Source organism: Parabacteroides sp. AF17-28 (assembly GCF_003479205.1).
GTDB classification, from domain to species: Bacteria; Bacteroidota; Bacteroidia; order Bacteroidales; family Tannerellaceae; genus Parabacteroides; species Parabacteroides acidifaciens.
The window spans coordinates 115,640-173,310 of sequence record NZ_QUGV01000009.1; the positions used below are offsets into that span (position 1 = coordinate 115,640).

Below are 57,671 nucleotides of genomic sequence, written 5' to 3' on the forward strand. Positions count from 1 at the left end.
TACGATGTCCAATAATATCTATATGCAGATTGCCTTGATCATGTTGGTGGGTCTGTTGGCGAAGAACGCGATTCTGATCGTTGAGTTCGCCCTCGAACGCCGCCGTATGGGTATGAGCATTACGTGGGCTGCCGTCTTGGGTGCCGCTGCCCGTTTGCGTCCTATCCTGATGACATCATTGGCTATGGTTGTCGGCTTGTTACCTATGATGTTCGCATTCGGTGTAGGTGCTCATGGTAACCGTACGTTGGGTACTGCTGCTATCGGCGGTATGTTTATCGGTATGATTTGCCAGATATTTATTGTGCCGACCCTGTTCGTGGTATTCCAGTACTTGCAGGAGAAATTCAAACCGATTGAATGGGAAGATTTGGACAACAGCGACCTGAATACGGAAATAGAACAGTACGCAAAAACAAAATAAGAGATGACAATGAAGAATCAGATTATATATATGGTGTGTGCAACCGCTCTTCTGAGCAGTTGCCACATCTATAAAGCATACGACCGTCCGGACACGATTGAAACTTCCGGTGTTTACCGGGACCCGGTATCGGCCGTAGACACGTTGGCGGCAGATACGACCAATATGGGAAACCTGCCTTGGCAGGACATTTTCCGTGATCCGAAACTGCAGGCATTGATTGAAGAAGGATTGGCAAACAACGTAGATATGCAAGCCGCCATTCTCCGGGTGGAAGAAGCAAAGGCGCTGTTGACTTCGGCCCGTTTATCTTTCCTTCCATCACTTAACCTGGCCCCGCAGGGAACTATCACCAAGATGGAAAGCACCGGTTATGTAAAAGCTTACACACTGCCAGCTGCCGCAAGCTGGGAGGTTGATTTATTCGGAAAACTGTTGAACGCAAGCCGCGACCAAAAAGCTACTTATTTGCAGAGCCAATATGCACAGCAGGCCGTACGTTCGCAACTTATCGGCGGTATTGCCAACACCTACTTTACCCTGTTGATGCTCGATCGCCAGGTGGAGATCACAACCGAGACTGTCGGTATCTATAAGGAAAATGTCCGCGTCATGGAAGCCATGAAGACGGCCGGTATGACAACGGAAGCTGCCGTTGCCCAGATGCGTGCCGTGTATCATCAGGTATCCGGTTCGTTGATTGAGTTGCAACGCCAGGTGCGTGAAGTGGAGAACTCCTTGTCCGTATTACTGGCAAAAGCTCCCCAGCAGATCGACCGCGGTACGCTGGATGAACAGCTGATACCGGAAGAACTGATGGCCGGCGTTCCTTTGCAATTGCTGGAAAACCGTCCGGATGTGAAGATTGCCGAAATGACGCTTGCCAGCGCTTATTATACGACCAACCGGGCCCGTGCCGCTTTTTATCCGGGTGTGAACATTACGGCTACTGCCGGCTGGACGAATGGTTCCGGCGTATCGGTGGCTAATCCGGGACAGTTCATGTTCCAGGCATTGGCTTCCCTGGCACAGCCTATCTTCAACAACGGTAAGTTGATTGCCAACCTGAAAGTGTCGAAAGCCGAAGAGAAGATCGCCCAGATGAATTACCAGCAGGCAATCCTCGAAGCCGGAAAGGAAGTAAGCGACGCTCTTCATCTCTATGATGCGACTAACAGAAAGCTGATCCAGGACAAGTCTCAGATCGAACAACTGGAAAAGGCCGTTACCTACACAAATGCTTTGTTCCAGTCCGGACAGTCCACTTATCTGGAGATCCTGTCTGCTCAACAGAGCCTTTTGAGTGCACAATTGACTGAAGTTTCCGACAATGTCCAGCGTATGCAAGCTGTCATCAACTTGTATAGTGCTGTCGGTGGCGGAAGAGAATAATAACTTTTAAATTCGAATTATTATGATTAGTCCGTTAGCTTATGTAGATGCAAGTGCAAAATTAGGAGCGAACGTAACCGTTCATCCGTTTGCATATATCGATAAGAACGTGGTAATAGGCGATGACTGCGAAATTATGCCGCATGCCAGTATCATGAGCGGTACGCGTATGGGAAAACGGAATCGTGTCTTTAACGGTGCCGTGATCGCTGCCGAACCGCAGGATTTCCAATATAAAGGAGGTGATACGATCGTTGAGATAGGCGATGACAATGTGATCCGTGAAAACGTGGTGATCAACCGCGCCACGACTGCCGAAGGCAAGACGATTATCGGTAACGGTAACTTCCTGCACGAAGGCGTCCATGTCTCCCACGACACACATATCGGAAACCATAGCGTATTCGGTTATGGCAGCAAGATTTCCGGTAACTGCATGATCGAAGATTATGTTATTTTCGGTGGAAATGTCCTGGTAAGTCAGGGGTGCCGTGTCGGGAAATGGTCGATGACGCAGACCGGTTGCCGCTTCCGCAAGGATGTGCCTCCTTATATCGTGGCCGCACAGGAACCGACGACCTATTACGGTGTCAACTCCGTGATCCTTTTGCACGAAGGTGTAAGTGAAAAGGTAATCAAGCACATCAGCCATGCCTACCGTATCATTTACCAGGGCAATACGAGTATCTTCGATGCTTTGCTGATGATTAAGGACCAGGTTCCGATGAGCGAAGAGATCCAGCATATCATTGATTTTATCGGTGAGTCTAAGTTGGGTATTATCAAATAAATATGTTTTATATTCAAGAGAGTGAACAAGTTCGCTTCTTGACAAATATAAAGTAAACAGACCTCGTAGAGGCGGTTCGTGAACTGCCACTACGAGGTCTGCTTTTTTGATTCAAAACTTCTTAGTTTTAAGCCTCCTGAAAATAACAAAATATACAATAACCCCCTGTTTCGGCTATTTTTCTATTTCGTCCGAAATCTTGATCGGTTTTGGATTGACTCTTTTCACGATTTTAGCCCATTCGGATGACAACAGAGAAAATGAGGTGCCGAGCCCATATCGAAAAGCATACAATTTGATTGCTCAAAACCGGAAACAACAGCAAAGTGATAAAACTTAACTCCCGGAGAATCGAATATTTGCAGACAAAGGCGGACTGCGTTCCAAATATCCCAAGGAAATTTTAGGGGCTTGTTGTTGTGAGGTGCGCAGAAAATAGTCTTGAAGTAACGCTTCATCGCTCTGAAGGTTGACTTCGTGCTATATGAAGTCCGACTTCAGAGCAACAATGTTCCGGGTCAGAGCGATAAAGTCCCTCTTCATGGCGATAAGGAGCCTGATCATAGGAAAAAGCCCCTTTTTGACGGCTGAAAAGTGGATTGACATTTATTTTATTCGGGGTGTCTTTTGAGACTAAAAAACACGTTTTATACAATAAGCCCTCTGCCGTAGGCTCTCTTTTGCCGTTTCGTTTCAACGAACGTTTTTAGAGCTTAGGGGGCAAAGCCTCTTCCTCTGTGGGCTTGAGTCCCTTTAATAGGATTACTTGTAGATATTTGAAAGGGGGATCAAACCCACAGAGGAATCCGGCAAAGCCGGGTGCTTATCAATCCGTTGATTGAAATCAACGGCAAAAGAGAGCCTGCGGCAGGGGGGCTTATTGTATAAAACGGATTTTTCAGCTTCAAAAGACATCCGAAACAAAACAAATGTTAATCTGCTTTTTTGACCTCAAAAAGGGACTTTTTCGCCTTTTTTGAGTGTTTTCCGCCATTACGACCGTCCTCTTTGCCACCACGACCGTGCTAATGTGTAGTGCACTCGGCACCTCGCGAAGATTGGGACGGTCGTAATGGAGATTTGGACGGTCGTAATTGGAAAGAGGACCGTCTTTAGGGCAAAAAAGGCCCTAAATTTCCTTGGGATATTTGGAACGCCGTCCGTTTTGTTTTCAAATATTCGATTCTCCGGGAGTTAAGCTTTATCACTTTGCCGGCGTTTCTAGTTTTCGGCAATCAAATTGCACGCTTTTCGAAACGGACTGCGCACCTCGCTCTTCTTATTGTCAGAAAGGGAAGCTTAAACCGCAAAAAAAGTCAATCCAAAATCGATCAAGATTTCAGACGAAATAGAAAAATGGCAAAAAGGGGGTTATTGTAATATTCATCAGATTTGCAGGAGGTTCAAAACTTGACAAAAACGAATAAACCTGTTCCCAGGTTTATTCCGGTGTCCATGTGTCCATCCACCTCAATACGGGCAATCCGTTCTCGAACAGGATGGGGAGCCAGATATAACGGGCATCGGAGGGATGCTTCGGTGTCCAGCGATCGGCCATAAAGACAAAGGCGTCTTTTTTACCGGCTATCGGGAAGATAAACGTGCTTTGCGAATGGAAGGTAAGGGCTGCATCTTCTCCCTGGCATGGGTTCGGATGCTGTTTCCATGGTCCCCAGATGGAAGGGGCGGAGAACATGCGGGCTTCATTCGGAGCCCAACCCGTACAACCGGAGGTGATCATGAAATAAGTTCCGTCTTTCTTGAAGATGGCAGGAGCCTCGTTATGCCCGCCCGGAAAAATGCGGATGTATCGTCCGGTATGGCTCTGGTAATCGTCGGTCAGCTCGGCGATCTGCAGCGTCAGGTTTTCTTCCGACGAATAGATATGGTAGGCTTTTCCGTCGTCATCGACATAAATGGTCATGTCACGCGACATCTGGCCGCCTTCCATATCCCGGCGGACGAACAGTCCTTCTTCCACGGCTTTACGCCATTCGGGCGTCCACCATTCCTTAAAATCATCAGCCTTTACTTGCAGGGAGCGATATTCTTCCGGCATATTCTCCGGCCAGAATCCGGCACAAGGACGATAGGAATGGACGAAACGGTAAGGACCTGTCACCTTATCGCTTACGGCGACACCGACACGGGCGGCAGCATATCCTTTCCCTTTCAGTTCCAGATGGAACCACATGACATATTTATTTGTCTTTTTATTGTAAACGACTTTCGGTCGTTCCAGGATGCAGCCACTTTCGATGTCGCTGTAAGAACCGACCGGCATAACCGGCATTGCAATACCTTCGTTCTTCCAGTGAACCAGGTCGCGGGAAGAATAGCAGGTCACGCCATCGAGGGCAACACTGGTCGTATCACTCTTAAATTCGCCGAACCAATAATAAGTACCTTCGGCATAAAGCATGCCTCCACCGTGGGCATTCACATGGACGCCCTTGTCGTCCGGCCATATTTCACCGGGATGTATCCCGCCTGTTTGTGTTTGTGAGTAACAGCACAAAGAGGTCAGAGCGAGACAACACGTAATTATAATTTCTTTCATATCAATTTATTATGTACAAATATAAGGTTTTTTTCTTTATCTTTGTGTGAAAAGGAAAAACTACGTATTATGTTGAGAAATACTTATTCAGACCGATTGTTTTTAGTGCTCATTCTTGTTGTCCTGTGTATCGTCCCCGGTTCGGCGCAAGTCATGACTTCTATGGAAGATATTACCGGCGGTACATTTAAGGAACCCTATTCCCAAAAAGAAATAACCGGACTGCCTGCGTTCCGTCGTATTGCTGTCGTTTCGCATCCTGTCCCCGAATCCAATATCAGGATAGAAGTCTGGCTGCCTGCCAAGAATTGGAACGGACGCTTCTTGGGAACCGGCAACGGTGGGGGAGCGGGCAGCATCAGCTATGGCGCCCTGGTAAGCGGTTTAAGGCGAGGGTTTGCCGTCGCCAATACCGATATGGGAACTTCGCCTGCCGCCCATCTGCTTTACGACTCTCCTGAAAAATGGAAGGACTTCGGATATCGGGCAACACACGAGATGACAGTGGTTGCGAAGAAATTCATCCGGGAATATTATGGAAAGGAACCTCTCTATTCTTATTTTCAAGGATGTTCCACCGGAGGGCAACAGGCGTTGTCCGAGGCGCAGCGCTATCCGGAGGACTATGACGGAATACTGGCCGGAGCGCCTGCCAACAACCGGACGCACCTCCATGCGATGTTTTTGTGGTGCCATGCTTTGTGCAACGAAGATCCGTCGCTTATGTTTACCAAGGAACAGCTACAAAAAATAACGGAAACCGTTATACGCAGGAATGCAGGCAAGGACGGCGGCGCGTCGACTGATAATTTTCTGACCGACCCGAGAATGGCCGTTGCGGATGTCAACGAGTTTAGTTCTTTCTTGTCCGAGAAGCAGGTAGAGATATTGGAGAAGATACTGAATGGTCCCGTAAACTCGGTTACCGGTAAGAGAATCTATTGCCCTTTTCCTCCGGGTAGCGAAGATAAACCTTCCGGGCTGGAATACTTTCAGGGAAAATCAGCCGTGGAGGGATTGCTTTATCCTTTTATCTGGGCTTTCGGGAAGGAGTTCGATTACCGTAAATTCGATTTTGACCGCGACATGGCGAAAGTCGATTCCATGCTGGCCCCGATATTGAATGCCAATAACCCTGATCTGCTGCCGCTGAAAAAGAGGAACGGCAAAATCATTATGTACACCGGCACATGTGATCCGATCGTCCCTTTCCAGGATGCCGTCAATTACTATGAGCGGGTGGTCGAAAAGATCGGCAGTTTGGAAGAGACGCAAGATTTCTTCCGTTACTTTATTATTCCCGGCATGAACCATTGCGGCGGAGGCCCCGGAGTGAATGATTTCGGACAATCGTTCCCGACGCCACCTAATCCTGACCGTGAGCAAGATGTCCTGACTTTACTCATGAATTGGGTAGAAAGGAATGAAGCCCCCGAACGAATGATCGCCACGCGGTATAAAGACGGTACGGTCGAGATGCAGCGGCCTGTGTATCCGTATCCGGATTTTCCTCGATACAAGGGTGGTGATCCGGCCAAGTTCCGGAATTATGAAAGGGTGACACATCCGAGAGGAATTGTTCCGGTTCCGGCAGGAAAATATCTGAAATAATTTATATCTTTGTGTAGTTTTAATATTCTCAAAGTCTAATCAAATAGAATGTATCATGAAAAATTTATTGAAATCATTTTTAGTTCTTTTGGCCATTACGACCGCAGTTCCCTGTTTTGCCCAGAAAGCAAATAATACGTTGACGGAAAAAGAAAAGAAACAGGGCTGGACCTTGTTGTTTAACGGGAAGGATTTTACGGGTTGGAGACAATGCAACAACACCGGAATGCCCTCCAATTGGGTGATCGAAGATGAGGCAATGAAAGTCTTTACCGCTCCGGGAAAGAAGCCGGGACATGGCAACAACGGCGATATCCTGTATAAAGAGAAGAAGTATAAGAATTTCGAACTTTCTGTAGACTGGAAGACAAGCCCGAAGGGTAATTCTGGTATCTTCTATTATGTACGCGAAGTTCCGGGACAGCCGATCTATTACGCAGCTCCCGAAGTGCAGGTGTTGGATAATGTGGATGCAGACGATAACAAGTTAGCGAACCATTTGGCCGGCTCTCTGTATGATATTTTGCCTGCTGATCCTAAGACTGTAAAACCGACCGGCGAATGGAATACGATCGTGATCCGTGTGAAAGACGGAAAAGTCACTCATACTCAAAACGGGAAGAAAGTCGTAGAGTACACTTTGTGGACAAAAGAATGGGACGATATGGTTGCCAATAGTAAATTCAAAGATTTCAAAGGCTTCCAGGAAGGTATCGCTCATGAAGGTTATATCGGTCTGCAGGATCATGGCTATCCTATCTGGTTCCGTAACATCAAGATTCGCGAATTGAAATAAATCCCATGCCCATGGAATTTGGATCGCATGCCCATGAAAATTGAATTGCATGGGCATGAAATAAAAAGAGGATAATCCAGTGAAGGGTTATCCTCTTTTTTATAAAGAATTAAATCTAATCTGATTTAAAGAGCACCCACTTCTTTCAAAGCTTCGTTTGTTTTGTGAACAGCTGCTGCGCTCTTTGCGAAGAGTTCTTTTTCTTCTGCTGTCAGTTCCAGTTCAACGATCTTTTCGATACCGTTCTTACCCAGGATAACAGGAACGCCGATGCAGAGATCAGATTCTCCGTATTCGCCTTCCAGATAAACAGAGCAAGGAACCATCTTCTTCTGGTTGTGGATGATAGACTCAACAACGAATGCTCCTGCTGCGCCCGGTGCATACCATGCGGAAGTGCCTAACAGTTTTGTCAGTGTAGCACCGCCAACCATAGTAGAAGCAACAACTTCCTGTAGTTTTTCAGCGCTCAACAGTTTGCTTACAGGAATACCTTTGTAAGTAGCCAGACGAGCCAACGGAATCATAGTCGTGTCACCGTGGCCACCGATTACCATGCCTTCAACTTCGTTAGCATTGCAACCTAAAGCCTGAGACAGGAAATATTTGAAACGGGAGCTATCCAATGCACCGCCCATACCGATGATACGGTTTTTCGGCAGACCTAAAGATTTCAATGACAGGTAAGTCATTGTATCCATCGGGTTGGAGATTACTACCAAGATTGCGTTCGGAGAATATTTCAGGATGTTCTGCGCTACGCTCTTAACGATACCAGCGTTAACGCCGATCAGTTCTTCGCGAGTCATACCCGGTTTACGGGGAATACCTGAAGTGATGACAACAACGTCAGAGTTAGCTGTTTTTTCGTAGTCGTTTGTGCAACCTGTAACTGTGGTATCGAAACCAAGCAGCTGAGCAGTCTGCATCATATCCATTGCTTTACCTTCGGAAACACCTTCCTTAACGTCAAGCATTACAACTTCGTCTGCCACTTCATTGAAGGCAAGAACATTTGCGCAAGTAGCACCTACATTACCGGCGCCAACAACTGTTACTTTAGACATAATAATAAGTTTTATATGTTTTACTTATAATGATACTTCTATCTTTTTTAGCGTGAGCAAAGTTACAACGTATTGCGGAATAAAGAAATATTTCCGTATATATTTTGTGCCTTCCTTTATTAAATATAGCTAAAGCTCCGCCGCCCTTATTCTACATATAATACCAGCCCTTTCAGATATTCACCTTCCGGGTGGTAGATGTTGACGGGATGATCGGCAGGCTGTGTCAGTTGGTGCAGAATACGGACGCTGCGGCCGGATTGGGCGGCTGCACTGAACACGGCCAGACGGAAGTTTTCCTTACTTACGACCTGCGAGCAGGAGAAGGTGAACAGGATGCCTCCCGGCTTGATCTTTTCGAAAGCGATGGCGTTCAGCTTGCGATATCCTTGCAGGGCGTTGCGCAATACGTTTTTATGTTTGGCAAAGGCCGGCGGGTCGAGGATAATCAAGTCGTAGTTGCTTCCCATCTTTTCCAGATATTTGAACGCGTCTTCCGCATAGGCTTCATGGCGCGGATCACCGGGAAAGTTCAGTTCCACATTCTTCTTCGTCAGTGAGATGGCTTTGGCGGAGCTGTCGACCGAATGTACCACTTTCGCACCGCCGCGCATGGCATAGAACGAGAATCCGCCGGTATAGCAGAACATATTCAAGACGGAACGGCCTTTTGAGTAATGTCCCAGTAACGAACGGTTTTCGCGCTGATCGACGAAGAATCCGGTTTTCTGGCCTTTCTGCCAGTCTACACAGAATTTCAGTCCGTTTTCCAGAGCGATGTCCTCCACTTTGCCTCCGTACAAGTAGCCGTCTTCACTACCTAAGTTCGCTTTGTAGGGCAGTGTGGCTTCCGATTTGTAATATATATTCTGTAAAGAATCTCCCAGGACAGTTTTCAGCGCTTCGGCAATCTGGTGGCGTGCGTAGTGCATGCCGACAGAGTGTGCCTGCATGACGGCTGTATGGGCATACATGTCGACGACCAGTCCCGGCAGGTTGTCTCCCTCGCCGTGTATCAGACGGAACGTATTGTTGTTCTCCACTCCGGCAAGCCCCAGCGTTTGGCGCAGGGTGTATGCAATGCGGATGCGTTCTTCCCAGAAAGCAGCGTCGATCGCAACCTGTTTGAATGATAAGATACGCACGGCGATACTGCCTATCTGATAATGTCCGATACCTAAGAAACGCCCGTTTGTCCCATATACTTCTACCAAGTCACCTTCTTCCGGCTCGCCTTCGATTGTCTGGATGGCTCCGGAGAATACCCAGGGATGGAAACGTAACAACGATTCTTCTTTCTTCGGTTTGAGAAATACTTTGCACTCCTTCATTTATATCTGTTTCAATTGGTTGTATATTTTCAGGCAGGCCCATGCGTCGAGGGCTGCATATTTTTGTTGCGGTTCGGTCAGCACATCGGCTTCCCAGTTGCTCAAGCGCTGTCCTTTTGATATTTTTTTATTGAACAGGATGGCGTATATCTTTTGCAGGCTGGCGTCTTCAATGCCGAACTGTCCTACATAATTCTGCAAATCCAGGAAATTGGCCGGCTCTATGTCCGTACGTCTCCGCATCGCTCCGAAGTCGTCGCGCAGGGAAAGTCCGATTTTCAAGACTCTCTCGTTCGCCAGGAATTTTTCTAACGCTTCCGGTATATCGATCCGGTTCAGGCGGAACAGGAAACAAGCTTCGTCCGTCGATATCTGCATGAGCGATATTTTGTAGCGTTGTCCTTTCTTAAAGCTGGGACGGGTTTCGGTATCGAATCCGACTGCCGGAAACTCAGACAGGTAGCTGACCGCCTTTTCCGTATCTCTCAATGTGTCGATAACGATGATTCGTCCGGTAAACTCCTCTAAGGGAAGCTGGGATATTGCTTCTTTCGTTATTGAATGTGTATATTGTTGTGTCATTCTTCTTCTTCGTTGGTTTCTAAAGGCTCTTCCTCGCTGTATCGCACGGCATGAAGAGCTTTTAATGCATTTAATAATTGTTGTCCCCAGAATTCGCGGAAGTTGTTACGGCACAGGGCAATTGCTTCGAGCATCACCGCTTCGTTTCCCTGGCGGAACAGGGAGATGAAGTTGCCCGTGTCTTGGTAAACATCCGCCAGGTTTTCCGAGATAAAGGCGGCTATCGGTGTATCGCTGTATTGCATATCCGGATGGAAAGTTTCCAGATAAGAATCCTTTTCTCCCAATAATCCTGCAATCCGGTTGCGGACAGATTCATACATGTCTTCCGTAACAGTCAGTTCCGGGTCTGCATCTTCGTCCTCTTCCGCCTCGGGCAGGAGCGTGGCTTTCAGATAGAGTAGCGGCAATAGCTTGACCGCTTTGTCCAAAAAGTCAAAAAGACCACTTCCGCCGGCATTCTCGACGAATGTGCAGAATTCCAGTGCAACTGTTACAAATTCCAGCGTGTTGCGTTCGTATATCGGGTTGTTTTCTTTTTCCATGCTGATTATCTTAATCGATACCTTTGCGTTTATAACCTGCAAAAGTAACAAATATATTTCGATAATCGGAATTATGGGAGTTATTTCCTTAAGGTTATAGAAAATACAAATCTCTTTTGTCTGCTAAGCCGGAGTAAATACTTTAAGACCTGTTGGCCGGTAAACTGAGAGATTAATTGTATATTTGCAAAAACGTTCGATTTATGGAAACTGGAGTCAGAAAGCTGCCGATAGGCATACAGAATTTTGAGAATATTCGCAGGCGTGATTTCGTCTATGTCGACAAGACTGCCTTTGTCTATGAAATGGCAACGATGGGGATCCCTTATTTCCTGAGCCGTCCGCGTCGTTTCGGGAAAAGTCTGTTGTTGTCTACCTTTGAAGCCTATTTTGAAGGGAAGAAAGAGCTGTTCAAGGGATTGGCTATCGAGCGGCTGGAATCGGAATGGTTGCAATATCCGGTTTTGCACCTGGATTTGAATGCTGAGAAATATACAAGTCCGGAACGACTGGAATATATCCTGAGCAACAACCTGACGCAATGGGAAGAACTATACGGGAAAGGGGAGGATGAAAAGACGCTTCCGGCTCGTTTTATGGGGGTGATTCGCCGGGCTAACGAGAAGACGGGGATGCAAGTCGTCGTGTTGGTGGACGAATATGATAAACCCTTGTTGCAGGCGTTGAACAATGAAGAACTTTTGGGCGCGTACAGGGATACGCTGAAAAGTTTCTACGGAGTTTTGAAAAGTGCAGACCGGTATTTGCGTTTTGTTTTCCTGACGGGAGTGACAAAGTTTGCGCACGTCAGCGTCTTCAGCGATCTGAACCAGTTGTCGGATATCAGCATGGTGCCACGGTTTTCACAGATTTGTGGTATCACGTTTGAAGAATTGAAAAATAATTTCGAACCTGAAATAAAGGCTTTAGCTGAAACGAACAGCTTATCGTATGAAGGGGCGCTGGACAGATTGGAGCGTATGTATGACGGCTATCATTTTAGCGAGAATACGGTAGGGATATTTAATCCTTTCAGCGTTTTGAATGCCTTGCAATATAGCCGATTCGACAGTTATTGGTTTCAGACGGGGACACCGACTTTCCTTGTTGATGTATTGAAAAAGAGCGAGTATGACCTGCGAACATTGATTGACGGAGTGGAAGCACCGTCATCAGTTTTTACTGAATACAGGGTTGAGGTAATGAACCCGGTTCCGTTGCTTTACCAGAGTGGTTACTTGACGCTTAAGGAGTTTGATGATCGGTTCCGGTTGTATCGTTTGGGCTTTCCCAATGAAGAAGTGAAATATGGTTTTCTGAGTTTTATTGCTCCTTTTTATACAGCTGTTACGGATGATGAAAAAGGTTTTTACGTGGGGAAGTTTGTTCAGGAATTGGAAACTTGTAATGTCGATGCTTTCATGAACCGTCTGCAAGCCTTCTTTGCTGATTTTCCTTACGAGTTGAATGCGAAGACCGAACGTCATTATCAGGTTGTTTTTTATATAGTATTCAAGCTGATGGGGCAGTTCTGCGATGTGGAAGTGAGAAGCGCAAAAGGACGTGCTGATGCTGTTGTGAAGACGGCTGATTATATTTATGTGTTTGAGTTTAAGCTGGATGGAACTGTAGAAGAAGCTCTCCGGCAAATTGATGAAAAAGGCTATCTGATACCCTATCAATCTGAAGGAAGGCAGTTGGTGAAGGTCGGAGCTTCTTTCAGTAAGGAGGAACGCAATATTGCGGATTGGAAAATACAAATGTCGTAGGGAACTTTAAATTTTCTGTGTACATTTGCACGTTGTAAAATTATACGTAATGGCAAAGAAGACAACTGCAAAACAAAATACGAATAACGGCGAGAGTAAATTCAAAAGGGTTAAAAACTTTTTTACCAATGAACGCACCCGTTTCATAACCGGATTGGTTATTTCTATTATTACAATATATGTCGGTCTGGCATTGATCTCATTCTTCTTTACCGGAGGGGCGGATCAGAGCAAGATAGAGAATGTACCGTTGGCAGACCTGGTCACAAACCGGGGATCAGTGGATAACTGGACGGGCGTGCGCGGGGCTTTCCTGGCGGACTTGCTGATGAACCGGTGGTTTGGAATCTCTTCGTTTCTGATCTTGTTTTTCTTGGGATCGGTAGGGGCGAAGTTGATGAACCTGAATAAAGTGTCCTTGCTGAAACGTTTCCTGTTCAGTGCCGCGATGCTGATCTGGGGATCCGTGTTCTTTGCTTTTGTCTTTATCAGTGGATATGAAGACACTTTCATCTATTTAGGAGGCCAGCACGGTTATTACCTTTCGGAGATGATGATGAATAATATCGGCATACCGGGCACAGTCCTGTTGCTTGTCGGCATGTTCCTGATCATTGCGATCTTCACCAGTAAGCGTACGATTCCGTTCCTGCAAAATGTCTTTTCTTTCGGATGGCTGAAGAACAGCTTGAAACGGAAGAAGAAAGAAACACCGGAAACGGAAGACGAACCTGAAAACGAAACGTTGCCGGAAGAACAGCCGGTGAGAGAACCGGTAATCACGCCTCGCAGACCGGTGAATGAAACAACTGTTGAGCCGGATGAATATGTCTTCGATACGGAAGCTGAAATCAGGAAAGCGGCAGAAGAGAAGCATGAAGCGGAAGAAGAAAACGAATTTGAATATACAATAGCAAAAGAGGAAGAGGACGCTCCGAAAACCGCAGAAGGTGAGAAGAATGTCGACTTTGAAGTGGAGATACCCGACGGCGAAGAAGAAATGTGCGACCAGGCGGAGTTAGGCAAATATGACCCGCGCTTGGATTTGTCTCGTTATGTGTTTCCCCCGCTCGATTTGCTGAAATTCTACGACTCCGGCAATGTGGAAGTCAACCGTGAGGAACTCGACGCCAACCAGCAGATGATTAAGCAGACGTTGGAAGATTTCGGCATCCGTATCGCTTCTATCAAGGCAACGGTCGGACCGACGGTGACGCTCTACGAGATCGTGCCGGAAGCCGGCGTGCGTATTTCCAAGATCAAAAACCTCGAAGACGATATCGCGCTGAGCCTTTCCGCCTTGCAGATCCGTATTATCGCTCCGATGCCGGGTAAAGGAACGATCGGTATTGAAGTGCCGAACAATAAGCCGCAGACCGTCTCGATGCAGTCTGTCGTCGCTTCCCGCAAATTCCAGGAGTGCACATACGACCTGCCTGTGGCGATCGGAAGGACGATTATCAACGAAGTCTTTATGTTCGACCTTTGCAAAACGCCCCACTTGTTGGTGGCAGGTGCGACTGGACAGGGTAAGTCTGTCGGTCTGAATGCAATCATCACTTCTTTATTATATAGGAAGCATCCGGCCGAACTGAAGTTCGTGATGATCGACCCGAAACGGGTGGAATTCAGTATCTATTCGAAGATCGAACGGCATTACTTAGCCAAGTTGCCGAATGCCGACAAACCGATTGTGACGGAGCCGGAAGACGCGGTGGCAACCTTGAACTCGTTGGTGATCGAGATGGAGAACCGCTATGAGTTGTTGGTGAGCGCTTCGGCACGTAACATCAAGGAATATAATGAGAAGTTTATCTCCCGTCGCCTGAATCCGGAAAAGGGACATCGTTTCCTTCCGTATATCGTGGCGATAGTCGACGAGTTCGCCGACCTGATCGCTACTTCCGGTCGCGAAATCGAAATGCCTATTTCCCGTATTGCGGCTAAAGCCCGTGCCGTCGGTATTCACATGATCTTAGCAACGCAACGTCCGGATACGAAGGTGATCACCGGTACGATCAAGAGTAACTTCCCGAGCCGTATCGCCTTTAAGGTGATGTCGCAGGTCGACTCCCGTACGATTTTGGATGCACAAGGTGCGAACCGCCTGATCGGTAAAGGCGATATGTTGATCCTGATTACCGGAAGCAGTGAGCCGACGCGTGTGCAGTGTGCATTTGTTGATACGCCGGAAGTGGAAGATATCGTGGAACATATCGGAGAGCAGGTGGCTTATCCGACTGCTTACCTGTTGCCGGAATATGTTGGAGAAGGAGGTGATTCTTCGATTGCCGGAACGGTGGATCTGTCTGATCGCGATCCGCTCTTTGACGAGGCGGCCCGCCTGATCGTGATCCAGCAACAAGGTTCGACTTCGCTTATCCAGCGTAAGTTTGCAATCGGTTATAACCGTGCCGGCCGTCTGATGGACCAGCTGGAAGCAGCCGGCATTGTCGGTCCCTTTGAAGGAAGCAAGGCACGCCAGGTATTGATTCCGGATGAATACAGCCTGGAACAGTTGTTGAATTCGTTAAAGTGAAAAAGATAAATGAAGATTTATCGGTGAGAATAATGCCGTCGTAGGGGCGGTTCGCGAACCGCCCAAAGCCCTGTAAGGGCGACAGATCATAGCCCAAGGCGTGAGCCTTGGGGTTAAAGAGGACCACCTCCTGTCTTCGAGCCCTGTAAGGGCGATACATTGTGACACAGGATGTTACTGGTGCCGCCCTTACAGGGCTAAGAGGAGAAGGGAGACGTTTCTCTTAACCCAAGGCTCACGCCTTGGGCTGAGATCTGCCGGGCTTACAGCCCTAAGACAACGTCGCTATCGGGCGGTTTGCGAACCGCCCCTACGAGGCCGTTATCCTCGCACCGTTAAATCATCATTTATCTCTGATAATATTAAGAATATGAATATGAATTATAAATTGAAAATAACTCGGCTATCCGTTCTGCTGTTGTGTCTTTTGCTCGGATTCAACTTGGAGGGCGGGGCGCAGAACGCCACGTCTATCTTGGATAAAGCGGCTTCCGCTTACGAGGGCTCGAATGGTTTGAAAGCCTATTTTACGATGCAGACGCGCTCGGATGTGCAAAAAGTGTCGGAGAGCTTTGACGGGACAATCGATATCAAAGGTGATAAATTCGTGTTGAAAACCCCGGATATGATTACCTGGTTCGACGGGACGACACAATGGTCGTATGTCGAGCGCAATGAAGAAGTGAATGTGTCGACACCGACGGGAGAGGAGTTGCAGACGACAAATCCTGCGTTGCTGCTCCGTTCCTATAAGAAAGGCTTCTCAGCTACGCTAAAAGGAGAAAGTACCGCTCCGAACGGCAAGGCAGCCTATGACATCGAATTGACGCCTAAAAAGAAAAGCGATATCATAAGAGTAGAACTCCAGATCGAGAAGTTTTCCGGCCTGCCCGCTTCGATCGCCGTATTCGCCAAGAACGGACTCAGCAATACGATCCGAATCGGCAAAATGGAAACAGGAGTAAACCAACCGGATTCTTTTTTTGTTTTTAACGAAAAAGACTATCCTGATGCAGAGATCGTAGACCTTCGGTAAATTAAGAGTTAAGAATTAAAAATTAAAAAATACGAGATGAATACAAATCAGAATGAAAAGGTTCGCTGCCTGATTATCGGTTCCGGCCCTGCCGGCTATACGGCGGCTATATATGCTTCACGTGCTAATCTGTCTCCTGTCCTTTACGAAGGCATCCAGCCGGGCGGACAGCTTACCACTACCACCGAAGTCGAGAATTTCCCCGGTTATCCGGAAGGTGTGACCGGTACGGAACTGATGGAAGACCTGAAACAACAGGCTGCCCGCTTTGGGGCGGATATCCGCATCGGTATTGCTACGGCGACAGACTTGTCGGCCGCACCTTATAAAGTGACGATCGACGGTGAGAAAGTGATTGAGACGGAAACATTGATTATTGCTACCGGAGCGACTGCCAAATATTTAGGCTTGCCCGATGAACAAAAATATGCAGGAATGGGCGTGTCTGCCTGTGCTACTTGTGACGGTTTCTTCTACCGCAAGAAAGTGGTGGCTGTCGTGGGTGGCGGAGATACGGCTTGCGAAGAGGCTCTTTATCTGGCCAGTCTGGCAAAGCAGGTTTATCTGATCGTCCGCAAGCCGTATCTGCGTGCTTCGAAAGTGATGCAGGAACGTGTATTGAATGCCCCGAACATTACGGTGCTGTTCGAACATAACACCGTTGGCCTGTTTGGCGAGGATGGTGTCGAAGGCGCACACCTGATGAAACGCATGGGCGAACCGGATGAAGAAAAGGTAGACATCGCCATCGACGGTTTCTTCTTAGCTATCGGACATAAGCCGAATGCTGAGATCTTCAAGCCCTGGATCGAAACGGACGAAGTGGGCTATATCAAGACAATTCCGGGTACGCCGAAAACAAAAGTCCCGGGCGTATTCGCCGCCGGTGACGTCGCCGACCCGCATTACCGCCAGGCCATTACGGCTGCCGGCAGTGGTTGCGCCGCTGCAATCGAAGCGGAACGCTATTTGTCGGAGCACGGGAAATAAATGATGATTTTCGGTGCGTCGCTATGTTTGTATTACCGGACGCAGATTTCGCAGACGACGCAGAGGAACGCAGATCATTAATTGTTTTAAAAGAAAATAAGTCTGCGTTCCTCTGCGTAATCTGCGCCCGTCTGCGTCCGGTAAATACGAGTAAACGCACCGTTAAATCAGCATTTACCGAATTTGCAAACTAACTAAAAATACCATGTTATGAAACAATTAAGATTCTCTCTTCTTTTTCTTTTCTGTGTACTGATTACAGTGCCGGCAGCCGCTAAAGGCAAAACGAAAGTGATTGCTCATCGTGGCTATTGGAAGACGGAAGGGTCTGCTCAAAACTCGATTCGTTCTCTGGAACGGGCGAATGAAATAAAAGTATATGGGTCCGAGTTCGATGTGCATCTGACAGCGGACAATGTCCCGGTTGTTTTCCATGATAGCAAGATTCAGGGTAAACATATCCAGACGACTCCCTATGCGGAACTAAAAGACCTGAAGCTCCCGAACGGCGAAACGCTTCCCACATTGGAACAGTATCTGAACAGGGCGAAGGAGCTGAAAAAGGCTAAACTGATTTTTGAACTGAAATCCCATGCGACTCCCGAACGCGATCGTGAAGCCGCAAAGATAGCCGTCGATATGGTGAACAGCAAGAAGTTGGGAAAGCGTACCGAATATATCGCTTTCAGTCTTGAAGCAGCTAAAGAGTTACACCGCTTGTCTCCTAAAACCCCTGTCTATTATCTGAACGGCGACTTGTCTCCGAAGCAATTGAAAGAACTTGGATTTGCCGGCCTGGATTATAACTATAAGGTGATGCAAAAACATCCCGAATGGTTTAAGGAAGCGAAAGACCTGAAATTGAAAATCAATGTTTGGACAGTCGACGATCCGGAGGTGATGAAGGAAATGATCGAGAGCGGCGCGGACTTTCTGACAACAGACTATCCCGAAGAAGCGCAAAAAGCCGTACTTTTGTACCGCTGAATAAATATGTGAAATGAGAAAGTATTGCCTGCCGTTATTTCTTTTGTTGCTCCTACAAGCCGTTTATGCCGTCGATCCTCCCAAGCGGGAGATCAGGGGCGTTTGGCTGACAACCGTCTATGGCTTGGACTGGCCGCAGAAACCCGCTGCGACAGAAGCCGGGCGTAAAGCGCAGCAACGTGAAGTATGCGACATCCTGGACCGTTTGCAGGATGCGAACTTCAACACCGTTTTCCTGCAGGCCCGTTTGCGCGGCGATGTCATCTGGCGTTCGCAGATAGAGCCGGCCAGCAAGACTTTCTCCGGAAAATACGGCGTGATGCCGGGCTACGATCCTTTGGCTTTTGTGATCGACGAATGCCATAAACGGGGAATGGAATGCCACGCCTGGTTCGTCACTTTCCCCTTAGGAACCGATAAAAGCGTGAAAGAACAAGGCAAACTCTCTGTTGTCAAGCGGCATCCGAATCTTTGTAAACGGCATAATGGCGAATGGTATCTGGACCCCGGCGTGCCCGGAACTTCCGACTATATTCTCTCTTTAGTCAAGGAGTTGGTGAACGGTTACGATATCGACGGCATCCATTTCGATTATATCCGCTATCCCGAGCAGGCTAAATCTTTCCCCGATAAAGCCTTGTACAACAAATACGGCAAGAAACGGCCGTTGGCGGAATGGCGGCGGGAGAATATCAATAAGATGGTCTTCCGCATTTACGACTATGTGAAATCTGTTAAACCCTGGGTGCAGGTGAGCAGTTCCCCGCTTGGCAAATACAACCGTATCGAGCGCGTTCCGAATGCCGGCTGGACAGCCTACGAAAGTGTGTTCCAAGACCCGAAGATGTGGATGCAGCAAGGAAAACAGGACATGATTGTCCCGATGATGTATTACCTGCACGATAACTTTTTCCCCTTTGTAGACAATTGGGTGGACAATTGCAACGGCCGCCTGGTTGTGCCCGGTCTGGGCGCTTACCGGATGCTCAAGGCGGAGGCGGACTGGACAGTCAACGACATCACGGACCAGATCGATTACAGCCGCTATTACGGCGGTGCCGGTTGCACATTCTTCCGCTGTGCGAATGTCCTGGATAACACCAAAGGCCTGTACGACGAGCTGAAAGACAATTACTATAAATATCCGGCGCAGCTTCCTCCCCTCGCATGGCTGAACGACGAGATCCCGCCCGCCCCGGAAGGGATTCTGGCAGAGCGTGAGGGCAACGAACTGAAACTCTCCTGGCAGAAGCCCGATTCGGTAAAAGATGTCCTGACTTATACCGTCTATTATTCGTTGACCGATTCGATCGATCCGGCGTCGGCAAAAAACATACTGCTGACCGGCATCCGGGATACTTTCCTTTACCTGCCTGTCGACACGACATCGGAGCGGGGATATACTTTTTCCGTCTCCGCCTCTTCCCGCTACCACATCGAAAGCAAGCCCTCCAGGGAAACTTACTATTACCTTTCCAAATTTCCTAAATAATATTAACCGTTTGGAAGAAACTCCCGGAATGCTTTATCTTTGCGCAGGATGAAAAAGACTGTGACATATCTGTTTATCGTTTTTCTGGCTGCACTTGTGTTTTATGGTGGCGCCGGCGTAAACCTGATTACCTACTGTTGCGAGGATTGCCGGACAGCCATACATGAGCACGAGCATTGTACGGAAATGGCAAAACATGTTTCATCCTGTTGTCACGCGGACGGAGAAGACAATTGCTGCGATGTGGAGCATATCAGCTTTGACTGGACTGTTTTCCAAGGTGCGTTGCTTAATTTGCAGCCTGTCGCAATCGACCTGGTTTCGTTGACGGCCTCAAATATTTCGCTTGTTCCCGCTCTTATCATGGATAAGGCTGTTGATGTGGTACGAGATGCTCCTCCCGGAATTACTCCTGATATATATCTTTCTTTATTGACTGTCCTTTTAGTTTAGGCAACTGTTTGTTATTCTCCGCTGATGGAAAAATCCATGGGCGCAAATGTCTGTTTTATTTTGGATAACAAATAAGGAATTTATGTCTAAACAACTCTATACTATATTACTATTGTTTTTTATTGCCGTCTCGGCTTCTGCCGGAAAGCCGGTGAAAGGTCATGTCTACGATGAACAGAATGAACCTGTGATCGGAGCTAATATCTATTGGGAAGGGACCCAGTTAGGAACAACTTCCGATGCGGACGGCTATTTTGAACTCGAGAAGAATGATGATTCGAAGAATCTGGTTGTCAGTTATATCGGCTATACGACGTCGGTTGTCCCGGTGACTTCCGATGGCAAACCTTTGCGCGTCGTGCTTGTCGGTGAAGTAGCCCTGCAGGAAGTCGTTATCAGCGAGCGTAAGATGGGAACGATCGCTTCCCGTACCAGCGTGTTGCAGACGCAGAAGATTACCTATGACGAGATTTGCCGTGCCGCCTGCTGTAACCTGGCCGAAAGCTTCGAGACGAATCCGTCTGTCGATGTCTCTTATGCGGACGCGGCGACGGGTGCCCGCCAGATCAAGCTGTTGGGGCTTGCCGGAACATATGTGCAGATGCTGACGGAAAATTATCCGAACTTCCGGGGTGCCGCCTCCTTATACGGATTGGATTATGTGCCCGGCGCCTGGATGGAAAGCATCCAGGTATCGAAAGGGACATCGTCCGTCAAGAATGGTTATGAGGCGCTGGCCGGCCAGATCAATGTGGAGTTTAAGAAGCCTCCGACGGCCGACATCTTCTCCGTGAATCTCTTTGGCAGCGACGCCGGCCGGTATGAAGGAAACGCGGATGCCTCCTGGCATATCAACGATAAAGTCTCGACCGGCTTGTTGGTGCACTATTCGAATGACAAGATGCAGCACGACGGGAATGACGACGGTTTCCTGGACACGCCCCTGAAAGAACAGGTGAACCTGATGAACCGCTGGTATCACAAGTTGGACCATTATGTGGCCCAGTACGGCGTCCGTTACCTGCATGAGAACCGTACCGGCGGCCAAGCGACAAAGCATCATGATTTTGCCGATCCCTATCGGGTCCGCCTGCAAACGAACCGGGCGGAACTGTTCACGAAACAGGCCTATATCCTCGATAAGGAAAAGGTGGAAAGCGTAGCCCTGATCCTTTCCGGCTCCTATCATGAGCAGAAATCCATGTACGACCGCATCCCCTATAATGTGTATCAAAACAATGTCTATGCCAGCCTGCTCTACGAAAAAGAGTTCTCGCCGGCGCATAGCCTGAGCACAGGTCTGAGCATGAACTACGACGGTTTTGATGAAAACCTGACGCAAGACGGCATCCGGACGCCTTTCGACCGGACGGAAATCGTTCCCGGCGCCTATGCGCAATATACATATAACCTGAATGACAAACTCATCGTGCTGGCAGGACTGCGTGCGGACTATAGTTCGTTGTACGACTTTTTTGTCACGCCCCGCCTGCATGTCAAATACAACCCCTTCGACTGGTTCCACGTGCGTGCCTCGGCAGGAAAAGGATTCCGGACGGCAAACGTGCTGGCTGAAAATAACTTCCTGCTGTCCAGTAGCCGTAAAATGAATATCGCTCCGGATCTGGACCAGGAAGAGGCTTGGAATACAGGTGTGAACCTTTCGTTTTATATCCCGCTTTTCGGAAAGGAATTGACGTTGAATGGCGAATGGTATTATACGGATTTCCGGAAACAAGTCGTTGTGGACATGGACAGCGACCCGCATGCCGTGAGTTTCTATAACCTGGACGGCCGTTCCTATTCGAATAGCTTCCAGGTCGAAGCCACTTATCCGTTCTTTCGCGGCTTTACACTGACCGCCGCCTATCGTTATACCGATGCAAAAACGGATTACCGGAATGCGGACGGCATAACCCGGCGTCTGAAAAAGCCCCTGGTCAGCGACTATAAAGGCCTGCTGACCGCTTCTTACCAGACGCCCCTGAAGAAATGGCAGTTCGACCTGACCGGACAGTTCAACGGAGGCGGACGGATGCCGGCTCCGGATGCCGTAAACCCGTTGTGGGAGCCGGACTTTAAAGCCTATACAGTCGTGAATGCCCAGATCACGAAGTATTTCCGCCGCTGGTCTGTCTATGTCGGAGCCGAGAACTTATTCGACTATAAACAGCCGCATCCCATCATCGACGCCGGGAATCCGCGCGGAGATAACTTCGACGGATCGATGGTCTGGGGACCGGTCCACGGCCGGAAGATTTATGCCGGACTGCGTTTTAATATCAGCAGATAATGTGTCAATTAAATTATTTATATCATGAAACAATTAGTAGTAGCTTTGATTTGTGCCGTATTTACTTTTTCCACGGCCTATGCACAGGGTGCAAAGAAGAAAAAGGAATCCGTGACTTTCTTTGTAGAAGGCATGGATTGTGCAAATTGCGTCAAGAAGATCGAGAAGAATATCGCCTTTGAAAAAGGAGTGACCGATCTGAAATGTGATCTGAACACCCGCACGGCAGTTGTTACCTACCGTGCAGATAAAACCTCCAAGACCAAGTTGGCTTCAGCCTTTAAGAAGATTGGCATGGAGGCGACTCCGGTCGATAACGGCGCCGGTTGCCCGGTTGATCCGAAGAAAAAGAAATAGAGGATGATTTGTCTCTCCTTATTCAATATTCGCGAGAATACTGTATCTTTGGAACGTTTTTGATGGAAAAATATTTATTCCGGAATGCAGCGTTTCGGACGGTTCTAACATCATATTAAATGTACAGCCTTGAAAAGGGCGTGAAGGCACACATTAAATGACGGAGAAACAACTGATAGAGGGTTGTAGGAGTGGGGAAAGGCTGGCTCAGAAGGAGCTGTATGAAACATATTCCCGCAAAATGATGGGCGTTTGTCTGCGTTACGTAAGCGACAGGGAGACTGCCCGTGATTTGTTGCAGGACGGTTTCGTAAAAGTCTTCACCAGTATGGATTCCTATTCGGGGATCGGGTCATTTGAAGGGTGGATGCGAAAGATCTTTGTCAATTGTGCGTTGGAGTATTTGCGTAAATCGGATGTTTTGCGCGAGGCGACCGACTTGGATAACACGGCGGAACTCGTTCATCCGGACAGTTCCGCAATATCCGATATGTCGGCGGTCGAGCTGATGAAACTGGTGCATGAACTGCCCGCCGGCTTTCGTACGGTGTTCAACCTGTTCGCGATAGAAGGCTATTCGCATAAGGAGATCAGCGAGATGATGAACATAACCGAGAGCACTTCCCGTTCGCAGTTTACGCGTGCCAAGCAGCTGTTACAACGCAGAATTAACGAATTGTATTGAGAAAAAAAGGAAATGAAAGATAAGGAAAGAGACATATTTGACGATTTGCTGCGTGAGAAGTTATACGACTTCGAAGCAGACACGTTGCCGGGTGACTGGGAGGCCATTGCCGACCGCCTGCCTGCCGCAAAGACTGTCCCTTTCCGGCGGACTTTGCGCTATTGGGCTGCCGCTGCCGTTATCTCCTTATTGGTCGTCACCGGAGGCGTTTATGTCGTGAACCGCGACAAAGAACCGATGCCCGTTGCCGAAACAATCCGGGAAAAGACAGACGCAGTGGAGACGCAGTTGGCGGAACAAACCCAGCCGGCCATGCCAGTTGCTGTGGCCGAACCTTCCCGAAATAGCACGGATAAGCCTGTTGTTGCTCAAACGTCCTTGTCCCCGCGCTTGACGCGGGGCCGCATCGGTACAGACCTTATCAATCAGCCGCTTATAGAGCCGGTTCCAGTGCGATCCCGCGTCAAGCGCGGGAACGAGGTGCCTTTGACACAGCTCTCTGTGCCGGAGGAATCTGAAATACGTCCGGTTGAGACGCGTGCCCTGATTGCCGACGCAGCACCCGTGAAGGAAGCCGGTAAAGCTCCGGTGAGAAGATGGGGCTTCGGAATGGGCGGAGGAAGCGTGACCGCCGGAACATCCAATTCTCTGAACACCTTTGCGCTGAAGAACACGGCGCTGATCGACAGAGAGCTAATCCAGCTAAACTCACCTTATTTCAACGAGCAGTCTCCAAAAACAAACATTCATCATAAAACACCTGTAACAGTCGGGATGGGCGTCAGTTACTATCTGAACGACCGTTTCTCCCTGCAATCCGGTTTGAATTATACATTCCTTTCTTCCGAGTGGGAAACGAATGCCGTTTATTACGGCGAGACAAAGCAGAAGTTGCATTTTATCGGAATACCCCTTTCCTTGTCCTATAAGATTGCGGAATGGAAACGCATACAGTTTTATGCAGCCGCCGGCGGAATGACGGAGATCAATGTGGCCGGTAAGCTGACTTCCAAGATATTTGTCGGGAATGATGAAATCCGTCATGAGAAAAGACATATCCGGATGAAAGAATGGATGTGGTCTGTAAACGGCCGTGTCGGAGCGAGTTATCCCTTGCTTCGCTTCCTGAGTGTATATGCGGAAGCAGGCGCCGGCTATTATTTTGACAATGGAAGCGACATCGAAACGATCCGCTCCGAGAAACCGTTTAATGTCAACCTGCAGGCGGGTTTCCGTTTGGGCTTTTGAACAGTAAACAAATAAATAATAAACAATATAAAATTAAAAGAACAGTAAAAAATGAAGAAACTTAAAGTTTTAGGATTGGCAGCAATCGCTGCGGGAATGGTAACGTTAACCTCTTGTTTGGATGGGGGAGGAAATCAAGAATCAGGACAATTATTTGCGGTGATTGATTATTCGTCAACGTTTAAACCTCTATTGTATACACCTGCTGGTGCCCCTTTCTATATTTCAAGTGTGGCCTCTGATCCCAGCTTTAATGCAGGTGATTGTGTTACGGGCTATATTACAGTTGATTATGATTCACCAGAGAATGCGAATGCCAGTACAAATGGTTATTATACAGCTTCCGGTCAGGCTGCAACAATAAAGAAAGGAAATTTCTCTTTTGCAACTCTTGATTCTACGGCATTAAGTGATGAACAGCTTTTATCAGGTGTGGCAAATATGTTTATTAAATCCGTTAACTATCGGAAAATGATTGCTTTACCTATGTTTGAGAAAATCTTGACGGATCAGAAGAATAACTATAAATTGACTTTCGACTATGATCAGGAACCGGTAACTGTTAATAGTATGGAACGTGTATATACCTTCTGTTTGCGTTGTCAAAAATTAGAAGATGGAAAAGCTCCTACCTTAAACAACGTTTCGGATATTTCGGGGTTTGATTTGGAACAATTATACTCGACATTGAAAAGTAAAGAATCTGCAGCAGGGAAAAAGGTTGTAAACTACCAAATTAAATATGCAAAAGGATTTAATTCAGATTCCACAAAAGTGACAACTTGGGGTGCTACTGATATAGTTCAGTTCTCTATAGCAGACTCTGAATAAGCATTTCAGGAATTTCTTATTTCGTAATAAATACAGGCATCGGATGGAAAACGGATAAATATCCGGATTCTGTTCGATGCTTTTTTTTGAGCGTTTTCTGCCATTACTTAAAACCGACAATTTATTTTGGCGGCCTCTCCAAATATGGAACTTTTGCATTGAGAATGTCGCCAAAAAACTTTTTTTTGGCGACAAAATGAAGGTGAAGATGGTATTGCAAAGTATTGAAAATAAGATGATTTCTGTGATAAGTAGAAAAAAGAACGGCACTATATTATTTGCGAGTGATTTTGCAGATATGGGAGAGCGTAAGGCCATCAATAAGGCTTTTGCTCTTCAAATACTTAGGTAGGGCCGTGTAAGCAAGGAACAACTCAACCGAATCGGACAATTATTATCCAATGAACCCAAAGAGCGGATATCCTGTGTATTAACTTTCAACTCTTAACTTCCAATTTTCAACTTTCCCGGGGGCTTATTGTATAAAACGCATTTTTTAGGCTAAAAAAAGGTCCGAAACAAAACAAATGTTAATCCGCTTTTCAGACGTCAAAAAGGGACTTTTTCCTCTTTTTTGAGTGTTTTCCGCAATTATGACCGTCCTCTTTGCCATTACGACCGTGCTAATAGGCAGTGCACTCGGCACCTCGCGAAGATTATGACGGTCGTAATGGAGATTATGACGGTCGTAATTGGAAAGAGGACCGTTTTCATGGCAAAAAAGTACCTAAATTTCCTTGAGATATTTGGAACGCCGTCCGTTTTATTTTCAAATATTCGATTCTCCGGGAGTTAAGGTTTATCACTTTGTCGGTGTTTCCGGTTTTTGCCAATCAAATTGCACACTTTTCAGGATGACCTCGGCAGCTCATTCCGTCCGATGTCAGTCGGAATGGGTAAAACCATGAAAAGAGTCAATCCGAAATCGATCAAGATTTCGAATGAAATAGAAAAACGGTTGGAGAAGGGGGATATTGTATATTTTAACATATTTGAAACCACTCCCGGAACATCCGTATATACACGGATTTAATCTTTCCCGACTGTACTGTGTGCGCAACTTCGGCAGTCAGTCCGGCACTGAAATTCTCCGGTGGCTGCACCGCAACGAATTGATAGACGATGGCGGCTCACGGGATTTCAATGTTCTGTACCCGTAATTATAGTAAAGTGTTCGGGGATTACCCGGACACTTTACAAAATTATGCCGGAATATATTTTGTGGTTTAAGAGAAAAGTTCTATATTTGCAACCAATAGAACCTGCCAAGCCTCTTAACAATGCTCAAATAGGCAGGTCGTTTTTTTATATATACCTATGAAACAGCCTTTTACCAAAGTTTTCTATACTTCCCAACAACATATTACTCTTTTAAAGAGCAGAGGTTTAGTAATAACGAACGAGCGAAAAGCGGCAGATTATTTGTACAATATCGGCTACTTCCGTTTGAGTGCTTATTTTTACCCGTTATTGAAGTTGCCAAAAGAGCAACACCAATACAAGTCGGGTGCGACTTTTATCCAAGCATTGGATATGTACCGTTTTGACCGCAAATTGCGGTTGCTTCTATTCAATGAAATCGAAAAAATAGAAATAGCTATCCGCAGTTGCATGACCAATGCCGCCAGCGAGTATTTCAATGACCTGTTTTGGATTACCAACCCTGCCTATTTCTACAATATGCAGAATTTCCAGTACACACAAGATACGATAGATGCCGAACTGAAAAAATCGAAAGAAGATTTCATCCTGCATTTCCAGTCAGCCTATACCGATAGTTATCCGCCTGCATGGATGATTGCCGAGATATTGCCGTTAGGTATGCTTTGCCGCATCTATACCAATTTGAAGGACAATGTGATCAAGAAACGGATTGCGCAACATTTCGGTTTGCAAGTTCCGGTATTCAGTTCATGGATCGTGATTTTGGCTGGTTTGCGTAATATGTGTTGCCACCATTGCCGTACATGGAATAGGGAACTGGCGGTTATCACGACCGAACCCCGCCGGACACAATTCGGCTGGATAAATTCTTCACGGACGGACAAGCGTAGGATGTACTACCGCATTTGCATGATACGTTATTTCCTTTTTACGGTATCACCCGGCAATACATTTGAGGATAAGCTAAAGGCACTGTTAGCCGCCTATCCGAATATTGATACCCGTGCGATGGGCTTTCCCGTTGGTTGGGAAAACGAGGATATTTGGAAATAGGCATCAGTGATGCCTATTTATGTGACACTGTCTCATAAATTACACCCTTCCGTACACCGTCCTTACCTTCTCGCCGTCCAGCAGCTTGCACGACCGTACCACCCATGCCGCACCGTCCGCCATCATACCCGGCAACACCTTTTCGCCGCCGTCCTCAATTTCCGGCAGCGTAACAGCCACTATTTCGGCTCACCCGATAATCATTGGGGATAAATAAATTCATTATTTGGCAAGATTGAATCATCATTTATGGTTCACATTTTCTTACATTCGAAACTTCTTGGCGTTTGTCGAGGTCCGTGGATACTAAAATAATATATTTATTTTCAAATTATACTGTCATACTATCATTCGTTCATTTGAATATCATGAATATCAATGCGTGTATCAAATGATAGCAGGCATGATGGCAGGATTTTCAACTATCATACTGTCATAAAAGCTATTATCCTTTTTCATGTTCTATGTTGCTTAATTTCAATTTGGTAACCACTCGTGCTTTTTGAGACCCGGGTCTTAGTACAGCCAAGACCCGGGTCTCAACACCTTCCGGATGCGGATGTAAATGGTGTTAAAACGGGCATTTCCGGCAAAATACATAACGACTTTCTGTTAAAAACAAAGGCATATCTGACTAAAAAGAAGTAAGCCTTACTCAAAAATGTCCTGTTTTAACACTTCTGATACCTTGTTTTTTCGATGAAACAACACAAAATGATAGTTAAACGGAATATTCATGATGGTTAAATGATAGTTGTAATTAGAACTATCATAGCTATGTATCATGATATTCAATTCCTATATGGAAAACATGAGAGTATGACAGTTCTTTTTCAAAAAACTTTATATAAAGGTTCAGTATTTGACATATTTGAAACCACTCCCGGAACATCCGTATATACACGGATTTAATCTTTCCCAATTGTATGAGTAAGAAAATAATGCTACCTTTGTGCCTTCCCTCTGTGTGTGGAGGAAGATAACTTCGATTTCAAAATTGTATATGGAAATGAGAAAGACTGTATTATATGGCGTGATAGCCCTTTGCCTGGTTGTGTTGAGCTCTTGTTTGGGAGACCCGGCGACGCAATTGACGATGGCGAATCAGACCGGGGTTGTGGCAACGAATGTGGGATCCGTAGGTAAGGTTATTTTCGTCAAAGGCGGGGATGTGATCTCTTCGGAAAACTTCCAGAATGCGAATGTGGAAGATGGAGAATGTATCCTGTTCGATTATTCGATCGATTACGGGCTGGCTGAAAATGCAGACGGCGGGGCGAATAAAGGCTATATGACTGCAACCATTTATGAGAATACACTTTCGGAAGTGAGCCAGTGGCAGCTGTTCAATACCTTGACAGACACCTCGAACGTCGAGAATGGTGAATTACTGCTTTCCACCCTTCAGCCCCGTTCTTCCTATATCAAGGGAAATCTGTTTCTTTTTACGGAAATGAGCGGTCATAAGACGGCGCAGGAAGATAGTTTCGCCTTGTCTTATAATCCGGATCAGGTATTGAATGGCGATCAGGTCTATAGCTTGTATCTGCGCGCTATCAAGACGGCTGAAGGCGGCGAGGAGGATAACGGGCAATCGATGATTATCCCCTGTGCTTTCAATATTCAGGACTTTGTGAAGAAAGTGACAGGAGAAAATAATACCGATGAGGTGAAGTTCCGGGTTAATTATGCATCCGCATTCGGGAAAGACTCTGCTTCAATCGTCTGGAAATCATCCGATGTGTTTACGATAAACCCCTCAGGGAAGTAACTTAATGACAAATAGCAAACGAACGTATTGAAGATGTATAAAGAGATATTTAAATTGGTAGTGGCCATCATCTCCCAGCCGGGAAAAGCTTGGGATATTCTGACGAAAAAGGAAGAAAAGGACGATGAGTTTTTATCCCGGTTTGTGTATCCCCTGATCGGAATCGTTACGGTGGCGGCTTTTCTTGGGGTGTTGTTCACCCGGAAAGAGTTCGACATCGAGCTGGCTCTGAAATCGTCGATCCGGACGCTGGTTGCCGCCTTCGGTGGTTTTTACCTGGCGTCGTATTTTCTGAACGAACTTTGGCAAGGTTTTTTCAAACGCGAGAAAGACATGAAGCTGTGCCAGCGTTTCGTCGGCTATTCGTCTTCGCTGATGTTCGCGCTGAATATCGTGTTGATGTTGCTTCCGGAGTTTTTCTTTTTGCGGATATTTGTCTTATACACGTTCTATATCGTGTGGGAGGGTGCCGGCCCTTATATGCAGGTGGAAGAAAAGGACCGCCTGAAATTTGTCGGGGCTGCGACCAGTTTGATTTTGCTGACGCCCTGGCTGATCGAAGTCGTCCTGTCGATGCTGATGCCCGGTTTGCGTTTTTGATAAATAAATGAGATGAAAGAGAAGATTAGTAATAATATACAGATAAAGAATAAGCGGGCAACTTTCGATTATGAGTTGCTCGATACGTTTACGGCGGGCATTGTGCTGACCGGGACGGAGATCAAATCGATCCGCCTGGGCAAGGCGAGCCTGGTCGATACGTTCTGTATCATTGAGAAAGGCGAGCTGTGGGTGAAAAATATGTATGTGGCGGAATATTTCTACGGGACTTATAACAACCATTCGGCCCGCCGCGACCGTAAGCTGCTGCTGACGAAAAAGGAGTTGCGCAAGATCGAGGGGGCGGCCCGCAACAATGGCTTCACGATCATTCCGACCCGCCTTTTTATTAACGACAAAGGGCTGGCCAAAGTCGTGGTCGCAATCGCCAAAGGAAAGAAAGAATATGATAAACGCGACTCCATCAAAGAACGGGATGATCGCCGCGAGATGGACCGTGCATTCAAACGATAAAGACATTTAATGGATAAAGAGATATTTTTGAATCTCCTGAAAGAACGTATTCTGATTCTGGACGGAGGAATGGGAACGATGGTCCAGGGGTTTAAACTGACTGAGAAGGACTATCGCGGCGAGCAGTTTGCCGGTTGGCCCGGTGACCTGAAAGGCAATAACGACCTGTTGTGCATCACCCGCCCGGATGTGATCAAATCCATTCACCGCCAATACCTGGATGCCGGTGCGGACATCTTTGCAACCAACACTTTCAACGCGAATGCCATCTCGATGGGAGACTACGGCATGGAGCAGCAGGTGCGCAATATAAACCTTGCTGCCGGACGGTTGGCGCGCGAAGTGGCCGATGGCTTTATGGCGGAACATCCCGGACGTACGGTATTCGTCGCCGGCTCTGTCGGTCCGACCAACAAGACGGCTTCCATGAGTCCGGACGTGAGTGATCCCGCCTTCAGGGCTGTCACCTATATGGATTTGTATAACGCCTATAAAGAGCAGGTGGAGGCTTTGGTGGACGGCGGTGTGGACATCGTCTTGTTCGAGACGACGTTCGACACGCTCAATGTGAAAGCCGGCCTGGAAGCTGCCGAGACTGTTTTGAAGGAGAAAGGCAAAGATCTGCCGATCATGCTTTCCCTGACGCTTTCGGCACAGGGCGGACGTACTTTCTCGGGGCAGACTTTGCTGGCGTTCTTGGCTTCCGTACAACATACCAATATTGTCAGTGTCGGCCTGAACTGTTCGTTCGGGGCTGCCGACATGAAGCCTTACTTAGCTGAACTGGCGAAACACGCGCCTTATTATATCAGCGCCTATCCGAACGCCGGGTTGCCGAACAGTTTCGGTTCGTACGACGAGACGCCGGAAAAGATGGCTGCCCACGTGAAGCCCTTTATCGACGAAGGATTGGTCAATATCTTAGGAGGCTGTTGCGGAACGACGCCGGCCCATATCGCCAAATATCCCGAACTGGTCAAAGGCGCGAAGCCGCATGTGCCGGCCCCGAAGCCGGACTGTCTTTGGCTGTCCGGACTGGAACTGCTGGAGGTAAAGCCGGAAAACAATTTCGTCAATATCGGCGAACGCTGTAATGTGGCCGGTTCGCGTAAGTTCCTGCGCCTGATCAAGGAAGAAAACTACGAAGAAGCCTTGATGATCGCCCGCAAACAGGTGGAAGACGGTGCGCAGGTGATCGACATCAACATGGATGACGGGATGCTCGACGCCGTGAAGGAGATGACCACGTTCCTGAACCTGATCGCTTCCGAACCCGATATTTCCCGCGTGCCGGTCATGATCGACTCTTCCAAATGGGAGGTGATCGAAAAAGGCCTGATGTGCGTACAAGGCAAAAGCATTGTAAACTCGATCTCCCTCAAAGAAGGCGAGGAGGCTTTCCTGCAACATGCCGCGCGTATCAAACAGTTGGGAGCGGCAACGGTCGTGATGGCTTTCGACGAGAAAGGACAGGCCGATACGTTTGAACGGAAGATAGAGGTGTGCGAACGCGCTTACCGTCTCCTTCGGGAAAAAGTCGATTTCGATCCGAACGGGATTATTTTCGATCCGAATGTGCTGGCCATCGCGACCGGCATGGAGGAACACAACGGCTACGGGCTCGATTTTATCCGTGCCGTCGAGTGGATCAAGCAAAACCTGCCGGGAGCGAAGGTGAGCGGCGGGGTCAGCAACCTTTCTTTCTCTTTCCGTGGAAATAATTATGTGCGCGAAGCGATGCATTCCGTGTTCCTCTATCATGCCATCCGCAAAGGCATGGATATGGGAATCGTCAACCCGTCGTCGTCCGTGCTCTATGAAGATATCGAACCCGCTTTCCGTACGCTGCTCGAAGATGTTATTCTGGCACGCCGTCCGGAAGCGGCGGAAGAACTGATACAATGGACAATTGACAATGGACAATTGACAATTAATAAGAAGAATGATGCAGATAATTGTCAATTGTCAATTGTCAATTGTTCATTAGAAGAGCGTTTGGAAAACGCTCTGATACGCGGCATCGGCGACCATCTGGAAGAGGATTTGCAAGAAGCCCTGAAGGTTTATCCGCGTGCGGTGGACATTATCGACGGTCCGTTGATGAGTGGCATGAACAAGGTCGGCGAGTTGTTTGGCGCCGGAAAGATGTTCCTTCCGCAGGTGGTCAAGACGGCACGCACGATGAAAAAGGCGGTGGCGGTCCTGCAACCGGCTATCGAGGCGGAGAAGGTCGCTTCCAGCTCGTCGAAAGCCGGAAAAGTGCTGTTCGCTACTGTCAAAGGCGATGTGCACGATATCGGAAAGAACATCGTCTCGATCGTGTTAGCTTGTAATAACTACGAGGTCATCGACCTGGGCGTGATGGTACCGGCGGACGTGATCGTGAAAAAAGCAATCGAGGAGAAGCCTGATCTGGTCTGCCTATCCGGCTTGATCACGCCTTCGCTGGAAGAGATGGTGCACGTGACGGACGAGATGCAGAAAGCCGGGCTCACTATTCCCGTGATGGTTGGCGGAGCTACGACTTCCAAGCTGCATACGGCTGTTAAGATCGCTCCCCATTACGATTATCCGGTGATCCATGTGCTCGACGCTTCGCAGAATCCGTTGATTGCCGCCAAACTCTTGAACCCCGATACGCGCGATGCTTATATCGAAGACCTGAACAAGGAATATGAAGAGTTGCGCGCCTCGTTGGAAAAGAAAAAAGAAGTATTCGTATCGCTTGCCGAAGCGCGGGCCAATCCGCAGCCGGTCGACTGGACGCACTATAATCCGGTGGTGCCCCGTCAGATGGGCATCCACGTGATCCCTCATGTTCCTTTGGATGAAGTGGCTGGCTATATCAACTGGGTTTTCTTCTTCAGTGCTTGGAAGCTGAGCGGGCGTTTTGCCTCTGTCGCCAGCCTGCATGATTGCGATGCCTGCCGTGCCAATTGGCTGTCCGGTGTTCCCGAAGAGGAGCGCGGGAAGGCGGCGGAAGCTATGCAGCTCTATCTGGATGCGGCGAAACTGCTCGACCGTCTTATCGAGATGAATGCCGACTATTGCAAAGCCATTTACGGCTTTTTCCCGGCAAACAGCGACGGCGACAATCTCCGTGTCGGTGAGGTCACGATCCCTGTCTTGCGCCAGCAGACAAAGAAGGAGGAAGGCGTTTATAAATCGCTTGCCGACTATGTGATGCCTCTTTCCGAAGGGCGTACGGATTATGTCGGCGCGTTTGTCGTGACAGCCGGTGCCGGCGCCGAATCTCTGAAAAACAAGTTCGAGGAAGAAGGCGACACCTACAATTCGATGCTGCTCCAGACGTTGACCGACCGTTTGGCCGAGGCGACGGCGGAATATCTGCACGAAAAGGTCCGCCAGGAATATTGGGGATATTCTCCGGACGAATCGTATTCCTTGCCTGACCTGTTCAAAGTGAAATACCGGGGAATCCGTCCGGCTGTCGGTTATCCGTCCTTGCCGGACCAGCTGCTCAACTATACGTTGGACAACCTGCTCGACATGTCGCAGATCGGCGTCAGGCTGACGGAAAACGGCGCGATGTACCCGACGGCAACTGTCAGCGGTCTTTATATCGCACATCCTGAATCCCAGTATTTTATGATCGGAAATATTGACGGAGAGCAGATGAAGGATTATGCCCGCCGCCGGAATCTATCGGAAGCGGAGGCAAAGAAGATTTTGAATAAGAATATTTCCTGTTCTTAATCTCTTTATGCCCTAATATTCATTATTTACCGGAAAACGCATACAGCATTATGGAAAAAACTCTATCTTTGAAAAACAATAGATGGAGCGGTGCTGTATGAAAGAGAGGCATATATACGTAAAAGGGGTGTTGATCGTTTTTTGTCTGTTCCTGTCGGATCTATACGGATCTTGCAGGACTGATGGGAAAACGGATGATGCGGGTGAGAGGCTCAAGGCTTTGTATGAATTGTCCCGGCAAAACTGGGAGACCCCGATGGAAGTGCCCTATCTGAAATCATTGGTAGAGCTTGCCGGAGAAGTCGATTCAATGGGATATTATTACAGCGCCCTTTCCTCATTGGGACGTTATTATTGTAATATCAACCGGTTGGATAGCCTGACTTATTGGGGCAATATGGTCGATTCCGTGACAAAAGCACGCCGGGAAACCCCTCTGGCAAAATTCGATTTTCTGAATTATTACTGCCGGTATTATCTGATTAACGGAGAATATGAATTGGCGATGAACGAGGCTGTGATGCTTCAGATGTTGTCCAAGGAAAAGAATAATATGACGGGCTTGATATCCAGTAATGAATATTTGGGCCTGGTTTATTTGCTGATCGGACGGGACAGCGATGCGGTGACTGCTTTCGAGGAAGCGTTGGACCTGTTGAAAACAAAAAGCAAGCCGGATTATGAACTTCAGATTATCCCCTATCTGCTGATCGCCTATTTGCATCTTGACGAGTTGGATCATGTGAAGTCGACTCTTGTTCGTTTCGAAGAATCGTTGCGGAAAATTGAAAGCTATAAGTCTGATATTAGGGAAAATTATCCGATTAAGGCCAAAAAGTGCTTGCTGTATGCCAATTATCTTAATTTGTATGTGGCGGAAAAGAATCTTCCGAAAGCGCGTGAAACCGTAAGCCTTTTGCCTTCTTATATGGATGAAAGCATGGGGCCGGATGTTACGTCCGTATATGATTTGGCGATGGCCCGCTATTATTTCTTTATCAAAGATTATCCGCAGGCGCTCCGGGAGATCGACAAAGTGCTTGCTGTCGATTATTCGTCCGAACCGCTGAAGCTGAAAGTCGATATCCTGAAAGCCGCCGGAAGGACGGATGAGGCGTTGAAACAGTATGCCGAATTGCTGTCGCTGGTCGAGCAGACGAATGTGACGGCTTTCACCCGCCAATTGAACCAGCTTCGTATGCTGCACGACCTGAACGACAAGAAAATGCAGGAACAGAAACTGCTTTATCAGAAACGGCAACTTTCCGAGAAGCAGCTACAGCTCACAGCCTCTATTCTTGTGTCCTGCATACTGTTGGTATTGCTGTATGTCTTATTCCGCTATTCCAATCGTACTCGTAAATTAAAGAACGATCTCCAAGTCGAGCGCGAGACGTTGATCGAAACCACCGAAAGCCTGCGTGTGGCTAAAGAACAGGCGGAGGAATCCAACCGCCTGAAAACGTCGTTTGTCGCCAATATAAGCCATGAGATACGGACGCCGCTGAACGCGATTGTCGGGTTTGCCGATCTGCTGCAAGATGCCGATGAGGCCGAGCGGAACGAGTATCTCAAAATAATCAAGAACAACACCGATATGTTGCTCGGGCTTGTGAATGACGTGTTAGACCTGTCGCGGCTCGAATCGGATTCTTTCAGTGTCATATTGGAAGATTGCGACCTGTCCGAATGTTGCCAGAATGCACAGGAGAGAATCAGGCATCGGGTGCAGCCGGGTGTCAAGTTGGGCTTTACCGCTTCGGATGATCATTTCATCCTGAAAACCGATGATTTGCGCTTACAACAATTGCTAAACAACCTGTTGTCGAACGCCGTTAAATTTACTGAGCAGGGAGAAATCAACCTCGACTATCGTGTCGACCGGGAGAATCGGCAGGTTGTTTTTACCGTCACCGATACGGGATGCGGCATTCCGTTGGATAAGCAGGAAGTCATTTTCGACCGCTTCGCAAAGGTGAATGAATTTATCCCCGGGGCAGGCTTGGGACTGCCTATTGCCCGGACGATCGCTATCCGCCTGGGCGGGACGCTGACAGTCGATCCCGATTACGACAAAGGGGCGCGTTTCATCTTCGTCCATCCGTTTGGAGAGTAGACGGGGATTGCTTATCTTTGTTGTTAGGATGAAAGGAACGGAATGGATTAAAAAGATACGGATCCGCTGGATTATATTGGCTGCCGGGCTTGTTCTGGTCTGGTGTGTGCAGGCTTCGCCCGCTGCCGGCGAATGGTATGCGCGGAATGTTTATCCGCCCGTTTCGTTTTTGCTGTCCCGTTTTTCTTCTCTTTTTCCCTTCTCTGTGGGCGATTGCCTGATCTATGGGAGTATCATCGGCTTGTGCCTGTATCCGTTTTATGCCCGTTGGAGAAAGCGCCGATGGGCAGTGATCGCCGGACGAATGGCGGAGTATCTTTTCTGGATTTACCTCTGGTTCTATCTGGCCTGGGGCTTGAACTATTTCAGGAAGGACTTTTTTACCCGGACCGAGATTCCGTATGCCGCTTATTCCGCCGACACTTTCCGCTCATTTCTGTCTGCCTATACCGATTCGCTGAATGCCTCTTTTGTCCCGGTCGAAGCGATCGACAAGGCGGTTGTCGCAGCGGAAACAAAGAAAGGATATCGGGAGATCGACGGGCGTTTCGGCCTGGTCCGGCCTGCCGGTTATCTGCGTCCCAAACCGATGCTGATTCCTTCGCTGATGAGCGGCGTAGGCGTGTTGGGTTATATGGGGCCGTTCTTTACCGAATACAATCTGAATCCGAAGCTGCTTCCGGTGCAGTATCCGTTTACGTATGCCCACGAGATGGCGCATGTGTTAGGCATATCCAGCGAGGCGGAAGCGAACTTGTACGGCTTTCTGGTCTGTGCGCGTTCCGAAGTGCCGGAGATTCGTTTTTCCGCTTATTTTGCATTGCTGCCTTATGTGCTGGGCAATGCCTACGGATTGTTGCCGGAAGAAGAGTTTAACGCCTGGAAAGCAACCATTTCCCCGGAAGTGAAAGACCTTTACAACCGTAAGACGGCTTATTGGCAGTCTTTATATAGCCCTTTGATCGGCGAAGTCCAATCCACCGCCTACAACTGGTTCCTGAAAGGCAACAACATCCCCTCCGGCCGCAAGAACTATTCGGAGGTGGTGGCATTGCTGATGGCGCTGTATAATAATGAGCATAGGGATTGACTGTATCCAGTGATGTCTATTTCCAAATATCTTCGTTTTCCCAACCAGCCGGAAAGCCCATCGCACGGGTATCTATCGAAGGGTAACGGGTAAGCAAGTCCCTGAACCTTTCGACAAACGAGTGGTTGGGATTGATTATATCCAACAGATAAACGATCATGCTCAATATGAAATAGACCTGCCGTGTGCCGTTCGCCGGAAGTGTGATGAATGATTTGCGTGGTGAACGTGGCATTAACGGGCGGATGCTAAGTGTCCGATTCCATAAGCGGCAATGATGGGCGCAAATGTTACGGATATAAACGATACTGTGCAACCAGGAAGCAAAAACGGTGTCGGGCAACCCGAAATAATCCGCAATGCTCCGCTTGGCCCTTCCGGGAAGCAGGTTATTGTATAGAATAGACAGTGTTCCGAAAGAAGTTATCTCCATCGTTATCCAACTTGGCGGAAAAGGATCGGAATACTTGGATTTGAAAGCCGTCACAAATTCCTCGTCGCTGCGCTGGTATTCTTCATCTATTTTTGATAATATCTTGGCATGACGTACCGGATTGTTAAAATGGGAAGCATCGGCAAACCAATATCCATCCCATTGTGAAGATAGTATATAGGCGGTCTGTGTGCGCACAGCTACCTCTATTTTTTCCAGCTCCGTAATAATCAGCTTGCGAAGCTTACTATCGAACTTGTAGATGTTGTAAGCGGCATCGAATGTGCTGCCGGGCTTGAACAAATGATTTTGCTTGTCTGCCAGCAAAGGATACCAGTAGCCGCTCAAACGGTAATAACTGATATTGCGTAGCAGGTGTAAGGCTTTGGCTTCGTCCGTGAAAACAAGTCCACGCTGTTTGAGCAAAACAATCTGATCCGCAAAAGATATGAGTTGTTTGGGGTAAGAGATTTTAGTCATAGAGGTATAAAAATAAAAGGCTTACCCTGAGCGCGCTGATCTGACGGGAAGCGGGGTAAGCATGTTGTTGCAAAGATAAAACTATTCTCTTGAAATACAAAACTGTCGTCCTATTTATTTTGATTTGCTCCATCTTTCTTCCTTGCGGGTCTGCTATGGGGGAAACGGATTTTATAGCCGGTGATTTCTTATTGCCTAATTCGGATTTAATCGCTACCTTTGCGGCAATTTTTGAGAAGATAGATAAATATAACGCGATATGAGTAAGAAATTTGCCGAATACTCGAAGTTTGACTTGTCGAACGTCAATAAAGAGGTGCTGAAGAAATGGCAGGATGGCGACATCTTCCATAAGAGTCTTGAAATACGTGAAGGACATCCCTCGTTTGTGTTCTATGAAGGACCTCCTTCTGCAAACGGTATGCCCGGTATTCACCACGTGATTGCCCGTTCGATCAAAGATATTTTCTGTCGTTACAAGACGATGAAGGGATATCTCGTGAACCGCAAAGCCGGATGGGACACACATGGACTGCCGGTAGAGTTAGGTGTCGAAAAGTCAATGGGTATAACCAAGGAAGATATCGGCAAAAAGATTTCTGTGGCTGAATATAATGCAGCCTGCCGCCGCGACGTGATGAAGTTCACGAAGGAGTGGGAGGACCTGACACAGAAAATGGGTTATTGGGTGGATATGGAAAACCCGTATATCACCTATGATAACCGGTATATCGAAACATTGTGGTACCTGCTGAAGGAGCTCTATAAGAAAGGGTTGCTTTATAAGGGTTACACCATACAGCCTTATTCGCCGGCTGCCGGTACAGGCCTTAGTTCGCACGAGCTGAACCAGCCGGGTTGCTACCGCGACGTGAAGGACACGACTTGCACGGCGCAGTTCCGCATCCTCGACCCGAAACCGGAGATGGCGGAGTTCGGCGATCCGTTCTTCTTAGCATGGACGACCACTCCCTGGACATTGCCTTCCAACACGGCGCTTTGTGTGGGGCCGAATATCACGTATGTGGCTGTTCAGACCTTCAATCCGTACACAGGCATGCCGATGACGGTTGTGCTGGCGAAAGATTTGCTGGATGCACATTTCAATCCGAAGGCTGCCGGTCTGGCATTGTCCGATTACAAGCCGGGCGATAAATTGATTCCGTTTAAGGTTGTTGGCGAGTGGAAAGGTCCGGAATTAGCCGGTATGCACTACGAGCAGCTGATCCCTTGGGTGAATCCGGGAGAAGGCGCTTTCCGTGTCATCACAGGTGACTATGTGACGGTTGAAGACGGTACGGGTATCGTTCATATCGCCCCGACTTTCGGTGCGGATGACGACCGTGTGGGAAAAGCAAACGGCGTGCCTCCTTTGATGCTGACCGATAAGGACGGCAACCAGCGTCCGATGGTCGATATGACCGGTAAGTTCTATCTGCTGGAAGACCTCGATCCGGAGTTCGTACAGACACGTATGAATGCGGCTGACTATGATCCCTGGCAGGGCAAGTTCGTGAAGAATGCTTACGATCCGGCGAAAGGTGAAAAAGACGAGACATTAGATATTGAAATATGCATGATGCTGAAGGTGCAGAACCGTGTGTTCCGCATCGAAAAACATGTGCACAACTATCCGCACTGCTGGCGGACGGACAAGCCGGTTCTTTACTATCCGTTGGATAGCTGGTTTATCCGCACGACGGCTTGTCGCGAACGGATGATCGAGCTGAACAATACGATCAACTGGAAGCCGCAGAGCACCGGCACGGGACGTTTCGGCAAATGGCTGGAAAACCTGCAGGACTGGAACCTGAGCCGTAGCCGCTACTGGGGAACTCCGCTGCCTATCTGGCGGACGGAAGACGGGGCGGAGGAAATCTGCATCGGTTCGGTTGAAGAACTGTACAATGAAATAGAGAAATCCGTAAAGGCCGGCTTGATGGAGGCGAACCCGTATAAGGAGCTGAAGTTCAAACTGGGTGAATATACGAAGGAGAACTATGAGAAGATAGACTTGCACCGTCCGTATGTGGACGATGTGATCCTGGTTTCCGCCAGTGGCAAGCCGATGAAGCGCGAGACGGACCTGATCGACGTCTGGTTCGATTCCGGAGCGATGCCGTATGCACAAATCCATTACCCGTTCGAGAACAAGGAGCTGTTTGACGACCGCAAGGTCTATCCGGCCGACTTCATTGCGGAAGGGGTGGACCAGACACGCGGATGGTTCTTCACGCTGCATGCTATCGCAACGATGGTGTTCGACAGTGTTTCGTATAAAGCAGTTGTCTCCAACGGCCTGGTGCTGGATAAGAACGGCAACAAGATGTCCAAACGCTTGGGCAACGCTGTCGATCCGTTCAGTACGATCGAGCAGCATGGTTCCGACCCGCTGCGCTGGTACATGATTACGAATGCATCTCCGTGGGATAACATTAAGTTTGATATCGATGGTATCGAAGAGGTTCGCCGTAAGTTCTTCGGCACATTATATAATACTTATTCGTTCTTCGCTCTGTATGCGAACGTCGACGGCTTCGACTATTCAGAGCCGGATGTGGACTGGAAAGAACGTCCGGAGATCGACCGCTGGATTCTGTCGTTGCTCAATTCGTTAGTGAAAGATGTGGACGGATTCTTAGATGCGTACGAACCGACGCGTGCCGGACGTGCAATCTCCGACTTCGTCAACGATAACCTGAGTAACTGGTATGTGCGTCTGAACCGCCGCCGTTTCTGGGGTGGAGGCATGACAACCGATAAGCTGTCTGCTTATCAGACGCTGTACACTTGTCTGGAAACTGTTGCCAAGCTGATGGCGCCGATCGCGCCGTTCTATGCCGATCAGCTGTTCTGCGATCTGATCGCCGCTACCGGACGTGAGACGGTTGCATCTGTTCACCTGTCCGAGTTCCCGGTTTGCAACGAAGCGCTGATCGACAAGGATTTGGAAGAACGTATGCAGATGGCACAAGACGTTTCGTCAATGGTGCTGGCTCTGCGTCGCAAGGTGAACATCAAGGTGCGCCAGCCGTTGCAGACCATTATGGTGCCGGTTGTGGATGCGCATCAGCAGGAAAGCCTCGAGGCGGTGAAAGCCCTGATCTTGAATGAAGTCAATGTGAAGGAACTGAAGTTTGTCGATAACGCAGCCGGTATTCTGGTGAAGAAGATCAAACCCGACTTCAAGAAGTTGGGCCCGCGTTATGGCAAGATCATGAAAGCGTTGGCTGCCGCTATCCAAGGGATGAGCCAGGACGAGATCAACGCTTTCGAAAAGGCCGGAACGTTCACGCTAACTGTCGAAGGACAGGAGGCTGTGGTCGAACGTGCAGACGTGGAAATCATCTCCGAAGACATACCGGGCTGGCTGGTTGCCAACGAAGGACGCCTGACGGTCGCACTGGATATCACCGTGACGGAAGAGCTCCGCAAGGAAGGCTTGGCGCGCGAGTTGGTGAACCGCATCCAGAATTTGCGTAAGAGCAATGGCTTCGACATCACGGATAAGATTTCGGTAACGATTCTTTCCAACGATGTGACGGATGAGGCGATCCAGGATTTCAATTCGTATATCGCCAACCAGGTATTGGCTGTGTCAGTGGAAATTACGGATGTGATCAGCGATGCTACGGAACTTGATTTCGAAGATTTCAAGTTGTCTGTGCGCATTGAAAAAGTATGATTTTTAATAAAAAAAGAAAGAGCTCCTTGCCGCATATAAATAATGTTGTATATTTGGACTGCGACAGGGAGCGCTGATATATATTCTATTGTAGAACCTAAAATTAATGAACCATGGCAGAAAAGACAAGATATTCGGATGCCGAACTCGAGGAGTTCCGCTCCATAATATTGGAAAAGCTGGATAAGGCAAAGAAAGATTATGAGTTGTTGAGGTCCGGTGTCACGAATTCTGACGGTAATGATGTCGCCGATACATCTCCTACATTCAAGGTGTTGGAAGAGGGAGCTGCGACTTTGTCGAAAGAGGAAGCTGGCCGTTTGGCACAGCGTCAGATGAAGTTTATCCAGAACTTGCAGGCTGCATTGATCCGGATTGAGAATAAAACGTACGGTATTTGCCGCGAAACCGGTAAATTGATCCCGAAAGAAAGATTACGTGCAGTGCCTCACGCTACTTTGAGTATCGAAGCTAAACAGGGAGGTGCTAAGTAAATGAGATATTCCAAAGGTTGGGGAGCAGTGTTAATCATAATGCTGCTCCTTATTCTTGACCAGGCTCTTAAAATATGGATTAAGACTCACATGCAGTTGCATGAGAGTATCGAGATCACTCCTTGGTTCTATCTGTACTTTACGGAGAATCCGGGGATGGCGTTCGGGATAGAGGTAATCGGGAAGCTGTTTTTGTCGGTATTCCGTATCGTGGCGGTCGGTTTTATCGGATATTACCTGTATAAGCTGGTGAAACAGCGTTACACGTTCGGTTTTATCGCTTGTATCTCGCTGATCTTCGCGGGTGCGATCGGGAATATTATCGACTCCGTTTTTTATGGCGTGGTATTCGATCATAGTTTCGGTCAGGTGGCGACCTTTATGCCGGAAGGTGGAGGTTATGCCGGCTGGTTGCACGGAAAGGTGGTCGATATGTTTTATTTCCCTTTGATACAGACGGTTCTGCCTGATTGGGTGCCGGTCTGGGGTGGAGAAGAGTTCGTCTTTTTCCGTCCGATCTTTAACCTGGCCGACTCGGCTATTTGTGTAGGCGTTTTCCTGCTTTTGCTGTTCTATCGCCACACGTTGTCGACAAGTCTTTCAAAAGAAAAATAACAGAAAAAATAAATGCGGAACAGACTGCATAGATATAGTGTCGTTTTGTTGTTGGGCATCCTGGCGGTCGCTTGCAGCAAAGTGCCCGATGGTCTTCTTTCGGAAAAGAAAATGCAGGCTGTACAGGTGGATATGCAGTTGGCGGAAGCCATGATCAACCTGAACAGCAAGGAATTTCCCGATAACGCTCATAAGGAGGCCTTGTTTCAGTCTATCTTCCGCAAACATGGCATCACCCAGGCCGAATATGACAGTTCGTTGGTCTGGTACGGCCGGAACCTGGATATCTATATGAAGGTGTACGACCGTGTGCTGAATGAACTGAATAGCCGGCAGAAAGCATTGGGCGATGTGCAGGCTTCGGCGGCTCCCGTCTCCAAGCAAGACTCGGTGGATATCTGGCCGCGCCGTACTTCCCTCCGCTTGGAACCGGATGCATTGTTCAACGGCGTGACATTCGATGTCAAACCGGAAACGAATTATTCGTCCGGCAGCTCGTTTGTGCTGGGAATGAATGTCTGGGGCCTCAATAAGGATATGGCTTATAAGCCGGAAGTGCGTATCAGTGCCGACCAGGGCGATACGATCGTGACCGTAAACGACAAGATCCTTCGCGACGGCTATCACGAGACGATATTGAAAACGGTTCCGACCAAGCGCATCAAGCGGGTGTATGGCTATATCTTTATGAATAACGCAGACTCCTCTTATTATAAAGTCTATTTAGATAGCTTGAACCTGATGAAGTATAACTACGGCCGTTTGACCGATATGCCTAAAGATTCGGTGGCCGTGCAGGATTCCATTCCAAAATAAACGGATGTTATGCGACGGGTCGCTTCACATTATATTTACTGGAAACAGTTTTACCGGATGCATTATGTCGAACTGGACGACAATGGTGTCCTGACAGGTGTTTTCCCGTTGGAAGAAGAAATTGCAGGAACTGAGTTTTATGACGGCATCCTTTTTCCGGTCGTGAAAACCGGAGAGAAGTTTCATGCCCATGAAACTAAAATTCCATGCCCATGGAACAATAATTTCATGGGCATGGAATCCGGCTTCGATGTTTGCCGGGAGTTAGGGCTTCCGCAAGCGGCCGGGATCGGTGAGCCTGCCTGCCTGTTGTTATTGAACGGCATTTCCTTGCCGGCGGCGAAACTCGGCACAGATGACGGCTGTCGCAATGGCTACATTAAGAGACTCTGATGTCTCTCTTTCCGGCGGAAAGCTCGGAATGTATAGTTTCTGATCGATCAATTCTTCTATCTCCGGACGTATTCCGTTTCCTTCGTTGCCCATGACGATAATTCCGTTTGCAGACAATTCCTTTGTGTACATATTTTCTCCGTCAAGGAATGTGCCGAACAGCGGGATCTGTTTCTCCGCCTGCGCTTTCAGGTAGACTGCCAGATCGGTGTAATGGACTTTTACGTGAGCCAATGCTCCCATTGTCGCCTGGACTGTTTTTGGGCTGAACACATCCGTCGTGTCGAGGCTGCAAACGATATGTTCGATACCGAACCAGTCGGCAAGCCGGATGATGGTTCCGAGATTTCCCGGGTCTTGTATGCCGTCGAGCGCCAGCACGAGTGAAGACGCCGGATCGGCTTCGGCGAGCGACCAGGCGGGGCGCTTGAATACGGCAAGCACATCCTGCGGACTTTTCAGGAAACTGGCTTTGCGGATGTCTTCGTCGTCCGCTTCTAACAGCTCTTTCGTCGGTATGTCTCCCTGCGTCGCCATCCAGGACGGTTTGGCGAGAATCAGTTCGCACTCGAAAGCGTGCAGCATGTCTGCAACCAGTTTATTTCCTTCGGCAACGAATGCATTCAGTTCGTTCCGATATTTCTTCATTTCTAACGAATGGATGTATTTTAGTTTCCCTTTGCTCAGCATCTTTACTCTTTTTATGCGGCAAATGTACGGGAATTTCTTTAAATTCAGTTACATTTGCGTGCGTAAAAGCTTGAATGATGAAGGGAATCCAAATACTATATTTCATTTGTTTCATATTGCTCTTAGCCTCCTGTAGCTCGACTAAATTTGTCGGCGAAGGAGAATACCTGCTGGACAAAATCGAAATCGTATCGGATAATAAGACCTATAAGAATAACGAACTGAAACCCTATTTGCGACAGCAACCCAACTTCAAGGCGTTCGGATTGATGAAATGGCAGTTGTTCGTGTACGACTGGTCCGGGCGGAACGAGAAAAGATGGATCAACAAGCAGCTTCGCCGGATGGGAGAGGCGCCGGTTATCTTGGATACGACGCTGGTCACACAGTCGGTTGACGAGTTGGAACGTTTCTTTATCAATAAAGGGTATGTGAATGCGGATGTTTCGGCATCTATCGATACTTCAAAGCACAAGAAAGCGGTCGTGACGTATAATATCGTATCCAATACGCCTTATCGCATACATGACTATTCGATGGAACTGAGCGACCCGAAGATCGACAGTATTGCCCGGCTTAAGCCGCCCCACCGTTCGGTCTTCGCCTCGGCTTTCCGTACCTATTCGGACGACTACACCTCTTTGATAAAAGACAGCGCCCTTTTTGACCGCGATGTGCTCGACAAGGAGCGGCAGCGTATCACGACCTTGCTTCGCCGGCGCGGATATTATGCCTTCAACCGCGATTATCTGTCCTATATCGCCGACAGTTCTTTCAATCGGAATATCGTGGACTTAGATATGCTGCTCAAGCCCTATCGGTTGCAAAAGCCGGACGGGAGCGTAGTCGATACGTTGCACAGGCAGTACTATATCAAGGATGTTTCGATCGTGACGGATTATAATCCCTTGACGTTAGAAGCGGATAATGAAATGCCGTATGATACGGTCAAAGCAGGCAATATCAATATCCTGTATGGCAAAAACGGAAGAAGCATCCGCCCGGGAGTCTTGCGCAAGAGCAACTATATCACGCCGGGACGCCTGTATAACGAGCGGACAATCGAGCAGACTTATTCCTCTTTTGCCACTTTGCGGGCTTTGCGCAATGTGAACATCCGCTTTTCAGAAGTAGAAGAAAACGACACCATGAAGCTGAGCTGTACCATTCTGACTTCGCCTGCCAAACTGCAAGGATTCGGGGTCGACGTGGAAGGGACTAACTCGGCGGGTGATTTTGGTTTTGCGTCCAGCTTGAATTATCAGCACCGTAATCTGTTCAAAGGCTCGGAAGTGTTTTCGGCCAAAGTCCGCGGCGCTTATGAGGCATTGTCCGGCAATCAGTCGGAAGGTAATAATTTCTGGGAATTCGGAACCGAGGCTTCTATCCTGTTTCCCCGTTTTCTTTTCCCTTTCCTGAAAGAAGATTTCCGCCGTAAGATACGTGCGACGACCGAGTTGAAAATGAGTTACAGCATTCAAACCCGGCCGGAGTTCAAGCGGGCCATTGTTTCGGCCGGATGGAATTACATCTGGCAGGAGCGGAGCAATATGCAGGCACGCCATGTGTTCAAATTGTTGGATATCGATTATGTGCATCTTCCGAAGATCAGCCAGTCGTTTAGGGATTCGCTGCCCGAATCGACCTTGCTCTATAACTTCACGGACCAGTTTATTTTGGGAACCGGATATACGTATTCCTTTAACAACTATAATCCCCAGAACCGTTTGCGTAACACGCATTCCATGCGGCTGTCGTTTGAGATGGCGGGAAACCTGTTATATGCACTTTCTGCAATGACCGGAGCGGATAAAGATGATGAAGGGCGGTATAAGCTGTTTGGTATCAATTATGCCCAGTTTGTGAAAGGCGATGTGGACTTCAGTAAAAGTATCGTCTTGGACAGCCGTAATAAGTTGGCTTTCCATGTCGGTGTCGGCGTCGGTTATCCCTATGGCAATTCAAAGATGTTGCCGTTCGAGCGCAGTTATTTTTCCGGCGGCGCGAACAGTGTCCGTGGATGGTCTGTCCGTTCGCTTGGCCCGGGAAGCATGCCGGCCGACTCGGTTAAGTCGTTCGCCCAGCAGGTCGGTGACATCCGTCTGGACCTGAACTTAGAGTATCGCACCAAGCTGTTCTGGAAATTCGAGATGGCCGCCTTCCTCGACGCCGGTAATATCTGGACCTTCCATAAGGACGAGAGCCGTCCGAACGGCAACTTCGACTTCTCCCGTTTCTACAGGGAGATCGCCGCTTCCTATGGATTAGGCCTCCGCCTCGATTTCGATTTCTTCCTGATCCGTTTCGACACCGGTATGAAAGCCTACAACCCGCAAGAAACCGGCAAAAAGAAATGGGCCATCCTGCACCCCAACTTCCACGACAACTTCGCCTGGCATTTCGCGGTGGGGTATCCGTTCTGATGGGTGATGGATATATCCATTCTTGTGATTATTTGAGAATATTCGTGAATTGGAACCTGGTTTTTTATCAGTAGGAACAGCCGATTTATAACAACTAAGGCGAAAAAGGGAATAAAAGCCTTTGCATATTCAAATAATAATACTACCTTTGCACCGCAAATAAGGATGGTTCCGTAGCTCAGCTGGATAGAGCAACGCCCTTCTAAGGCGTGGGTCGAGCGTTCGAATCGCTCCGGAATCACTTAGCAAAATCGCAAATAACTGTAATATAGTTGTTTGCGATTTTTTTGATTTATATGAGTTGCATAACATTAGCACAACTTGATCTTTTGGAGTATTCTTGGCTCACCCGATAATCATTGGGGATAAATAAATTCATTATTTGGCAAAAGAGAGCCTGCGGCAGAGGGAGCTTATTGTAAAAAACGTATTTTTCAGGTTCGAAAGACATCCGAAATAAAACAAATGTTAATCCGCTTTTTTGACCTCAAAAAGGGACTTATTCCTCTTTTCCTGCACCTTATCGCCATGAAGAGGGACTTTGTCGCTCTGATCCGGCACTTTGTTGCCCTGAAGTCGGACTTCATATAGTACGAAGTCAACCTTCAGAGCGATGAAGTGCCGGGTCAAGGCTATTTTCTGCGCACCTCACGGCAACCAGTCTCCAAAATTTCCTTGAGATGTTTGGAGCGTCGTCCGTTTTATTTTGAAATATTCGATTCTCCGGGAGTTAAGGTTTATCACTTTGCCGATATTTTATGTTTTCGGTAATCAAATTGTACGCTTTTTCAGACAATCTGCGCACCTCACTCCATCTGTTGTCAGTAAAGAAGATTAAAACAGTGAAAAGAGTCAATCTAAAATCGATCAACTTTTCGGACGAAATAGAAAAACGCCCAAAAAGAGGGTTATTGTATAATTTTCCTCATCCTTGTGGCTATCTCCGATGATTATCGGGTGAGGACAATAAATAAAGCCCGAACCGATAACCGGAACGGGCTTAACTTTGTCTTAATATAAACGGTCTCGCCTCCCGGCGGTACACTATCTTAGAATGTTGCGGAGGAAAGTTCCTTGCTTATTTGCTCCACAGCAATTCGTATTTTGTCGTATTGTTTTTGTCCGGCTGCTGTTATTCCTGATGTGTATTGACGCATCAATGAAGGATTAATGCCGGCAACCTCCGCAACTTTCGTCACATTCAGGAATGAGAAGTAATTGAAGAATGATTGCAGATCGTATTTATAGACAAATTCCAATTCTGGAACGTCTGCGCCTTCGGCTGCTTTTATTTCCTTAATATCTTCATAGGCTTTCAACATATCCGCTTTTGCAGCCTCTGCGGTATCACCATAACCGGCCAGTCCGAAGCCTGGCAGATCTTCCTCAACAAAACATGAGTAATACCCGTCGCCTGCCTTTTCCATGATTACAGTAACTTTCATATACCTTTTCTTTTTTTTGTGAATAAAGGAGCCGGCACTATACCGACTCCAATCGCTTAATAAAACAGTTTTTTATGAAGTAAGGATGCCGGGGTTAAACCCCGAGCACCTTTCTTGCTTTACGTTCCAGCCCTTTGATCATGGTTAGCACCGTGACGGGAAACGTAACAACCTGCTGCGGTAAGTTCCGCAATAAACTGATTGTACTTCATAATATAAAAGACCGTTGTTTATTAAGACGATACAAATATAGCGTATCTGCTATAAATTGCCAAATAAAAACATAACTATTTTGCTATATTCTGTGAGTTTGTAATTAGACTCATGCAGACTGCCGGCTATTATTATCCATTGCGTTCTTTATTGAAGTATCTGTCTAAAGTCGATAAAATACGATTTTAGACAGATAATATATCTGGGCTATAAGAATGATTGTGTAACTTTGTTAATCAAATTGGCACTAATAAATGAGAAATGGAAGAAACAAAATGCGGTTACAGGGTTAAAGAATATAGCGGGCCTGTGAAAAGATATTGCCAGACGTTGGAGTTGAAGGATAATCCGGAGTTGATCGACGAGTATGTCCAGTGGCATAGTGAGGCGAAGTCCTGGTCGGAGATAAGAGATGGCATTCGGGCTGTCGGTATCCTGGAAATGGAAATTTATCTGTTGGGTTCCCGTTTGTTTATGATTGTTGAGACTCCACTCGATTTTGATTGGGATTCGGCTATGGCAAAGTTAAACACATTGCCGCGTCAGGCCGAATGGGAGAATTTTGTTGCCCGTTTCCAGAAAACATTGCCGAATGCCTCTTCGGCGGAAAAATGGACGTTGATGGAACGGATCTTTTATTTATATCCATAAAGGGACTTTGAACATGGCATAGTTATTCCCAATCGCTGAACTCAAAACTCAACTGTTCCCAGCGGGCCTTTTCCTCGTTTTTCTCGTAGGGGTTGGAGATGGAGAGCCCGATTAACCGGATCGGATGAGTGTCGTATTCGATATCTTTCAGTAGTTCTTTGGCTAAAGGTAATATTTCGGTTAGTGTTGTCAGTTCATGGCTTTGAGTGATGCTTCTGGTTTTCTGGCTGAAATCGTGGAATTTGATTTTTAGCGTTAGGGTGTTTCCTTTGAAGCCGGTTCGCTCCAGGCGGCCGATCAGTTCGGTGGCAACGTGGTACAACTCGATTATGACGGATGACTGCCGGGAGATATCTTTATCCAGCGTATGTTCGCATCCGACGGATTTGCGTACACGGACAGCTTCGACTGGGCGCAAGTCGATTCCTCTCGAAAATTCATAGTATAAGATTCCGGCCTTTCCGAATTGCCGGGTGAGCATTTCCTGCGAACAGGCTCGTAACTGTTCGCCATTGTGAATGCCTAATGTATGCATCTTTTGGGCCGTAACCGGACCGATTCCCCAGAATGATTCGATCGGGAGATGTTTGATAAATTCCTCGGCTTGTGTCGGGTGTATGGTGCAAAGGCCGTCCGGCTTGCGGTAGTCCGACGCTATTTTGGCAAGAAACTTATTATAGGAAATACCCGCTGAAGCAACCAGGTTCAGCTCTTCCCTGATTTTCCGTTTGATAGCTTTGGCTATATCGACGGCAAGCGGGATATTTTGCTTGTTTTCCGTTACGTCCAGAAAGGCTTCATCCAGCGAAAGCGGTTCGATAATATCCGTATATTCATGGAATATCTCATGTATCTGCCGGGATACGGCTTTGTAGACATCCATACGTCCGGGTACAAACGTGAGTTGCGGGCATAACCTTTTTGCCTTTTGTGAAGACATGGCGGAACGTACTCCGAATTTCCGTGCTTCATAGCTTGCTGCAGCCACAACACCACGCTCCTCGGCGTGCCCGACAGCCAGTGGAATACCGCGAAGTTCCGGATTATCCCGCTGTTCGACGGATGCGTAGAATGCATCCATATCGATATGTATGATCTTGCGCTCCATTAAAATCCGTTCATCGGAATTAAGACTGTCGGAATTAATAATATGAATCCGACTACCACTAAAAGCAGAATAAACTTCCAAGCCCACCGGAACCATTTGTCATAGGGGATGCGGCTTACTCCCAGCACGGCAATCAGTACTCCCGAAGTAGGGGTTATCAGATTGGTAAATCCGTCTCCGAACTGGAAAGCCATGACTGTCGCCTGCTTGGATAATCCGATCAGGTCAGAGAAGGGAGCCATTATAGGCATGGTCAGTGCTGCTTTGGCACTTCCCGACGGAATGACCAGGTTGATCAATGTCTGAATAACATACATCATGCCGACAGTTGCCACCTGTCCGAGTCCTTCCATCCCTTTTGCCAAGCTGTAAAGGATCGTATCGATGACAAGGCCGTCTTTCAAGATAACAATAATACCTCCTGCCAGACCGACAACCAATGCAGCACTCATAATATCTTTGCATCCGTCCAGAAAAAGCTTGACCAGCTCATTCGGTGTCCGGTTGTTAGCAATGCCGGCCGCCAGCCCGAGTGCAAAGAACAGTGTTGCAATCTCCATGATATACCAGCCATATCCCATAACCCCGGTTATCAGATAAAAGATTGTGAAGAACAATAGGTTCAGAATATATAAATGAACTGTTTTGCGTAAGGCAAATACGGAAGTCAGGATGAAAGCGACTGTTAAGACAGGCAGGAGAGGAAGCCCTTTGATCAGACTGTTCCCGATCTGCAAAGTCGTAGTCGGGTATAAAGCGGCAAAGACGATTTGTACGGCAGTCAATATTCCAAAGCATATCCAGGCTGCTCGCGGTGTATGATAGACTACATCCAATGAATTGTTGCTGTGCAGATCTCTCCAATATTTATCCTCTTCGTACACCGGTGAGGACTGCGGGTCTTTTTTAACTTTAGCGGCATATCGGAGTATCCAGGTGAAACCGATAGCATTGATGACTATCCAACAGAATATCCGGTATTCGATTCCCGAGAAAAGCGGAATACCGGCCAGCCCTTGTGCGATACCGATTGTAAATGGGTTTAGTATGGCACCGGCAAATCCTAACCCGGCAGCGACAAAGACCATGCAGACTCCGGTAATAGAATCATATCCCATCGAAATTGCCATCGGAACAAGAACCAGGCAAAATGCAATCGTTTCTTCGCTCATGCCAAATACAGCTCCGAAAATGCTGAACAATAACATGATGGACGTCAATAAGAAGTTTTCGACTCCAATCTTGCGCAATAACCGGTTATTCTCCATTTTTCGGGCGCGGCGCAGGAAACTGACTGTACCGATATCGAAAGCCTTGCTGTCGTTGACAATCCAGAAAGCCCCTCCGATGATCAGGATAAAGACGATGATGTCCGCCCTCTCGACAAATCCTTTATAGAAGGCAGAGAACACTTGCCAAGTTTGCGGGATATGTTTTACTGCTTCGTAAACAACCGTTTTCTCTCCGGCTGCATTGATGCTTTCCTTGTATTGTCCGCCTGGAATTACCCAAGTGAGGACTGCACAGAACAGGATGATGTAGAATATAATAACGTATGTATGTGGAATTTGTCTCTTTTTCATAAGCTGTTTTCGTCTTCTTCGTCTGTTAATGATCCGATCTCGGGAAGGACGGCACGTGCTTCCCTGTCACTGAGCGTATCCACGTCTTTCAGCTTGCGTTGGATTGCACGGGTACGGGTCCCCAATACTTCTTCTATTTGTCCGCTGGCTGTTTGCAGGTTCTTTTGTGCCTTTTCCAGCATACCGCCGACTTTCTCGAACTCTTTCTTGACAGCTCCCAGGATTGTCCATACTTCACCGGAATGTTTCTGGATGGCAAGGGTACGGAATCCCATTTGCAGGCTGTTCAGGATGGCGGCAAGCGTCGTCGGGCCGGTTACCACCACTTTGTAGTTCCGTTGCAGTTCTTCCAGCAGGGAGGAACGGCGCACGACTTCCGCATAGATTCCTTCGAACGGAAGGAACATGATTCCGAAATCGGTTGTTGCCGGAGGTGCCAGGTATTTGTCGGAAATATCTTTTGCCATCTTCTTGATGGTTGTTTCCAGTAATTTTCCCGCAGCTTCTATGGCTTGGGTGTCGGCCTGGTCATAGGCGTCTAAAAGTTGTTCGTAAACGTCTTTCGGAAATTTGGCATCTATCGGCAGATACACATATTCGCGTACATCGTCGCGTCCCGGCAACTTGACGGCAAACTCGACAACGGCATCCGAACCTTTACGGGTATGCACATTGGCTTCGTATTGTTCCGGCGCCAATAGTTGTTCGAGGAGCATGCTAAGCTGAATCTCTCCGATGTTGCCGCGCGTCTTTACATTGCTGAGGACACGTTTTAAGCCGCCGACATCCTGTGCCAGCGTTTGCATTTCTCCAAGTCCCTTCTGCACGCTTTCCAGCTGTTCGGTGACAAGGCGGAAAGATTGACCGATCCGGTCGTTCAGCGTCTTTTGCAGTTTCTCATCTACTGTGACACGGATTTCTTCTAGTCTTTTTTCCGTGTTGGCGACCAATAAACGCTGCTGTTCGTCCAGGTTGGCAAATTTTTCCCGTTGCAGGTTGTTAAAGGAAGCAATACCCCGTTCGAAAGTTTCTCTGAATTCACTCATGGAATGTGTGAGTTCTTCTCGGTTATCACGGGCGACAATACGGCTTTCTTCACGGTTAAGGCGAAAGTCTTCCCGAAAGTTTTTTTCGATGCGCTCGAAAGAACGTTGCATTTCGTCCAACAACCGTTTTAGTTCGTCTGCAGTGTCCGAATGCTCTTTCCGGAGGCGGAAGATAAGTTGTAAGGCAATGATAATGACAAGTAAGCAAATAATCAACCAATTCATGTTTTTCTATTTTGGCTCAAAGATAGAAAAAGAGTTATCGTGTATAGTAATTAAAAAGAGTTAAAAAAAGAAACATTCTTCTGAAACCTTTGTTTAAGTTATACAAAGCAGCTTATATTTGTAAGCCGCTTTTGATGTAGCACATAAAATACAATAAAAGATGGCAAAAATAACATTTAAAGGTAATGGCGTAAATACGAACGGTTCATTGCCCGCAGTTGGAGCAGAGGCTCCTGATTTTAAAGGTGTGAAAAGTGATTTATCAGAATTGCATCTGAAAGAGTTAAAAGGTAAGAAAGTTGTAATTAACGTATTTCCGAGTTTAGACACAGCTGTGTGTGCCGCTTCGGTAAGACGTTTCAATAAAGAAGCCGCTTCTCTTCCGAATACTGTGGTGCTTGCCGTTTCAAAGGATTTACCTTTTGCACAAGGACGTTTCTGTACCACGGAAGGTATTGATAAAGTGATTCCGCTTTCTGCATTCCGTTGTTCTTGTTTTGAAGATGGGTACGGGATGCTGATGGTTGACGGTCCGCTGAAAGGTTTATTAGCCCGTGGCGTGATAGTAGTCGACGAAGCAGGTAAGATTGTTTATGAGGAACTGGTTTCCGAAATAACGAACGAGCCGAATTACGAAGCCGCAATCGCTTCGCTAAAAAACTAATTAAGTAGATTATTGTTTTTCATTGGTTAAAGTTAAGGGTTAGTGTAGGAGGTCGTCGGATGTGAATCCCGCGACCTTCGTTTTTTTAGTACAGTTTGCCATCTCGGATTTTCTTTGTATACTTGCACCGATTATGAATAACTGGAAAAAAGTATTCGCTATTATATGGACCGGGCAGTTTTTCTCTATCCTGACCAGCTCGATCGTCAATTTTGCAATTGTCTTATGGCTTAGTTTTGAAACAAAGTCGGCTGAAGTCTTGGCTTTAGCCACTATTGCGGCTATGCTTCCTCAATCTATATTGGGGCTGTTTACTGGCATTTTTGTGGACCGTTGGAAAAGGAAATTGGTGATGATTCTGGCCGATAGTTTTATTGCGTTTTGTACGATGCTCCTGGCAGTGTTGTTCTATCTGGATATTGCAAAGCTCGGTCATGTTTATCTTTTGCTGGCATTGCGGTCGGTCGGTTCGGCTTTCCATATGCCGGCCATGCAAGCCTCCGTCCCTTTGCTGGCTCCCAAATCCGAACTGATCCGGATTGCCGGTATCAATCAGATCATCCAGTCTGTCTGTAATATTGCCGGACCGGCTTTAGCAGCTCTTTTCATCTCTTTTATGAAGATGACGAATATTCTGATGATGGATGTGATCGGGGCGGCATTAGCCTGTACGTCGTTATTGTTTGTGACGATCCCCGATCTTGAAAATGCGGAGAGGAATCAAAGGGTCCGGTTGCTGAAAGAGGCGAAAGAGGCTTTCACGGAGGTACGCCGCCAAAACGGGTTGTCGTGGTTGTTCGCCCTTTCTATTTTGGGTACATTCTTCATTATGCCGGTGAGCGTGTTGTATCCGCTGATGACACTTAACCATTATTCGGGGAATGCCTACCAGATCAGCCTTGTTGAGGTTGCCTGGGGGATCGGGGCATTGATGGGAGGTACTTTCCTGGGGATGAAGAAGTTTCATTTGAATGAGATTTCCCTGATTAACTGGATGTATATCCTGTTGGGGTTTACGTTTCTTTTATCTGGAATTCTGCCTGTTTCAGGATATCCGCTGTTTGTCATACTAACGGCAGTAGGAGGGGTTTCCGGTTCTCTTTATATGGCTTCCTTTACGACAGTGGTCCAGACCCGTATCGATCCGGCAGTGATGGGACGTGTATTCTCTTTTTATATGAGTGTGAATATGCTCCCTTCCATGATCGGGTTGTTGAGTACCGGCTTTCTTGCCGATACGATCGGTATCGGCAATACGTTTATGATCGGCGGGGTTTTAGTCGGGCTGATTGGAGTTGTGTCGTTCTTTGTGCCTTCGATCAACGATTTGAGACGTAGTTTCCGGAAATAATCTTTTAAAGCTGTTCGTTGATCAGTTTGTATCCGATACCTCTCACATTCAGAATCTTGATGTGAGGGTCTTTCTCTAATTTGTGGCGCAGCTTGGTGATAAATACGTGCAGGCTGCGCGCATTGTAAAAACTGTCGTCTCCCCACAGGTTTAGCAGGATGTCTTTGCTGTAAATCGGCTGGTTTTCGCTTTCGCATAAACGTTTCAGTATCTCGGATTCTTTAAAGGACAGTGTATCACTTTCACCGGCTATCAGCAGTGTCTGGGTTTTAGGATAGAAGGTGTAAAGGCCGATCTCATAAAATCCGGCTTTTTCTTCTTCCGTCTTGCTTTTGATAAGGAGAGCTTTGGCCCGTACCACTAACTCGCGCAGACTGAAAGGCTTGCGTACGTAATCGTTTGCACCCAACTCGAAGCCCGAGACAATGTCGTCGGTGGAGGAACGGGCGCTGAGAAAGAGCACCGGGACCTCTTTGTCTTCTTTTCGTATTCGCCGGATCATTTCAAATCCGTCTATTTCCGGCATCATGACATCGGCTATGATCAGGTCGGGATGTTGTTTGTAGAAACAGTCGATTCCCTGCAGGCCGTTACAGGCTGTTATAACCTGGTATCCCTCTTCCTCCAACGCATCCTTGATGATCATGGAGAGGGTTACTTCGTCTTCTACTACCAATATTGACTTTTTATCTTTCATGTGTCTGGGGTAATGTGATGATAAAACTGCTTCCTTCGCCGGGATGGCTTTCAACCCGGATTGTCCCGCTGTGCTTTTGTATCATGGTTTTGACGTAGAACAATCCGATTCCGTATCCTTTAACCGGAGCCCTGTTCTCATTCGGGATCCGGTAGAACTTGTCGAAGATGTGCGACAGATGTTCTTCGGCTATCCCGATTCCATTGTCTGTTATGCATATTGAGATAACTCCATCTGTTTCTTCTGCCGTTATCGATATTTGCGGATCGTCTCCGGAATACTTGATCGCATTATCCAGTATATTGCTAAGGATGTTGTAAAGGTGGGTGCGGTCTGCTTCGAGGCAGATCGTGTCCGGAGTAAATTTCCGGCAGACGTGAAACGCTTTGGAAGATTTGATGGTCTGCTGTTCGACAATCTTTCCGGTCAGTTCGTTCAGGTCGATCCGTTCGAATTTGAGTTTAAACACCTTTTTCCGTTCCAGGCTGAGGGAAAGAATCTGTTCGACCATGTTTCCGAGGCGTTGCAGTTCCTCATGGCAGACATGCAGATACTTGTTCGTTTTTTCCTTATTGCCGGTTATGTTGTAATGGATCATGGCTTCGACTGCCGCATACGTAATGGCGATCGGAGTCTTTAGTTCATGCGTGACATTGTGTGTAAAATCATCTTTCAGTTGTTCCACTGTTTTCTGATGGATAAGGAACCAGAGCATATATGCAAAAGAAAGAGTCAGGATCAGAAGGATCAGGAAAGACGAAAACAGGATGCCTGACATCATCCGGACCGTTTCCCATTTTGTCGGTTCGGTATATACGAAGTAAGCCCTTTTGTGGTAAGTCGTGTAATCCCATTTATATAGTTCATATTTTGTCCGGTCCAGGTTGGCAGGAACG

Annotated in this window: 46 protein-coding genes and 1 tRNA gene (2 of these 47 running past the window's edge); 34 read left to right on the plus strand and 13 right to left on the minus strand. The window is 47.5% G+C overall.

Annotated features, from left to right (window positions below; genetic code table 11):
- The 3 genes in view from DWW90_RS08595 to lpxA are tightly spaced (at most 22 nt apart) and all read left to right on the plus strand, a layout consistent with a single transcriptional unit that may run on beyond the window.
- A protein-coding gene (locus tag DWW90_RS08595; protein ID WP_122344682.1) for an efflux RND transporter permease subunit crosses the window boundary here: on the plus strand, positions 1-424 show its 3' portion. It extends 2,798 nt beyond the left edge of the window; only the last 424 of its 3,222 coding nucleotides appear in the window; its start codon lies off the left edge, out of view; its stop codon occupies positions 422-424.
- A 3-nt stretch (positions 425-427) separates the two neighbouring features.
- A complete protein-coding gene (locus tag DWW90_RS08600; protein ID WP_122332799.1) occupies positions 428-1,816 on the plus strand; it encodes an efflux transporter outer membrane subunit in 1,389 nt (462 codons plus the stop codon).
- A 22-nt stretch (positions 1,817-1,838) separates the two neighbouring features.
- Positions 1,839-2,606, plus strand: a complete 768-nt coding sequence (gene lpxA, locus DWW90_RS08605; RefSeq protein ID WP_122344683.1) for an acyl-ACP--UDP-N-acetylglucosamine O-acyltransferase — start codon at positions 1,839-1,841, stop codon at positions 2,604-2,606.
- A gap of 1,441 nt (positions 2,607-4,047) precedes the next feature.
- Here the strand turns inward: lpxA and DWW90_RS08610 are convergent.
- A complete protein-coding gene (locus tag DWW90_RS08610) occupies positions 4,048-5,166 on the minus strand; it encodes a glycoside hydrolase family 43 protein (RefSeq protein WP_122344684.1) in 1,119 nt (372 codons plus the stop codon).
- 69 nt (positions 5,167-5,235) lie between these two features.
- Here DWW90_RS08610 and DWW90_RS08615 point away from each other — a divergent pair, with 69 nt between their 5' ends.
- Positions 5,236-6,777 (plus strand): tannase/feruloyl esterase family alpha/beta hydrolase, encoded by a 1,542-nt coding sequence (locus tag DWW90_RS08615; RefSeq protein ID WP_122344685.1) that lies wholly within the window; start codon positions 5,236-5,238, stop codon positions 6,775-6,777.
- A gap of 55 nt (positions 6,778-6,832) precedes the next feature.
- Positions 6,833-7,573, plus strand: a complete 741-nt coding sequence (locus tag DWW90_RS08620; RefSeq protein WP_122332797.1) for a DUF1080 domain-containing protein — start codon at positions 6,833-6,835, stop codon at positions 7,571-7,573.
- A 125-nt stretch (positions 7,574-7,698) separates the two neighbouring features.
- On the opposite strand, the gene mdh is transcribed toward DWW90_RS08620, so the two are convergent.
- From mdh to DWW90_RS08640, 4 genes are all read right to left on the minus strand, one after another.
- The gene (mdh, locus tag DWW90_RS08625; RefSeq protein WP_115499518.1) at positions 7,699-8,640 is read right to left on the minus strand and encodes a malate dehydrogenase; all 942 of its coding nucleotides are present in this window, start codon (positions 8,638-8,640) and stop codon (positions 7,699-7,701) included.
- Between the two features lie 146 nt (positions 8,641-8,786).
- On the minus strand, positions 8,787-9,971 hold the full coding sequence (locus DWW90_RS08630; RefSeq protein ID WP_122344686.1) for a class I SAM-dependent rRNA methyltransferase: 1,185 nt from the start codon (positions 9,969-9,971) through the stop codon (positions 8,787-8,789).
- Positions 9,972-10,553, minus strand: coding sequence for a 3'-5' exonuclease (locus DWW90_RS08635; protein ID WP_115499520.1), 582 nt, complete (start codon positions 10,551-10,553; stop codon positions 9,972-9,974).
- The gene (locus tag DWW90_RS08640; RefSeq protein ID WP_122344733.1) at positions 10,550-11,098 is read right to left on the minus strand and encodes a DUF5063 domain-containing protein; all 549 of its coding nucleotides are present in this window, start codon (positions 11,096-11,098) and stop codon (positions 10,550-10,552) included. Before DWW90_RS08640 ends, DWW90_RS08635 begins: the two co-directional genes overlap by 4 nt.
- A gap of 203 nt (positions 11,099-11,301) precedes the next feature.
- Here DWW90_RS08640 and DWW90_RS08645 point away from each other — a divergent pair, with 203 nt between their 5' ends.
- From DWW90_RS08645 to DWW90_RS08750, 19 genes are all read left to right on the plus strand, one after another.
- Positions 11,302-12,867: an ATP-binding protein gene (locus DWW90_RS08645; RefSeq protein ID WP_122332795.1), complete on the plus strand. Its 1,566-nt coding sequence runs from the start codon at positions 11,302-11,304 to the stop codon at positions 12,865-12,867.
- A gap of 49 nt (positions 12,868-12,916) precedes the next feature.
- Positions 12,917-15,406, plus strand: a complete 2,490-nt coding sequence (locus DWW90_RS08650; protein WP_122344687.1) for a DNA translocase FtsK — start codon at positions 12,917-12,919, stop codon at positions 15,404-15,406.
- A gap of 370 nt (positions 15,407-15,776) precedes the next feature.
- Positions 15,777-16,442 (plus strand): LolA-like putative outer membrane lipoprotein chaperone, encoded by a 666-nt coding sequence (locus DWW90_RS08655; RefSeq protein ID WP_122344688.1) that lies wholly within the window; start codon positions 15,777-15,779, stop codon positions 16,440-16,442.
- 36 nt (positions 16,443-16,478) lie between these two features.
- On the plus strand, positions 16,479-17,432 hold the full coding sequence (trxB, locus tag DWW90_RS08660) for a thioredoxin-disulfide reductase (RefSeq protein ID WP_122344689.1): 954 nt from the start codon (positions 16,479-16,481) through the stop codon (positions 17,430-17,432).
- 210 nt (positions 17,433-17,642) lie between these two features.
- Positions 17,643-18,419: a glycerophosphodiester phosphodiesterase family protein gene (locus tag DWW90_RS08665; protein WP_122344690.1), complete on the plus strand. Its 777-nt coding sequence runs from the start codon at positions 17,643-17,645 to the stop codon at positions 18,417-18,419.
- Between the two features lie 13 nt (positions 18,420-18,432).
- Positions 18,433-19,911, plus strand: a complete 1,479-nt coding sequence (locus DWW90_RS08670) for a glycoside hydrolase family 10 protein (protein ID WP_122344691.1) — start codon at positions 18,433-18,435, stop codon at positions 19,909-19,911.
- A gap of 48 nt (positions 19,912-19,959) precedes the next feature.
- Positions 19,960-20,364, plus strand: coding sequence for a hypothetical protein (locus DWW90_RS08675; protein WP_115499528.1), 405 nt, complete (start codon positions 19,960-19,962; stop codon positions 20,362-20,364).
- 82 nt (positions 20,365-20,446) lie between these two features.
- Positions 20,447-22,657 carry a TonB-dependent receptor gene (locus DWW90_RS08680; protein WP_122344734.1) on the plus strand — a complete coding sequence of 737 codons (2,211 nt, stop codon included), beginning with the start codon at positions 20,447-20,449 and terminating at the stop codon, positions 22,655-22,657.
- Positions 22,658-22,681: 24 nt separating this feature from the next.
- The gene (locus tag DWW90_RS08685; RefSeq protein WP_122344692.1) at positions 22,682-23,014 is read left to right on the plus strand and encodes a cation transporter; all 333 of its coding nucleotides are present in this window, start codon (positions 22,682-22,684) and stop codon (positions 23,012-23,014) included.
- Positions 23,015-23,171: 157 nt separating this feature from the next.
- Positions 23,172-23,699 (plus strand): RNA polymerase sigma factor, encoded by a 528-nt coding sequence (locus DWW90_RS08690; protein WP_122344693.1) that lies wholly within the window; start codon positions 23,172-23,174, stop codon positions 23,697-23,699.
- Positions 23,700-23,711: 12 nt separating this feature from the next.
- Entirely contained in the window at positions 23,712-24,947 is a 1,236-nt protein-coding gene (locus tag DWW90_RS08695) for a porin family protein (RefSeq protein ID WP_122344694.1), read from the plus strand.
- Between the two features lie 51 nt (positions 24,948-24,998).
- On the plus strand, positions 24,999-25,778 hold the full coding sequence (locus tag DWW90_RS08700; protein WP_122344695.1) for a hypothetical protein: 780 nt from the start codon (positions 24,999-25,001) through the stop codon (positions 25,776-25,778).
- 1,317 nt (positions 25,779-27,095) lie between these two features.
- Positions 27,096-27,995 carry an Abi family protein gene (locus DWW90_RS08715; protein ID WP_122344697.1) on the plus strand — a complete coding sequence of 300 codons (900 nt, stop codon included), beginning with the start codon at positions 27,096-27,098 and terminating at the stop codon, positions 27,993-27,995.
- 1,009 nt (positions 27,996-29,004) lie between these two features.
- Positions 29,005-29,766 (plus strand): hypothetical protein, encoded by a 762-nt coding sequence (locus DWW90_RS08725; protein WP_122344735.1) that lies wholly within the window; start codon positions 29,005-29,007, stop codon positions 29,764-29,766.
- 33 nt (positions 29,767-29,799) lie between these two features.
- Positions 29,800-30,366 (plus strand): YIP1 family protein, encoded by a 567-nt coding sequence (locus DWW90_RS08730; protein ID WP_115499536.1) that lies wholly within the window; start codon positions 29,800-29,802, stop codon positions 30,364-30,366.
- Positions 30,367-30,378: 12 nt separating this feature from the next.
- The gene (gene smpB / locus DWW90_RS08735; RefSeq protein ID WP_115499537.1) at positions 30,379-30,840 is read left to right on the plus strand and encodes an SsrA-binding protein SmpB; all 462 of its coding nucleotides are present in this window, start codon (positions 30,379-30,381) and stop codon (positions 30,838-30,840) included.
- 9 nt (positions 30,841-30,849) lie between these two features.
- Positions 30,850-34,557, plus strand: coding sequence for a methionine synthase (metH, locus tag DWW90_RS08740; RefSeq protein WP_122344698.1), 3,708 nt, complete (start codon positions 30,850-30,852; stop codon positions 34,555-34,557).
- 82 nt (positions 34,558-34,639) lie between these two features.
- Entirely contained in the window at positions 34,640-36,673 is a 2,034-nt protein-coding gene (locus DWW90_RS08745; RefSeq protein ID WP_233547685.1) for a HAMP domain-containing sensor histidine kinase, read from the plus strand.
- A 28-nt stretch (positions 36,674-36,701) separates the two neighbouring features.
- On the plus strand, positions 36,702-37,763 hold the full coding sequence (locus tag DWW90_RS08750) for a DUF3810 domain-containing protein (RefSeq protein WP_122344700.1): 1,062 nt from the start codon (positions 36,702-36,704) through the stop codon (positions 37,761-37,763).
- A 16-nt stretch (positions 37,764-37,779) separates the two neighbouring features.
- Here the strand turns inward: DWW90_RS08750 and DWW90_RS08755 are convergent, their stop codons facing one another.
- Entirely contained in the window at positions 37,780-38,676 is an 897-nt protein-coding gene (locus DWW90_RS08755; protein WP_122344701.1) for an Abi family protein, read from the minus strand.
- Positions 38,677-38,935: 259 nt separating this feature from the next.
- Between DWW90_RS08755 and ileS the strand changes: the two genes are divergently transcribed.
- The 5 genes from ileS to DWW90_RS08780 all read left to right on the plus strand — a co-directional run bounded on the left by ileS (position 38,936) and on the right by DWW90_RS08780 (position 44,679).
- Positions 38,936-42,361, plus strand: coding sequence for an isoleucine--tRNA ligase (ileS, locus tag DWW90_RS08760; protein ID WP_122344702.1), 3,426 nt, complete (start codon positions 38,936-38,938; stop codon positions 42,359-42,361).
- Positions 42,362-42,474: 113 nt separating this feature from the next.
- Positions 42,475-42,855 (plus strand): TraR/DksA C4-type zinc finger protein, encoded by a 381-nt coding sequence (locus DWW90_RS08765; RefSeq protein WP_115499543.1) that lies wholly within the window; start codon positions 42,475-42,477, stop codon positions 42,853-42,855.
- Entirely contained in the window at positions 42,856-43,470 is a 615-nt protein-coding gene (locus DWW90_RS08770; RefSeq protein ID WP_115499544.1) for a lipoprotein signal peptidase, read from the plus strand.
- Positions 43,471-43,482: 12 nt separating this feature from the next.
- Complete coding sequence (locus DWW90_RS08775; protein WP_115499545.1) at positions 43,483-44,286, plus strand: DUF4296 domain-containing protein; 804 nt, start codon at positions 43,483-43,485, stop codon at positions 44,284-44,286.
- A gap of 9 nt (positions 44,287-44,295) precedes the next feature.
- Positions 44,296-44,679 (plus strand): hypothetical protein, encoded by a 384-nt coding sequence (locus tag DWW90_RS08780; protein WP_122344703.1) that lies wholly within the window; start codon positions 44,296-44,298, stop codon positions 44,677-44,679.
- Here DWW90_RS08780 and DWW90_RS08785 read toward each other — a convergent pair.
- The gene (locus DWW90_RS08785) at positions 44,599-45,369 is read right to left on the minus strand and encodes an RNA methyltransferase (protein WP_122344704.1); all 771 of its coding nucleotides are present in this window, start codon (positions 45,367-45,369) and stop codon (positions 44,599-44,601) included. The two genes, DWW90_RS08780 and DWW90_RS08785, sit on opposite strands and share 81 nt — an antisense overlap.
- A gap of 74 nt (positions 45,370-45,443) precedes the next feature.
- Here DWW90_RS08785 and DWW90_RS08790 point away from each other — a divergent pair, with 74 nt between their 5' ends.
- On the plus strand, positions 45,444-47,792 hold the full coding sequence (locus DWW90_RS08790; protein WP_122344705.1) for a BamA/TamA family outer membrane protein: 2,349 nt from the start codon (positions 45,444-45,446) through the stop codon (positions 47,790-47,792).
- Between the two features lie 167 nt (positions 47,793-47,959).
- Positions 47,960-48,033 (plus strand) — tRNA-Arg (locus tag DWW90_RS08795).
- Between the two features lie 808 nt (positions 48,034-48,841).
- Here DWW90_RS08795 and DWW90_RS08800 read toward each other — a convergent pair.
- Positions 48,842-49,237, minus strand: coding sequence for a type II toxin-antitoxin system HicB family antitoxin (locus tag DWW90_RS08800; RefSeq protein WP_122344706.1), 396 nt, complete (start codon positions 49,235-49,237; stop codon positions 48,842-48,844).
- 474 nt (positions 49,238-49,711) lie between these two features.
- Between DWW90_RS08800 and DWW90_RS08810 the strand changes: the two genes are divergently transcribed.
- The gene (locus DWW90_RS08810) at positions 49,712-50,101 is read left to right on the plus strand and encodes an L-rhamnose mutarotase (RefSeq protein WP_122344707.1); all 390 of its coding nucleotides are present in this window, start codon (positions 49,712-49,714) and stop codon (positions 50,099-50,101) included.
- 22 nt (positions 50,102-50,123) lie between these two features.
- On the opposite strand, the gene dinB is transcribed toward DWW90_RS08810, so the two are convergent.
- From dinB to DWW90_RS08825, 3 genes are read right to left on the minus strand one after another with little or no spacing between them, the layout of a single operon-like run.
- Positions 50,124-51,209, minus strand: a complete 1,086-nt coding sequence (dinB, locus tag DWW90_RS08815; protein ID WP_122344708.1) for a DNA polymerase IV — start codon at positions 51,207-51,209, stop codon at positions 50,124-50,126.
- On the minus strand, positions 51,209-52,792 hold the full coding sequence (locus DWW90_RS08820) for a YfcC family protein (RefSeq protein WP_122344709.1): 1,584 nt from the start codon (positions 52,790-52,792) through the stop codon (positions 51,209-51,211). The genes dinB and DWW90_RS08820 overlap by 1 nt, the downstream gene beginning before the upstream one ends.
- The gene (locus DWW90_RS08825) at positions 52,789-54,063 is read right to left on the minus strand and encodes a DNA recombination protein RmuC (protein ID WP_122333192.1); all 1,275 of its coding nucleotides are present in this window, start codon (positions 54,061-54,063) and stop codon (positions 52,789-52,791) included. Before DWW90_RS08825 ends, DWW90_RS08820 begins: the two co-directional genes overlap by 4 nt.
- A 160-nt stretch (positions 54,064-54,223) precedes the next feature.
- Here DWW90_RS08825 and tpx point away from each other — a divergent pair, with 160 nt between their 5' ends.
- Together tpx and DWW90_RS08835 are read left to right on the plus strand one after the other, a co-directional pair.
- A complete protein-coding gene (gene tpx / locus DWW90_RS08830; RefSeq protein ID WP_122333191.1) occupies positions 54,224-54,727 on the plus strand; it encodes a thiol peroxidase in 504 nt (167 codons plus the stop codon).
- Between the two features lie 133 nt (positions 54,728-54,860).
- Entirely contained in the window at positions 54,861-56,078 is a 1,218-nt protein-coding gene (locus DWW90_RS08835) for an MFS transporter (RefSeq protein WP_122344710.1), read from the plus strand.
- A gap of 4 nt (positions 56,079-56,082) precedes the next feature.
- On the opposite strand, the gene DWW90_RS08840 is transcribed toward DWW90_RS08835, so the two are convergent.
- Complete coding sequence (locus DWW90_RS08840; protein WP_122344711.1) at positions 56,083-56,775, minus strand: response regulator transcription factor; 693 nt, start codon at positions 56,773-56,775, stop codon at positions 56,083-56,085.
- On the minus strand, positions 56,765-57,671 hold the 3' portion of the coding sequence (locus DWW90_RS08845) for a cell wall metabolism sensor histidine kinase WalK (RefSeq protein WP_122344712.1). It continues 590 nt past the right edge of the window; only the last 907 of its 1,497 coding nucleotides appear in the window; its start codon lies beyond the right edge, outside the window; the stop codon is at positions 56,765-56,767. The genes DWW90_RS08840 and DWW90_RS08845 overlap by 11 nt, the downstream gene beginning before the upstream one ends.

Coding starts and splice junctions, on each gene's coding strand:
- DWW90_RS08600 (WP_122332799.1), top strand. CDS start 428: ATGACAATGAAGAATCAGATTATATATATGGTGTGTGCAACCGCTCTT.
- lpxA (WP_122344683.1), top strand. CDS start 1,839: ATGATTAGTCCGTTAGCTTATGTAGATGCAAGTGCAAAATTAGGAGCG.
- DWW90_RS08610 (WP_122344684.1), bottom strand. CDS start 5,166: ATGAAAGAAATTATAATTACGTGTTGTCTCGCTCTGACCTCTTTGTGC.
- DWW90_RS08615 (WP_122344685.1), top strand. CDS start 5,236: ATGTTGAGAAATACTTATTCAGACCGATTGTTTTTAGTGCTCATTCTT.
- DWW90_RS08620 (WP_122332797.1), top strand. CDS start 6,833: ATGAAAAATTTATTGAAATCATTTTTAGTTCTTTTGGCCATTACGACC.
- mdh (WP_115499518.1), bottom strand. CDS start 8,640: ATGTCTAAAGTAACAGTTGTTGGCGCCGGTAATGTAGGTGCTACTTGC.
- DWW90_RS08630 (WP_122344686.1), bottom strand. CDS start 9,971: ATGAAGGAGTGCAAAGTATTTCTCAAACCGAAGAAAGAAGAATCGTTG.
- DWW90_RS08635 (WP_115499520.1), bottom strand. CDS start 10,553: ATGACACAACAATATACACATTCAATAACGAAAGAAGCAATATCCCAG.
- DWW90_RS08640 (WP_122344733.1), bottom strand. CDS start 11,098: ATGGAAAAAGAAAACAACCCGATATACGAACGCAACACGCTGGAATTT.
- DWW90_RS08645 (WP_122332795.1), top strand. CDS start 11,302: ATGGAAACTGGAGTCAGAAAGCTGCCGATAGGCATACAGAATTTTGAG.
- DWW90_RS08650 (WP_122344687.1), top strand. CDS start 12,917: ATGGCAAAGAAGACAACTGCAAAACAAAATACGAATAACGGCGAGAGT.
- DWW90_RS08655 (WP_122344688.1), top strand. CDS start 15,777: ATGAATATGAATTATAAATTGAAAATAACTCGGCTATCCGTTCTGCTG.
- trxB (WP_122344689.1), top strand. CDS start 16,479: ATGAATACAAATCAGAATGAAAAGGTTCGCTGCCTGATTATCGGTTCC.
- DWW90_RS08665 (WP_122344690.1), top strand. CDS start 17,643: ATGAAACAATTAAGATTCTCTCTTCTTTTTCTTTTCTGTGTACTGATT.
- DWW90_RS08670 (WP_122344691.1), top strand. CDS start 18,433: ATGAGAAAGTATTGCCTGCCGTTATTTCTTTTGTTGCTCCTACAAGCC.
- DWW90_RS08675 (WP_115499528.1), top strand. CDS start 19,960: ATGAAAAAGACTGTGACATATCTGTTTATCGTTTTTCTGGCTGCACTT.
- DWW90_RS08680 (WP_122344734.1), top strand. CDS start 20,447: ATGTCTAAACAACTCTATACTATATTACTATTGTTTTTTATTGCCGTC.
- DWW90_RS08685 (WP_122344692.1), top strand. CDS start 22,682: ATGAAACAATTAGTAGTAGCTTTGATTTGTGCCGTATTTACTTTTTCC.
- DWW90_RS08690 (WP_122344693.1), top strand. CDS start 23,172: ATGACGGAGAAACAACTGATAGAGGGTTGTAGGAGTGGGGAAAGGCTG.
- DWW90_RS08695 (WP_122344694.1), top strand. CDS start 23,712: ATGAAAGATAAGGAAAGAGACATATTTGACGATTTGCTGCGTGAGAAG.
- DWW90_RS08700 (WP_122344695.1), top strand. CDS start 24,999: ATGAAGAAACTTAAAGTTTTAGGATTGGCAGCAATCGCTGCGGGAATG.
- DWW90_RS08715 (WP_122344697.1), top strand. CDS start 27,096: ATGAAACAGCCTTTTACCAAAGTTTTCTATACTTCCCAACAACATATT.
- DWW90_RS08725 (WP_122344735.1), top strand. CDS start 29,005: ATGAGAAAGACTGTATTATATGGCGTGATAGCCCTTTGCCTGGTTGTG.
- DWW90_RS08730 (WP_115499536.1), top strand. CDS start 29,800: ATGTATAAAGAGATATTTAAATTGGTAGTGGCCATCATCTCCCAGCCG.
- smpB (WP_115499537.1), top strand. CDS start 30,379: ATGAAAGAGAAGATTAGTAATAATATACAGATAAAGAATAAGCGGGCA.
- metH (WP_122344698.1), top strand. CDS start 30,850: ATGGATAAAGAGATATTTTTGAATCTCCTGAAAGAACGTATTCTGATT.
- DWW90_RS08745 (WP_233547685.1), top strand. CDS start 34,640: ATGGAGCGGTGCTGTATGAAAGAGAGGCATATATACGTAAAAGGGGTG.
- DWW90_RS08750 (WP_122344700.1), top strand. CDS start 36,702: ATGAAAGGAACGGAATGGATTAAAAAGATACGGATCCGCTGGATTATA.
- DWW90_RS08755 (WP_122344701.1), bottom strand. CDS start 38,676: ATGACTAAAATCTCTTACCCCAAACAACTCATATCTTTTGCGGATCAG.
- ileS (WP_122344702.1), top strand. CDS start 38,936: ATGAGTAAGAAATTTGCCGAATACTCGAAGTTTGACTTGTCGAACGTC.
- DWW90_RS08765 (WP_115499543.1), top strand. CDS start 42,475: ATGGCAGAAAAGACAAGATATTCGGATGCCGAACTCGAGGAGTTCCGC.
- DWW90_RS08770 (WP_115499544.1), top strand. CDS start 42,856: ATGAGATATTCCAAAGGTTGGGGAGCAGTGTTAATCATAATGCTGCTC.
- DWW90_RS08775 (WP_115499545.1), top strand. CDS start 43,483: ATGCGGAACAGACTGCATAGATATAGTGTCGTTTTGTTGTTGGGCATC.
- DWW90_RS08780 (WP_122344703.1), top strand. CDS start 44,296: ATGCGACGGGTCGCTTCACATTATATTTACTGGAAACAGTTTTACCGG.
- DWW90_RS08785 (WP_122344704.1), bottom strand. CDS start 45,369: ATGCTGAGCAAAGGGAAACTAAAATACATCCATTCGTTAGAAATGAAG.
- DWW90_RS08790 (WP_122344705.1), top strand. CDS start 45,444: ATGATGAAGGGAATCCAAATACTATATTTCATTTGTTTCATATTGCTC.
- DWW90_RS08800 (WP_122344706.1), bottom strand. CDS start 49,237: ATGAAAGTTACTGTAATCATGGAAAAGGCAGGCGACGGGTATTACTCA.
- DWW90_RS08810 (WP_122344707.1), top strand. CDS start 49,712: ATGGAAGAAACAAAATGCGGTTACAGGGTTAAAGAATATAGCGGGCCT.
- dinB (WP_122344708.1), bottom strand. CDS start 51,209: ATGGAGCGCAAGATCATACATATCGATATGGATGCATTCTACGCATCC.
- DWW90_RS08820 (WP_122344709.1), bottom strand. CDS start 52,792: ATGAAAAAGAGACAAATTCCACATACATACGTTATTATATTCTACATC.
- DWW90_RS08825 (WP_122333192.1), bottom strand. CDS start 54,063: ATGAATTGGTTGATTATTTGCTTACTTGTCATTATCATTGCCTTACAA.
- tpx (WP_122333191.1), top strand. CDS start 54,224: ATGGCAAAAATAACATTTAAAGGTAATGGCGTAAATACGAACGGTTCA.
- DWW90_RS08835 (WP_122344710.1), top strand. CDS start 54,861: ATGAATAACTGGAAAAAAGTATTCGCTATTATATGGACCGGGCAGTTT.
- DWW90_RS08840 (WP_122344711.1), bottom strand. CDS start 56,775: ATGAAAGATAAAAAGTCAATATTGGTAGTAGAAGACGAAGTAACCCTC.